The 57039-nt window shown below is 63.4% G+C and carries 45 protein-coding genes, 2 tRNA genes and 1 riboswitch (2 of these 48 running past the window's edge); of the genes, 22 read left to right on the forward strand and 25 right to left on the reverse strand.

The genetic code is table 11. The annotated features are described in order from the left end of the window. Positions 1-1102, forward strand: partial view of an acyltransferase family protein gene (locus ACFSDX_RS09780; RefSeq protein WP_382313174.1) — the 3' portion only. Its footprint begins 11 nt before the window's first position; only the last 1102 of its 1113 coding nucleotides appear in the window; its start codon lies off the left edge, out of view; its stop codon occupies positions 1100-1102. Between the two features lie 63 nt (positions 1103-1165). Here ACFSDX_RS09780 and ACFSDX_RS09785 read toward each other — a convergent pair whose 3' ends face one another. From ACFSDX_RS09785 to ACFSDX_RS09815, 7 genes are all read right to left on the reverse strand, one after another. Next, entirely contained in the window at positions 1166-1720 is a 555-nt protein-coding gene (locus ACFSDX_RS09785; RefSeq protein ID WP_382313175.1) for a GNAT family N-acetyltransferase, read from the reverse strand. 133 nt (positions 1721-1853) lie between these two features. Next, complete coding sequence (locus ACFSDX_RS09790) at positions 1854-4256, reverse strand: glycoside hydrolase family 2 TIM barrel-domain containing protein (protein ID WP_382313176.1); 2403 nt, start codon at positions 4254-4256, stop codon at positions 1854-1856. 166 nt (positions 4257-4422) lie between these two features. Next, positions 4423-5436, reverse strand: a complete 1014-nt coding sequence (locus ACFSDX_RS09795; RefSeq protein WP_382313178.1) for a glycoside hydrolase family 43 protein — start codon at positions 5434-5436, stop codon at positions 4423-4425. Positions 5437-5480: 44 nt separating this feature from the next. Beyond that, complete coding sequence (locus ACFSDX_RS09800) at positions 5481-7013, reverse strand: glycoside hydrolase (RefSeq protein ID WP_382313180.1); 1533 nt, start codon at positions 7011-7013, stop codon at positions 5481-5483. A 174-nt stretch (positions 7014-7187) separates the two neighbouring features. After that, a complete protein-coding gene (locus ACFSDX_RS09805) occupies positions 7188-8729 on the reverse strand; it encodes a RagB/SusD family nutrient uptake outer membrane protein (RefSeq protein ID WP_382313181.1) in 1542 nt (513 codons plus the stop codon). Between the two features lie 22 nt (positions 8730-8751). Next, positions 8752-11868 (reverse strand): SusC/RagA family TonB-linked outer membrane protein, encoded by a 3117-nt coding sequence (locus ACFSDX_RS09810; protein ID WP_382313183.1) that lies wholly within the window; start codon positions 11866-11868, stop codon positions 8752-8754. 394 nt (positions 11869-12262) lie between these two features. Beyond that, positions 12263-14194 (reverse strand): glycoside hydrolase family 35 protein, encoded by a 1932-nt coding sequence (locus tag ACFSDX_RS09815; RefSeq protein WP_382313184.1) that lies wholly within the window; start codon positions 14192-14194, stop codon positions 12263-12265. A gap of 334 nt (positions 14195-14528) precedes the next feature. Between ACFSDX_RS09815 and ACFSDX_RS09820 the strand changes: the two genes are divergently transcribed. Beyond that, complete coding sequence (locus ACFSDX_RS09820; RefSeq protein WP_382313186.1) at positions 14529-18797, forward strand: hybrid sensor histidine kinase/response regulator transcription factor; 4269 nt, start codon at positions 14529-14531, stop codon at positions 18795-18797. A 133-nt stretch (positions 18798-18930) separates the two neighbouring features. Here the strand turns inward: ACFSDX_RS09820 and ACFSDX_RS09825 are convergent, their stop codons facing one another. Both ACFSDX_RS09825 and metE read right to left on the reverse strand, forming a co-directional pair. Further along, positions 18931-19341, reverse strand: a complete 411-nt coding sequence (locus tag ACFSDX_RS09825) for an acyl-CoA thioesterase (RefSeq protein ID WP_382313187.1) — start codon at positions 19339-19341, stop codon at positions 18931-18933. Between the two features lie 241 nt (positions 19342-19582). After that, positions 19583-21907, reverse strand: coding sequence for a 5-methyltetrahydropteroyltriglutamate--homocysteine S-methyltransferase (gene metE, locus ACFSDX_RS09830; protein ID WP_382313188.1), 2325 nt, complete (start codon positions 21905-21907; stop codon positions 19583-19585). Positions 21908-22111: 204 nt separating this feature from the next. After that, positions 22112-22300, reverse strand: a riboswitch (cobalamin riboswitch). A 203-nt stretch (positions 22301-22503) separates the two neighbouring features. On the opposite strand from metE, the gene ACFSDX_RS09835 reads away from it, so the two are divergent. Then, complete coding sequence (locus ACFSDX_RS09835) at positions 22504-22776, forward strand: UBP-type zinc finger domain-containing protein (RefSeq protein ID WP_382313189.1); 273 nt, start codon at positions 22504-22506, stop codon at positions 22774-22776. Between the two features lie 189 nt (positions 22777-22965). Here the strand turns inward: ACFSDX_RS09835 and ACFSDX_RS09840 are convergent, their stop codons facing one another. Continuing rightward, entirely contained in the window at positions 22966-23700 is a 735-nt protein-coding gene (locus ACFSDX_RS09840) for an NADPH-dependent F420 reductase (RefSeq protein WP_382313191.1), read from the reverse strand. Positions 23701-24192: 492 nt separating this feature from the next. Between ACFSDX_RS09840 and ACFSDX_RS09845 the strand changes: the two genes are divergently transcribed. The 3 genes from ACFSDX_RS09845 (at position 24193) to ACFSDX_RS09855 (ending at position 28245) form a co-directional block, all read left to right on the forward strand. Further along, positions 24193-24909 (forward strand): GAF domain-containing protein, encoded by a 717-nt coding sequence (locus ACFSDX_RS09845; RefSeq protein WP_382313192.1) that lies wholly within the window; start codon positions 24193-24195, stop codon positions 24907-24909. 220 nt (positions 24910-25129) lie between these two features. Next, positions 25130-27025: a right-handed parallel beta-helix repeat-containing protein gene (locus ACFSDX_RS09850; protein ID WP_382313193.1), complete on the forward strand. Its 1896-nt coding sequence runs from the start codon at positions 25130-25132 to the stop codon at positions 27023-27025. 131 nt (positions 27026-27156) lie between these two features. Beyond that, positions 27157-28245 (forward strand): glycoside hydrolase family 53 protein, encoded by a 1089-nt coding sequence (locus ACFSDX_RS09855; protein WP_382313195.1) that lies wholly within the window; start codon positions 27157-27159, stop codon positions 28243-28245. Positions 28246-28366: 121 nt separating this feature from the next. Here ACFSDX_RS09855 and ACFSDX_RS09860 read toward each other — a convergent pair whose 3' ends face one another. From ACFSDX_RS09860 to ACFSDX_RS09890, 7 genes are all read right to left on the reverse strand, one after another. Then, a complete protein-coding gene (locus tag ACFSDX_RS09860; RefSeq protein WP_382313196.1) occupies positions 28367-29077 on the reverse strand; it encodes a M48 family metallopeptidase in 711 nt (236 codons plus the stop codon). 355 nt (positions 29078-29432) lie between these two features. Beyond that, the gene (locus tag ACFSDX_RS09865; protein ID WP_382313197.1) at positions 29433-29720 is read right to left on the reverse strand and encodes a hypothetical protein; all 288 of its coding nucleotides are present in this window, start codon (positions 29718-29720) and stop codon (positions 29433-29435) included. A gap of 80 nt (positions 29721-29800) precedes the next feature. Beyond that, positions 29801-30028: a hypothetical protein gene (locus tag ACFSDX_RS09870; RefSeq protein ID WP_382313198.1), complete on the reverse strand. Its 228-nt coding sequence runs from the start codon at positions 30026-30028 to the stop codon at positions 29801-29803. Between the two features lie 39 nt (positions 30029-30067). Continuing rightward, positions 30068-30295: a hypothetical protein gene (locus tag ACFSDX_RS09875; RefSeq protein ID WP_382313199.1), complete on the reverse strand. Its 228-nt coding sequence runs from the start codon at positions 30293-30295 to the stop codon at positions 30068-30070. A gap of 261 nt (positions 30296-30556) precedes the next feature. Continuing rightward, positions 30557-30630: transfer RNA gene (locus ACFSDX_RS09880), tRNA-Asp, on the reverse strand. A 164-nt stretch (positions 30631-30794) separates the two neighbouring features. After that, entirely contained in the window at positions 30795-31319 is a 525-nt protein-coding gene (locus ACFSDX_RS09885; protein ID WP_382313200.1) for a hypothetical protein, read from the reverse strand. Between the two features lie 312 nt (positions 31320-31631). After that, positions 31632-31705 (reverse strand) — tRNA-Asp (locus ACFSDX_RS09890). 281 nt (positions 31706-31986) lie between these two features. Between ACFSDX_RS09890 and ACFSDX_RS09895 the strand changes: the two genes are divergently transcribed. The 5 genes from ACFSDX_RS09895 (at position 31987) to ACFSDX_RS09915 (ending at position 37321) form a co-directional block, all read left to right on the forward strand. Continuing rightward, positions 31987-32934, forward strand: a complete 948-nt coding sequence (locus tag ACFSDX_RS09895; protein WP_382313201.1) for an acetyl-CoA carboxylase carboxyltransferase subunit alpha — start codon at positions 31987-31989, stop codon at positions 32932-32934. Positions 32935-33040: 106 nt separating this feature from the next. Continuing rightward, positions 33041-33889 carry an MBL fold metallo-hydrolase gene (locus ACFSDX_RS09900; RefSeq protein WP_382313202.1) on the forward strand — a complete coding sequence of 283 codons (849 nt, stop codon included), beginning with the start codon at positions 33041-33043 and terminating at the stop codon, positions 33887-33889. A 68-nt stretch (positions 33890-33957) separates the two neighbouring features. Then, entirely contained in the window at positions 33958-34770 is an 813-nt protein-coding gene (locus tag ACFSDX_RS09905) for a patatin-like phospholipase family protein (RefSeq protein ID WP_382313203.1), read from the forward strand. A 141-nt stretch (positions 34771-34911) separates the two neighbouring features. Beyond that, a complete protein-coding gene (locus ACFSDX_RS09910; protein ID WP_382313204.1) occupies positions 34912-35484 on the forward strand; it encodes a 1-acyl-sn-glycerol-3-phosphate acyltransferase in 573 nt (190 codons plus the stop codon). A 325-nt stretch (positions 35485-35809) separates the two neighbouring features. Then, on the forward strand, positions 35810-37321 hold the full coding sequence (locus ACFSDX_RS09915) for a DUF4394 domain-containing protein (RefSeq protein ID WP_382313205.1): 1512 nt from the start codon (positions 35810-35812) through the stop codon (positions 37319-37321). A 158-nt stretch (positions 37322-37479) separates the two neighbouring features. Here ACFSDX_RS09915 and ACFSDX_RS09920 read toward each other — a convergent pair whose 3' ends face one another. Together ACFSDX_RS09920 and ACFSDX_RS09925 are read right to left on the reverse strand one after the other, a co-directional pair. Continuing rightward, positions 37480-38199 (reverse strand): carbonic anhydrase, encoded by a 720-nt coding sequence (locus tag ACFSDX_RS09920; protein ID WP_382313206.1) that lies wholly within the window; start codon positions 38197-38199, stop codon positions 37480-37482. A 111-nt stretch (positions 38200-38310) separates the two neighbouring features. Continuing rightward, a complete protein-coding gene (locus ACFSDX_RS09925) occupies positions 38311-38979 on the reverse strand; it encodes a DUF4159 domain-containing protein (RefSeq protein ID WP_382313207.1) in 669 nt (222 codons plus the stop codon). 91 nt (positions 38980-39070) lie between these two features. Here ACFSDX_RS09925 and ACFSDX_RS09930 point away from each other — a divergent pair, with 91 nt between their 5' ends. The 5 genes from ACFSDX_RS09930 to ACFSDX_RS09950 all read left to right on the forward strand — a co-directional run bounded on the left by ACFSDX_RS09930 (position 39071) and on the right by ACFSDX_RS09950 (position 42951). Next, positions 39071-39550 carry an ankyrin repeat domain-containing protein gene (locus ACFSDX_RS09930; RefSeq protein ID WP_382313208.1) on the forward strand — a complete coding sequence of 160 codons (480 nt, stop codon included), beginning with the start codon at positions 39071-39073 and terminating at the stop codon, positions 39548-39550. 67 nt (positions 39551-39617) lie between these two features. After that, positions 39618-40994, forward strand: a complete 1377-nt coding sequence (locus ACFSDX_RS09935) for an RtcB family protein (protein WP_382313209.1) — start codon at positions 39618-39620, stop codon at positions 40992-40994. Beyond that, positions 40994-41410 carry a hypothetical protein gene (locus tag ACFSDX_RS09940; protein ID WP_382313210.1) on the forward strand — a complete coding sequence of 139 codons (417 nt, stop codon included), beginning with the start codon at positions 40994-40996 and terminating at the stop codon, positions 41408-41410. The genes ACFSDX_RS09935 and ACFSDX_RS09940 overlap by 1 nt, the downstream gene beginning before the upstream one ends. A gap of 74 nt (positions 41411-41484) precedes the next feature. Beyond that, positions 41485-42081: a Crp/Fnr family transcriptional regulator gene (locus tag ACFSDX_RS09945; protein WP_382313211.1), complete on the forward strand. Its 597-nt coding sequence runs from the start codon at positions 41485-41487 to the stop codon at positions 42079-42081. 135 nt (positions 42082-42216) lie between these two features. Then, positions 42217-42951 (forward strand): hypothetical protein, encoded by a 735-nt coding sequence (locus ACFSDX_RS09950; RefSeq protein ID WP_382313212.1) that lies wholly within the window; start codon positions 42217-42219, stop codon positions 42949-42951. Here the strand turns inward: ACFSDX_RS09950 and ACFSDX_RS09955 are convergent. Next, positions 42948-43655 (reverse strand): 16S rRNA (uracil(1498)-N(3))-methyltransferase, encoded by a 708-nt coding sequence (locus ACFSDX_RS09955; protein ID WP_382313213.1) that lies wholly within the window; start codon positions 43653-43655, stop codon positions 42948-42950. The genes ACFSDX_RS09950 and ACFSDX_RS09955 overlap by 4 nt on opposite strands. 180 nt (positions 43656-43835) lie before the next feature. Between ACFSDX_RS09955 and ACFSDX_RS09960 the strand changes: the two genes are divergently transcribed. Then, positions 43836-44210: a hypothetical protein gene (locus tag ACFSDX_RS09960; RefSeq protein WP_382313214.1), complete on the forward strand. Its 375-nt coding sequence runs from the start codon at positions 43836-43838 to the stop codon at positions 44208-44210. Between the two features lie 84 nt (positions 44211-44294). On the opposite strand, the gene ACFSDX_RS09965 is transcribed toward ACFSDX_RS09960, so the two are convergent. Further along, the gene (locus tag ACFSDX_RS09965) at positions 44295-44699 is read right to left on the reverse strand and encodes a hypothetical protein (protein WP_382313215.1); all 405 of its coding nucleotides are present in this window, start codon (positions 44697-44699) and stop codon (positions 44295-44297) included. 242 nt (positions 44700-44941) lie between these two features. Between ACFSDX_RS09965 and ACFSDX_RS09970 the strand changes: the two genes are divergently transcribed. Next, entirely contained in the window at positions 44942-45757 is an 816-nt protein-coding gene (locus tag ACFSDX_RS09970; RefSeq protein ID WP_382313216.1) for a M48 family metalloprotease, read from the forward strand. Positions 45758-45952: 195 nt separating this feature from the next. Here ACFSDX_RS09970 and ACFSDX_RS09975 read toward each other — a convergent pair whose 3' ends face one another. Next, a complete protein-coding gene (locus ACFSDX_RS09975; RefSeq protein WP_382313217.1) occupies positions 45953-46585 on the reverse strand; it encodes an LON peptidase substrate-binding domain-containing protein in 633 nt (210 codons plus the stop codon). Between the two features lie 138 nt (positions 46586-46723). Here ACFSDX_RS09975 and ACFSDX_RS09980 point away from each other — a divergent pair, with 138 nt between their 5' ends. The 4 genes from ACFSDX_RS09980 to ACFSDX_RS09995 all read left to right on the forward strand — a co-directional run bounded on the left by ACFSDX_RS09980 (position 46724) and on the right by ACFSDX_RS09995 (position 54727). Continuing rightward, positions 46724-47146, forward strand: a complete 423-nt coding sequence (locus ACFSDX_RS09980) for a hypothetical protein (RefSeq protein ID WP_382313218.1) — start codon at positions 46724-46726, stop codon at positions 47144-47146. 267 nt (positions 47147-47413) lie between these two features. Beyond that, positions 47414-51844, forward strand: a complete 4431-nt coding sequence (locus ACFSDX_RS09985; protein WP_382313219.1) for a CusA/CzcA family heavy metal efflux RND transporter — start codon at positions 47414-47416, stop codon at positions 51842-51844. Positions 51845-51982: 138 nt separating this feature from the next. After that, positions 51983-53158 (forward strand): efflux RND transporter periplasmic adaptor subunit, encoded by a 1176-nt coding sequence (locus tag ACFSDX_RS09990; RefSeq protein ID WP_382313220.1) that lies wholly within the window; start codon positions 51983-51985, stop codon positions 53156-53158. A 111-nt stretch (positions 53159-53269) separates the two neighbouring features. Next, positions 53270-54727, forward strand: coding sequence for a carotenoid oxygenase family protein (locus ACFSDX_RS09995; RefSeq protein WP_382313222.1), 1458 nt, complete (start codon positions 53270-53272; stop codon positions 54725-54727). 131 nt (positions 54728-54858) lie between these two features. Here the strand turns inward: ACFSDX_RS09995 and ACFSDX_RS10000 are convergent, their stop codons facing one another. The 3 genes from ACFSDX_RS10000 to ACFSDX_RS10010 form a co-directional block, all read right to left on the reverse strand. Further along, complete coding sequence (locus tag ACFSDX_RS10000; protein WP_382313223.1) at positions 54859-55272, reverse strand: EamA family transporter; 414 nt, start codon at positions 55270-55272, stop codon at positions 54859-54861. Positions 55273-55386: 114 nt separating this feature from the next. Next, entirely contained in the window at positions 55387-56715 is a 1329-nt protein-coding gene (locus ACFSDX_RS10005) for a chloride channel protein (RefSeq protein WP_382313224.1), read from the reverse strand. A 177-nt stretch (positions 56716-56892) separates the two neighbouring features. Further along, on the reverse strand, positions 56893-57039 hold the 3' end of the coding sequence (locus ACFSDX_RS10010) for a T9SS type A sorting domain-containing protein (RefSeq protein ID WP_382313225.1). 918 nt of this gene lie beyond the right edge of the window; only the last 147 of its 1065 coding nucleotides appear in the window; the start codon falls outside the window, past its right edge — the gene reads right to left on this strand; the stop codon is at positions 56893-56895.

A 57039-nucleotide genomic window follows, 5' to 3' on the forward strand; every position in this document is an offset into this window, starting at 1 on the left:
TAGCCTCTCCGCCAAGCCGCATTACCCCATCTTGGATGGCTTACGCGGGGTCGCAGCGCTTATCGTGGTCACTTTTCACCTGAGCGAGCCCCTAGGCACTGGGCACCTGGATATCTTGGTCAACCATGGCTATCTGGCCGTTGACTTCTTCTTTCTCTTGTCCGGCTTTGTAGTCAGCTACGCGTATGACGACCGCTGGCCGACCATGACCGTCGGCACGTTCTTGAAGCGCCGCTTCGAACGGCTACAGCCGCTGGTGGTGCTGGGGATGACCCTGGGGGCCATCGGGTTCTATTTCACCGATTCCACTATCTGGCCGCTCATCCATACCGTTCCGCTGTGGAAGCTGCTGCTGGTGCTGTTCATTGGCTATACGGTTTTGCCGGTGCCCTTATCGCTGGATATCCGGGGCTGGCAAGAAATGCACCCGCTCAATAGCGTCGGCTGGTCCTTGTTCTTTGAATACCTGGCCAATATCCTCTACGCCCTCGGCCTGCGCAAACTCTCCAATACCGCGCTGGCTCTGTTGGTGTTAATCGCGGCGCTCGCGCTCGCGCACTTGGCCATTACCAGCCCGGCCGGCGATGTCAGCGGGGGGTGGACCCTCAACGCGGAACAGGTCCGCGTGGGGCTGACGCGGACGATGTACCCCTTCTTTGCTGGGCTGTTGCTGTCGCGAGTAGCGAAACCTACCCGTATCAAGCACGCCTTTTTATGGTGCAGCCTCGTGCTAGCCCTGGTTTTATATATGCCGCGCCTCGGCGGCGCAAACCAGGTATGGCTGAATGGAATCTATGAAGCCGTCTGCATCATCCTGGTTTTTCCACTCGTAGTGTACGTGGGTGCCAGCGGGGTGCTTCATACCCAGGCAGAAGGGAAGCTGTGCAAGTTCTTGGGAGATATCTCCTATCCGCTGTACTTGGTACATTATCCGCTGGTTTATTTTTACGTCGCCTGGATTAGCAACCACAAAGGCGTGACCCTCGGGCAAGCCTGGCCCTACGCGTTGCTGATTCTGCTAGGGGCCGTTGCGCTAGCGTATGCCAGTTTGAAATGGTACGATGAGCCAGTGCGCCGCTGGCTGCGAACTAAACTGGGGTAAGGATAAGCGCAACAATTTGGGGCTTTCTGCAGGTGGCAGCAACCTAGTGACGCAGCGCTGCCGCTACGTCACCGGAAACATTAGAATATCATAGGCTTGGCCTTGGAAATTAAGCTCTCCCACTGGCTCCAATCCAAGCTTCTGGACGTGCACCCACCGGGAGGCCGCGTTTTCGGCGGCGATGAAGGCCACGCCTAGGTCAAATCGGCCAGCCAAGCGCTGCTTAGTAGCCGCGAACAGCTGCTGCAACAGGCCCTGGCCCCGGTACTCTTGCCGCACCAGCACCGGGCCGTAGTAAAACCACCGGTAGTCGGTGAGTGGGCGCTGCTGGTACAGTAGACTAGGCAGCAGCGCGCTGATGGCCTGAATAAAAGGGGGATAGCGCTCAGTTGGCAGCTTGGAATTGATAACAAACCCGGCTAGCTCTTCCTGATAGTACGCCACCTGGCCCGGCACCGAGGCCAGCATGGCTCCCAGGGCTGGCGCCGCAAACGAGCCCGTGAGAAAGCCGCCCTGCCGGGCGGTTTCATCCAGGTTTTGGTAGGTGTATTGGTTGGCTAAGTCGGCCAGCGCGGGGGCGTCGGCCACCGAGGCTTCCCGGATTAGGAACTCGTGCATGGATGATAAAGGTAGAAGTAGCTTGGACTTTGTAGTCCGAGTGCTCGCGTAGCGAGCATCCACGTCAGAACGGCTTGAACGCAGATGCTCGCTGCGCGAGCGTTTGGACTACAAAGTTCAAGCTACTTGCTGGTTACTCCGCTCGCAGCTCGGTCTTGGTCGGGCGCAGCCCCGGCGCGGTCAGCGTCACGCCGATGGGCCCGGCGCCAGTGGCTTGCACATATACTAGCAGCCGCCCTAGGTGGGCGCGGTGGCGAGGCGTCGTGGGTGCGTCGTGGTTAGCTAAGTCGCCGTTTTCGATACCCAGCAGGCGGGCGGGGCCGGTGAGGGCCACCGTGATTTCATCGGTGGCCGTGAGTACGGGGCGGCCGGCCTCGTCCACAATGGTGACTTCGAGCTGGGCCAGGCCGCGGGTTTTGGCGGGCAGAGTGCGGCGGTCGGGCGTGAGTTGGATGGCGGCGGGGGCGCCGGCGGTTTGTAGCTTTTGCTCGCTCACTACTTTGTCGTTGCGGTAGCCTTTGGCCGATAGCTCGCCAGCGGCGTAGGGCACGTCCCAGGTGGGCTGGTGGCCGGTTTTCTTACCTAGGGACTGCCCGTTGAGGAATAGCTCGGTTGTCTCGTTGGTAGTGTAGGCGCTCACGCGGACTTGGGTGGCGGCAGGCCAGTTCCAGGTGGCGGTGCCGCGGGGGCGACGGCCGGTGGCCCCGGCGGCGGGTGCTTCGGCGGTCACTAGGTAGAGCATAGGCGCGGTGGTCCAGAGGCTCTGGCGCAGGTAGTATTCGGGCTTGGGAAAGCCGGCCATGTCGAGCAGGCCCGCGCCGTTGGCGCGCTGGGGCCACTTGCCAGCCTCGCCTAGGTAGTCGATGCCGGTCCAGAGGTACTGGGCCGAGACGTAGGCGTTGCTATCGACGGCGGCCCAGGCGTCGCGGGCCATGCCGTTTTCGCTGCCGTAAATGATGCGGTTGGGGTATTTGGCGTGGTCCTCGGCGTAGCGAAATTCCTGGTAGTTGTAGCCCACTAGGTCGAGCGCGGCGGGGTAGTCGGTGAAGTTAGACATCACCACGCCGGCCAGCGCCGCCGTGATGGGCCGCGAGCTATCGGCCAGCTTGGCCACGGTTACCAGACGCTCGGCAATCGGGCCCATTTCGGCGGCGGGTGGGTGGGTGGGCAGGTAGCCCTTGCCGTAAATCTGGGGGTTGCGGCCGGTGTTCAGCACCTCGTGCGAGTAGGGGTCGTTGGGGTAATCTATCTCATTCCCAATGCTCCACATGATGATGCTTGGGCGGTTGCGGTTGCGCAACACCATGTCGCGCAGGTCGCGCTCGCCCCACTCTTTGAAGTACTCGTGGCTGCCAAACTGGGCGGGCGTGCCCACGTTCCAGCCGGCCACCCACTTGTTTTTGCCGTGCTCCCATTCGTCGAAGGCCTCGTCCATGACCAGGAAGCCTAGGCGGTCGCAGAGCTGGTAGAGGTAGTCGGCGTGCGGGTTGTGGCTCATGCGCAGTGAGTTGCAGCCACCCGCCTTGAGCAATTTGAGGCGGCGTTCCCACACCTCGGGCGGCACGGCCACGCCGAGCGCGCCAGCGTCGTCGTGGATGCACAGGCCCTTGAGCTTCAGGTTCTCGCCGTTCAGGAAAAAGCCCTGGTTGGCATCGAAGCGGATGGTGCGCACGCCCACTTCCTCGCTCACTTCGTCGGTGGGCTGGCCGGCCACGGCTAGGGTGGTGCGCAGGCGGTAGAGGTTAGGGTGGTCCACGGACCACAGCGCGGGCTGCTTGATGGGCAGGGTGAGGGTAGCCGTGGCATCAGCCTTGGGTTTGGCCGAAACGGTTTGTTTGGCCGTAGCCACAATTTGGCCCTTGGCATCGAGCAAGGTGCTGGTAACTACCACGGTTGTGGCCTTGGCCGAGGTATTCGTGAAGCTTACCGCTACCCGGCCGGTGGCGGCGCTGGCGCTCACGGTGGGCGTGGTGAAGGCCACGCCCCAGGGCCGGATGTGCACCGGCGCGGTGGCCAGCAAGTACACGTTGCGGTAGATGCCCGAGCCAGTGTACCAGCGCGAATCGGCCACCTCGTGGTGGTCGGCGCGCACGGCCAGCACGTTGGGGCCGGTGGCCTTTAGGTAGGGCGTCAGCTCGTACTGGAAGGAGGCGAAGCCGCTGGGGCGCTTGCCCAGCGAGTGGCCATTGAGCCACACCTCGCTGTTCTTGTACACCCCATCGAAGTAGATGAACACCTGCTTATTGCGAAAGCTGGCGGGCACCGCGAACGTCTTGCGGTACCAGCCCACGCCACCCGGTAAAAAGGCGGTGGCGCTGGCCCACTGCTCGCTGTACGGCCCCTCGATGGCCCAGTCGTGGGGCAGGGTGAGGGCGCGCCAGTCCTGGTCGGCGGCCTTAGGCTGCTCGCTGCCCGGCGCATCGCCTAGGTGGAATTTCCAGTCGGTATTGAAAAGCAGCTGCTGGCGCTGGGCCAGGGCCGGCCGGGTAATTAGTAGCCCGCTCAGGACCAATAGGAGAAGAATCTTGCTGTTCATTATGGGTGGGAAAAGGACAGATGGCAAATAAGATTTTGACAGTCGATATTCTTAATCACTAAAAACCGTTTGTCCCTGCGAGCGCAGCGAAGCAATCGCATCAGAACGAGCTGTTCGGGTTCCGCGCTGGTGCGATTGCTTCGCTGCGCTCGCAAGGACAAACGGTTTATGGGTGATATGCCTGGCCCAGCACGAGCTTGTCGCCCGACAAGTCAACCTCAAACAAGTGCGGCACGCGGTGGTATCTGCCCTTGATGTCCTGGTGGCTGTGCAGCACCATTAGCTGCTTGCCCTCGAAGGTGCGAAACAGCATGCCGTGCCCATAATTGGGCGGCGTGATGGGGTTCGGCTCCTGGCGCCAGGGGCCGGCCAGCGTGCCGCTGGCCGAGTAAGCCACGCCCTGGGTGTACACGTCGTAGACCCAGCTGGTCCAGAGCATTCCTAGGTGGCCGGTTTTGGTGCGAAAAACCCAGGGGCCGTCGGTTACTTTGTTGGGACGCGGCGGGCCGGTGCGCGGGTTTTCGCGGCTCCAGGGCGAGTCGCTGGCCCGAAACAAGACCTGGCCGGTACCTAGGGTGCCGCTCAGGTCGGGTTTCAGCTCGATTTTCTCGACGGTGCCATCCTGGTTTTGCACCCACTCGTGGCAGTAAAGTAGGTAGGGCTTCTGGTCTTTATCGACCCAGAAGCTGCCGTCGAGCGTCGATTTGTTGGCCGGCAGGTACGTTTCGTCGCGCATGGGGCGGTAGGGGCCGGCGGGCTGGTCGCTCACCAGCACGTGGCTGGCGCGGCGCTCCAGCGTGCCGCCTTTCTCTGCCTCAATCTTGAGGGCGCTATTGGTGAAGGTGGCGAAGTAGTAATACTTGCCCTTGTAAGGGTGAATTTCGGCCGCCCAAATCATGGGGTTCGGCCCCATCCAGGAGGCGGGGTCGGGCTGGGCTACCTGGCGCGGGCCCTCCCAGCTTTTCAGGTCTTTGCTCTGCCACAGTAGCCCGCCGGTGCCGGTCATGTAGTAAGTGTGGGTGCGCTGGTCAGCCAGGATGAACGGGTCACTGAGCCGAATGGAATCCAGCGGCACGTTGTGGCGAAGGGTGGGCGGGTTGGGCTGCTGCGCCCGCGCGGTCAGGCCGCTCAGCAGGAGTCCGCTCGCTAGTAGCCACCAAAAAGGGTGCTTGGTGCGCATGGGGTGAGAAAAGAAGGTGAGGCTAAAAAAAGAGGGGAGGGCCATCAGCGCAGCTCGCTCACTAGCGTCGTCACGGAGCGCGGGACCACGCGCAGCGGCTGGCCGGCCGGTACGGCGGCAGCCGGCTGCAAGTCGGCCGTGGTGGAGGTGACGTAGGCCTTGCCCGCGCCTAGCTGCCCGCCGCTCAGCACCAGTTGCACGGTGGCCGGGGTGTCGTAGTCATTGACCACGACGGTTATCAATTGCTTGCCAGTGGGGCTTTTATAGGCCGATACCAGCGGCTGGCCGGCGCGGGCCGAGTCGGCGAGCTGGGCGTCGAGGCGGATGGCGCCGGGGAGCAGGTAGCGGCTGTAGTTGCCTAGGGCCCACAGCATTTTGCTGGGGTGGTAGACGCCATCGGTCTTGCTTTTGTCGATGTAGATGAGGCCGTCCTTGTAGTCGTAGGGCGAGATGGCCAGCCACCACTGCCAGGCGGCGGCGTTGCCCACGGCCAGGTCGTAGTGCACGACTTTGGCCAGGTACAAGGCTGGTTTCATGCCTAGGTCGCGCGGCCCACCGTTGATTTCGCCCGCGTTATCGCCCAGGATGCAGTACTCGCTCTGCCAGTAGCTGATGCCTTTCAGCGCCGCCACGCGGGCCGCCAGCTGCCGGCGGGTGGCGATGGCCGTGGCAGCGGGCGAGGTAGTGAAGTAGCTGTGCCCGGCGATGATGGGCGCCACCTGCGGCGTGCCGCCCAGGTAGGTCGGCGCGGCTTTATCGCCAAAAAAGGCGGCCAGCTGGTCGCCCCGGCCGGGCTTGTCGGCGGCGGTGAAGAGGTAGTCGAGCTTACCGGCTTCCGTCACCAGCACCTTGGTGGGCAGGCGCTGGGCAGCCAGGGCAGCGCTGGTGGCCTGGGCCACGCCGGCTATTTCGGGGTTGCGAAAGGGGCTGCCTTCCTGGCCGCCGTCGCTCCAGTCCCATTGGGGCTCGTTGATGGGGCTGAGGTAGTCGAAGGTGATGCCGGTGGCCTGCTGCACACCCTTTACTACGGTGGCGCAGTAGGTACCTAGGGCGGCGTAGTTGGCGGAGGGCAGGTTGGTTTCGCCTGCTTTGGCGTAGGCCTTGCCGGTGGCGGTGAGCGACACGGGCGGGCTGTTCAGGAAGCCTAGGAACTGCTTGACGCCGCGCTGCTGGGCCGCTTTCATAAACCATAGCTGCCCGGCCTGCCGCGTGAAGTCGTAGCTGCCCGTGGGCGTCAGAAATGACTCGGCGCGGCGCCATTCGTCCTTGATGCCGCTGGCCTCGCCCTGCTCGGCGCTGCCCGCCCCAATGTTGAAGCGCCACATCGAAAGGCCGATGCCTTTGTCCTGGCTGAATAATAAGTCGGCAATGGCTTCCTTCTTAGCAGCGGGCCAGTTGCCCACAAACTGCCCGGCCCAGGCATCGGAAGCGGCGAAGTTGGCAATGGTTTGGTGCGGTTTGGTAGCGTCAATGCGCACCGTCGTGACGGCCGGGGCCTGGGCGCGGGTGGGGCCAGCAGTGGCTAGTAGCACGGCGGCCAGCGGGGCTACTGCGCTTAGCTTCAAGGAAAAAGGCATAGAGAAAGGCTAGGAAAAAGGTAGTCCGGCTGCCCCTCCGGTGTAAGGTGGGCAGCCGGACTATCAAAAGAGGGCGGTCAGAAAGTACCGTGGACTCTGTGAGTCCGCGCGGGAGTAGCCAACTGGTAAGACGACGAACCACGCGCGGACCCGCAGGGTCCACGGTACATGGGGCTAGTAACCAGGGTTCTGGGTTACGTTGCCGCCCGAGAGCTGAATCTGGGTGGTCGGAATCGGGAACAGGTTGTTCTTGTCCGAAATTTGGTCTTTCACCTTGCCCTTATCGTAGGCGTCGGTGCTGGTGAGCTGCGAGGCGTTGAAGGCCTGCATTACGGACACCAGGCGCTTCTGGCGCACTAGGTCGTAGTAGCGGTGGCCTTCCATGGCCAGCTCGAGGCGGCGCTCCAGCCAGATGTCGCTCAGTAGTTGCGCGCCCGACGAGGTGCGGGGCAACACTGTGCCGGGGCTCAGGCGGTTAGCGCGGGCCCGCACTAGGTTTAAGGAAGTCAGAGCTTTGCCATCCTGACCCAGCTTGTTTGATGCCTCGGCGTGCATCAGCAGCAGGTCGGCGTAGCGCAGCTCGATGCGGTTGAGCGGCGAGTGGTCGAGCTCGTTGGCCGGGCGGTCGGCCAGGGCCAGGAACATCTTGCGGCTGATGCGGCCCGACTCGTTTTCGGCGGGCTTGGTGTCGTAGCTCGAGTAGTCGAAGCTGGCCGTTTTGGCCCCCACGTTGTCGCCCTGCTTGATGATGGTCCACTGGCGGCGCGGGTCGGTGCCGAAGGCGCGCTCTAGGTTGCTGCTGGGCGTGTTGAAGCCCCAGCCGCCGTCGGCGCGGCTGCGCATTACCGTTGTGAGGGCGGTGCCGAGGCCGAAGGTCTGGTTGGCGTTGTAGTTGAGCTCAAAAATCGACTCCACGCCGTTGGGGTTGCTCACGCTCCACACGTTGTTGAAGTCGCCCAGGCTGTACTGGTTCGAGTTGATAACCGTTTCGGCGGCCGTTTGGGCCAGGGCCCACTGCTCCGTAAACAGATAGGCCTTAGCCAGGTAGGCATTGGCCGAGCCCTTGGTCGCGCGGCCTTTGTCGGCGCTGGTGCGAGCGTTGCGCTCGGGCAGCGCGGCGGCGGCTTCCTGCAGGTCCTTAATAACCTGCGTGTAGACCTCGGCCGCCGTGGCGCGCTTGATGGCGATGGCCTCGCTCGGCGACACCGGCGTGAGCACCAGCGGCACGCCGCCGTAGCCCTTCACCAGCTCGAAGTAGTTGTAGGCCCGCAAGAACTTCACCTCCCCGATGAGCTGCTGCTGCAAGGTGGGGTCGATGGGCGCCTTGGCGATGCCCACCAGCGCGGCGTTGCAGTTGCCAATCGACTGGTAAATGTGGGTGTAGCGGTTGTCAAACCACTCGTTATTAGGCAGCCAGAAGAAGCGGGCGAAATCGCCGAACTCGCGCTGGTCGCCGGCAATGGCGTTGCCCTTCCAGGCATCGTCCGAGCCGGCGTCGCCGAACATGCGGGTGCGGTCGATTTTCCACCAGCCGTCCTGGTCGGCCAGGGCATAGCAGCCCATCACGGCGGCCTTGCACTCGTCGGCAGTGGTGTAGTAGTTGTCGGTGGTTTGCTGGCCCTGGGGCGAGATATCCAGAAAATTAGAGCACGACTGCGCGCCTAGGCTCAAGCTCAGGCCCAGCGCCAGGGTAAAAATGCGGGGGTAGTTTTTCATGACAGTGGCGGGTGGGAAGGAATTAGAAGGCAATGTTAGCACCCACCAGGTAGGTGCGGTTGGTGGGGTAGTTGCCTAGGTCGATGCCCCGGTTCAGGGCTGACGAGGCGTCGGTGTACGAGCGGCCGTAGCCGATTTCGGGGTCCGCACCGCTGTACTTAGTAAAGGTAAACAGGTTCTGGCCGCTCACGTAGAGGCGCAGGCTAGCCATGTGCATGGCGCTCGAAATCTGCTTGTTGAAGGTATAGCCGACCTGCAGGTTCCGCACGCGGGCGTATGAGCCATCCTCCACGTAGAAGTTGTTGAAGCGCGTCAGGTTCTGGTTGTTGTCGTTGGCCGTAATGCGGGGCACCGTGTTGGAGGTGCCTTCGCCGTGCCAGGCGGTGTTTTCGAGGCCGGCAATCTTGTTGTAGTTGTAGCTGCCCGAGTACCACCAGCCCTTGCTAGCGTTCACCACGTCGTTGCCGAGGCTGCCCACCAGCGAAGCTTGCAGGTCGAAGCCCTTGTAGCCCATGTTCAGGTTCACGCCAAAGGTCATGGCCGGCGTGGGGTTGCCGATGTATTTCTGGTCGTCAGCGTTAATCACGCCGTCGCCGTTGAGGTCCTCAAAGCGGAAGTCGCCGGGCCGGGCGTTAGGCTGGATGGTGGTGCCGCTAGCCGACTTATAAGCATCAATCTCGCCCTGGTTCTGGAAGATACCCGTGTTCTGGTAACCATAGAACGCGCCCACCAGGCCGCCTTCCTCCGTTTTGGAAGGCCGTCCGAAGATGGGCGTGTTACCCGAGTACAGCGCCTGGCCGTTGGCCAGCGTGCCAATGCGGCTGACGGCGCGGGTGGCGTTCACACTCAGGCCGTAGGTGAAGGCGCCACGGTTTTCGGCGTAGCCCACCGTGAAGTCGAGGCCGTTGGTTTTCATGCTGCCGATGTTGGTCACCGGGCTGTTGTAGCCGTAGCCGGCGTGGCCCGGAATCGACTGGAACATGAGCATGTCGGTGGTGTTGCGCCGAAACACGTCGAAGGTAGCCGTCAGCTTATTGCTGAAGAAGCCAAAATCAATACCTAGGTCGTAGTCCTCCACGGTTTCCCACTTCACATCGGGGTTGGGCACGTTGCTCTGAATCACGGCCACTTGCGCCGTGCGGTCGTCGCCGGTCACGTAGTAGGTCTTGCCGTAGGTGCCGGTGTAGGCGGCGTTGGTGAGGCTGCTGATATTCTGGTTGCCCACGCGGCCCCAGCTGGCGCGCACTTTCAGGAAGTTCAGAGTCTCAAACGACTTCATGAAGTCCTCGTCCGTGACCAGCCAGCCCGCCGACAGCGAGGGGAACGTGCCGAAACGGTTGTTGCTCGGGAACACCGAGGCGCCGTCGCGGCGCACGCTGGCCGAGAGCAGGTAGCGCCCCTTGTAGTCGTAGGTGACGCGCCCAATCAGCGAGGCGATGGAGTTAGAGTTGTTGTTGCCGGTGGCGTTGTAGTTGGCGGTGGCCGCGTCGAGCTGGCGCAGGCTCACAGCATTGCTCGGAATGGCCTGGCCCGAGGCGTACTCATTACGGTAGCTGAACTTCTCGAACGTAGCGGCGGCCAGCGCCGTGAAGTTGTGGTCGCCCAGCGACTTGGTGTAGGTCAGCGTGTTGGTGCTGTTCCAGTACAGGTTGAGGTTGTGCTCGCGCGTCACCTGGTTCACCTGGTTGCGCTCGTTGGCGTCGATGGTGTAGAAGGGCGAAAAGGCGTTGCGCTCGTAGAAGTTTGTGTTCGTGCCGAAGCGGGTTTCCGCAATCAGGCCCGGAATAAACTCGTAGTTGGCGTACACGCTGCCCACCAAAAAGTACTGGTTGCGCTTGTCATCGTTGCGCTCCACGGTCGCCAGCGGGTTGCCCACGTCGGTCGGCGAGGCGCCGTAGTAGTCGTAGGGGTTGCCCGAAGTACCGGCCACGCGGGGCGTGGTGATGGGGTCATCGTTGAACGCATCCCGGAACAGCGTGCCGCTATTGATGTAGTTCTGGTTGGTCATCGAGATGTTCAAATCCTGACCCACCTTGAGGTGCTTGGCGGCCTGGTACTGGCTTTTCACGCGCAGCACGAGGCGGTCGAAGTCGGAGCCCCGCACCAGGCCGCGCTCCTTGAAGTAGCTCAGGCCAGTCGAGTACTGCACCTTGTCGGAGCCGCCTGACAGCCCGAGGGAGTAGTTCTGGGTGATGCCGCGCTGCTTAATCTGGTCCCACCAGTTGGTGCTCTGGGTGTACTGGTCGGGGTTGGCGTACACGGGCTGGTTGCCCGAGTTGGTGGCCGCCAGATTCATAATGCGGGCGTACTCGCCGGCCGAGGCCATGTTGGGGAGGCGCGTGGGGTTCGAGATACCCGTGGCCACGTCCACCGTAATCACCGGCGCGCTTATCGAGCCCGCTTTGGTCGTAATCAGCACCACACCATTGGCCGCCCGCGAGCCGTAGATGGCAGCCGAGGCCGCATCTTTCAGCACCGTGAGGGTGGCAATATCCTTGGGGTTGAGATAGTTGATGTCATTCACCGGCAGGCCATCCACCACGTAGAGCGGGCTGTTGCCGTTGATGGTCGAGATGCCGCGCACCAGAATTTGGGGCTGGCTGCCCGGCTCCGAGCCGGCGCTGGTTACCGTTACGCCGGCGGCCTTGCCTTGCAGGGCCGAGCCCACGTCGCTCACCGTCAGCTTCGAAAGCTCGGCGCCCTGTACGGTAGTTACGGCGTTGGTCACGGTGCGCTTTTCCTGCGAGCCAAAGCCGATAACTACGGCCTCGTCGAGGGCTTGGGCGCTCGCGGCTAGCTTTACGGTCACGGCTGAGCCGCTGGCCGCCACTTCCTGCCGCACGTAGCCGATGGAAGAAATAACGAGCGTGGGGTTGGCCGTGCCCTCGGGCACCCGCAGCGAGAAGCGGCCGTTTTCGTCAGTAGTAGTGCCGATGGTCGTGCCTTTCAGCACCACCGTTACGCCGGGCAGGCCGGCGCCTTTTTCGTCGAGCACGGTACCGCTCACGGGCGTGTCGGCGGCGGTGGCCCGGCGCGGGGCACCTAGGGCGGTGCCTTCGCTGGGGAGGGCGGCGGTGGGGGCGGCGGCTACTGCCAGGGGCAGCAAAGCTCCGCAGAGGAGTATAGATTTTGCTTGCATCAGCAAGAAGAGTTGCGGCCGGCCGAAGCCTGCCTGGGTGGGGAAAAAGTGGAAATCAGGGCAAGGCCACGCCCAGTGCCGGTCCAATGGGCAAGCGGCAAACGGGGGGCGTGGGGAGGATGTAAAATTACCAGCTAAGTAGACCTCCTAGGGGGCCGTTTTTCGGCAGAAAAGGGGCCAAAAATCGGTCAGTTGGTAGTTGCGCCTAGGTCAGGCTAATGGGTAAAATGCTTGTGAATAGCAGAATAAGTAAAAACGTGTGTTAAAGCGGTTTTCAACCGGCAGCGGCGCCTAGCCGTAGTCCCCGCGCCCCAGCCTGCACCCCAAAAGGCCTGGGAGTACGCTGCTGGTTGACCAGTAGCGTACCCCTGGGCCCTTCGGTTTTTGGCAGTTTTTACAAAGACCCTAGGGGCTTGAGCTCGCTGAGGATGGGGTGGTCGAGGCCGGCCAGGCTGGCCTGCTGAGGCTTGAGCAGTTCGAGTACGGTAATCTCGTTGGCGCCTTTTTTGAGCCACTCGGCCGGCACGTACAGCGTCTGCTGCGGGCCGATGGCCCAGTAGCGTCCTAGGTTGTGGCCGTTGACCCACACGCTGCCCTTGCCCCACTGGCGCAGGTCGAGGTAGGTGTCGGTGGGCGTGGCCACGGTGAAGGTGCCAGTGCGCAGCACCGGGCCGCTGGTGGCGGTGGGGGCCGCCGCGCTGGCCTTGGCCACGGCCGGCGCCTGGTCGAAGGGCAGGCCGTACTGCTGCCAGCCGGTGAGCTCCTTGCCCCCGAGGGTCACGCTTTTGGTGATGCCCTTGGTGTTCTGGAGTAGGTACTCGCCGAAGTTAATCCGGCCCATATTCTCCACCAGAATGTCGAGCTGCACCTTGCCGGCGGGCAGCGTCAGGCGCAGGCTGTCCTGGCGCTCGCGCCGGTCGAGGGTACCCACGCGCTGGCCGTTCACCAGCACCACGGCGTAGTCGCGCAGGTCGCGCAGCTTGAGCACTTGCGCGCTGCCGCCTGTTACGGTGGTGCGGTAGAGCACGAAACCGTAGGCCTGCTTGAGCGCCTCGAAAGTGAGGGGCTTCTGGCTGGCTACCGGAGCCGGCAGCTGGCCCAGCAGGGGCACGCTTTTAGTGAGCTGCACGGCCGGCAGGGCCACGCTGGGCTTGGCGGCGGGCACGGGCGGTAGGGGCTGGTTCTTGGGCCGGTACTTGGCAATGACCTCGCGGAAGGCCCGGAACTTGGCCGTGGCGTTGCCGGCTTCGTCGAGAGGTGCGTCGTAGTCGTAGCTGCTCACCTGGGGCTCGTAGTGCGAGGTGTCGCCCTTGAAGTTGGCCCCGTTCATGAAGCCGCGGGTGGTGCCGCCGTGGAACATGTACATGTTGATGCTCATGCCGGCGCGCAGTACCGAGTCGAGGCCCGGCGTGTAGCGGGCGGCGGGCACGGTGTGGTGCGGGGTGCCCCACCAGTCGAACCACGCCGGGTACCACTCGGCCACGTAGTAGGGGCCTTTGCCGTCGTGGTTGCTATTGACGAGCTGGCGGATTTGGCTGGGCTTATCGGTGCCGTTCACGGCGGGCAGCAGGCCGGGTAGGTGGCCGGCGGCCACGTCCTTCACCGGGTCGCAGGTGTAGAGCAGGCCATCAAAGCCGGCTTGCTCAAACAAACGCTTGTTTTGGGCCAGGTACGCTTTGTCGGCGCCGTAGGACCCGTACTCGTTCTCAACCTGCACCATCAGCACGGGGCCGCCGTGGTTGACTTGCAGCGGGGCCAGCTGCTTGCCCACGGCTTGCAGGTAGCGGGTGTAGGCCGCGATGTATTGGGGCTCCTGCGAGCGCACTTTCAGGCCGGGCACGTTCTGGAGCCAGTAGGGGTAGCCGCCAAATTCCCATTCGGCACACACGTAGGGGCTGGGGCGCAAAATCACCCACAGGCCTTCCTCCTGGGCCATCTTCACAAAAGCGGCCACATCGTTATTGCCCGTGAAGTCGTACTTGCCCGGCTGGGGCTCATGCACGTTCCAAAACACGTAGGTGCCTATCGTGTTCAGGCCCATGGCCTTGGCCATTTTGAGGCGGCTGCGCCAGGCCTCGCGCGGAATGCGGGGGTAGTGCAGCTCGCCCGATATCATTTGCAGGGGCTTGCCATCGAGTAGAAACTGGTTGGTGCCTAGGGCAAACGTATGCTGCGGCGCCGGTGCGGACTTAGGGGCAGTCGTGGCCGTAGTGGCCCGCTTGCGGGGCGGCCGGGCGGCTTGCGGGTGGCGGGTAGCCGGGGCGGCCTCGGCCAGGCCGGCGGCCAGTAGCAAGAGAGCCAGTTGCGAGAAAGTAGATTTTCTCATAGAGGAGCGAAGTGGCGGGACGCGGCAGGGCCGGGCAGCCGGGTGGGAAATGCCCCGCCGCCGTGGGCGAGGGGAGATGGCAGAATAAGACGGTGACAAAAGTACCCGGTAGGTTGGCTGGGGCTGGGGTGCTTTTTCGGCAAAAACCAACCTAAATTCCCTCATTACACCTCAAAACAACGTCCTAGAGCCTTCCGCGCTAATAGACGGGTTAGGTGCCGCTTGGCTGCGCTGGGCGCTAAAGCAAGATGGCCGAGCGGCCCTAGGGCGGTTGCCCGCCGGGCGCCTAGGTGTTATCTTTCCTTAGCCGAAGCCAAGGCTGAGGAAGAAATTTATGCTAAAAGGACTGCGTAGGGTGCAATGGTTTGGGCTGCTGCTGGGGCTCCTGTGGAGCGCCGCCGGGCAGCGCGCGCAGGCCCAGGACACCCCACCCGGCGAGTTTCGCTTCGAGCACCTTACCGTGGACCAGGGCCTCTCGCACAGCGACGCCATGTGCATGGCCCAGGACCACGACGGCTTCATCTGGATTGGCACCAACCGGGGCATCGACCGCTACGATGGCTACGGCCTGCGGTCCTACGACTTGCCCATCAACCCGCGCAACGGGCAGTCGGGCAACCGCATTGCCACGCTGCTGGCGGCGCCCAACGGCCAGCTGTGGGTGGGCGCCGAAACCTCGGGCCTCAGCCGCTACGACGCCAACCACGATGCGTTCGTGCCCCTAGGGGCCGCGGCCTGGCCCGCCGCCTACCGGGCCCTGGGCGGCCGCCTGGCCCAGGCTGATGTGAAGGCCCTGACCACCGACGCTCAGGGCCGCCTCTGGGTCGGCACCGCGCAGGACGGGCTTTTTATTCTGAGTTTCACGCCCCAGGGCCAGCCCCTGGCTTTGCGCCAATTGCCGCCTACGGCCGCTGGCCGGCCCGCCCTGCTGGGTATCAAGAGCCTGGCCATCGATGCCGACGGGCAGGCCTGGGTGGGCACCCGCAGCGCGGGCCTGGTGGTGGTGCGCACCACCGAGCCCACGCTGCCCGTCGAAGCCACTTCGCTGACGCTGGCCGTAAGCGCGCTCACCCTCGACCGCCGCGGCGACCTGTGGGTGGGTACCGAGCGGCAAATTTTCTGGATACCGGCGGCCAGCCGCCGCACCGGCCACGCGCTGGCCGCGCACGCGCTGCCGCACCACTACCCGCTCATTCAGGCGCTGCACCTCGACTCCTATGGGCGGCTGTGGGCGGGCACGCTATATGGCCTCTATGTGTGGGAGGCGGGCGTAGTCACGGGCACCACCCCACCGCTACGCACCACGCGGCCCACCCTGTTTTTGCCCCGCGATGGCGAGGTGCACGGCCTGAACTCGGAGCGCGTGCACCAGATTTTTGAGGGCCGCGACCAGCTCGTGTGGCTGTGCGCCTCGGCCGGCGGCCTCAACAAAGTGAACTTACGCCAGCGGGCCTTTGGGCAGCTGCGCCACCAGCTCACGGGCCAGCCGGCCCTATCGAATGCCAACAACTACATCAACGCCATCTATAAGGAAGAGGCCACGAATACGCTGTGGCTGGGCTCGCGCAATGGCGTGTCGGCCTACGACCTAGGGCGCCACACTTACCGCAGCTACCTCAACCAGCAGTCCGATACGGTGCGGGGCGTGGACGTGGCCACCATCTTCCGCGCTGCCGATGGCACGCTCTGGTTTGGCACCCGGGACAACGGGCTGGTGGCCCTGCGCCGCACCGGCGGGCGTGAGCAGCTGACGACCTACCGCCGCCTGCCGGGCGGCTTCGACCTGGCGGCCAGTAGTGTCGAGCACCTCGCCCAGGATGGCCAGGGCACGCTCTGGGTGGCCACGTTCTCGCAGGGTTTGTTTCGCCTCAGCCCCGAGGGCAAGCTGCTGGCCCATTACGACGCGCCGCGCGCGGGCCTGCCCACCAGCCGCTTTACCTACCTGCTCTACGATGCCCGGCGCGACGTGCTGTGGGCCAGCACCCGCAACGCGGGCCTGCTCAAGCTGCGGCCCACCGCCGACTCGCTGCAAGTGTTGCAACAGTTTGCCTACGATGCCCGGCGTCCGGCCGCCGGCCTGCGCGTCAACTACGTATGGCCGCTGCTGCTGGGCAAGAACGGCGACCTGTGGGTGGGCACCATCGGGGGCGGGCTGCACCAGCTCCGCACCGATGCCCAGGGCCGCGACGTGGTGCAGCCCTACAGTCGCTACCTGCCCGAAAGCGACGTGGAAAGCCTGCTGGCCGACGAGGCCGGCAACCTCTGGATAGGGGGCACGGGCCTCTACCGCTTCACGCCGGCCACCCGCCGCTACCTGCGCTACGACGTGGCCGACGGCCTGCAAAGCAACGCCTTCAAGATTGGGGCCGCCGCCCGCGGGGCCGATGGCACGCTGTATTTCGGCGGCATTAATGGCATCAATTACTTCCAGCCCTGGGCTATTCAGGCCAACCCCACGCCGCCGGTGGTGCAGCTCACGGGCCTGCGCGTGGCCAACCAGCCGGTGGGCGTGGGCCGGCCTTTCCACGGCCGAGTGGTGCTACCTAGGGCCCTGAGCCGGCCCCAGACGGTGACCATCCGGGCGGCCGAAAATGACTTTTCGGTCGAGTTCGTGGCCCTCAACTATACCAATCCGCAGAAAAATCACTACGCCTACCGTTTGCTGGGCTACCAGGAGGGCTGGGTGGCACCCGGCCCAGGCCAGCGCACCGCCAGCTTTGCCAACCTGCCGCCCGGCCGCTACACCCTGGAGGTGAAGGCCGACAACGGCGAGGGCGTGTGGTCGCCGCGGCCGGCCACCATGCAGTTTGAGGTGCTGGCGCCGTGGTACAAAACCTGGTGGGCCTACCTAGGGTACGCCCTGGCGCTGGTGGGGGCCGTGGCTTTCTACCGCCGCACCGAAATGACCCAGCAAAATCTGCGCAACAAGCTGGCGCTGGAGCAGTTTCAGGCCGAAAAGGAAAAGGAGCTTACCAACCTCAAGCTGGGCTTTTTTACCAACGTGAGCCACGAGCTGCGCACGCCGCTCACCCTCATTCTGGGGCCGATGGAGGAGATAATCGGCTCGGCGGGCCCCATCCACCACCTGCGCGACAAGGTGGTGCTGATGCACAAGCAGACGCGCAAGCTGCTGGACCTGGTCAACCAGTTGCTCGATTTTCGGAAGGTGGAAACCGGCCACGTGCCGCTGCGCGCCAGCTACGCCAACGTGGTGCGCTTCCTGGGGGAGGTGTTCGCCGCGTTTGAGCAAAAGGCCACCGAGCGCCGCCTCACCTACCTGCTCGACGTGCCCGCTGAAGCCGTGCGGCTGTACTTCGACCGCAGCAAGCTCGAAATCATTCTCACCAACCTGCTGGCCAACGCTTTTAAGTACACGCCCGAGGGCGGGCGCATCGAGCTGGCGGCCACGGTGGTGGGTACGCCGGGCGGCGAAGCTGTGTTTGAGAGCGGCCAGCCGGTTGGCAACTACCTAGAGATAAGCGTAGTCGATACCGGCGCCGGCATCGCGGCCAGCGAGCTGGCGCACATTTTTGACCCGTATTACCAAGCCTCGCACACCGACACGCTGCGTATGACGGGCACCGGCATCGGGCTGTCGCTGGTCAAGCAGTTTGCCGAGCGGCACGGGGGCAGCGTGGCGGTGGCCAGCGAGGTAGGGTCGGGCACCACGTTTCGGCTGCGGCTGCCCTTCGGCCAGGCCCACTTGCAGCCCGGCGACCTAGTGCCCGACGCCGAACAGCCCGAGCCACTGGCCGCGCTGCCCGACGCCGAGGCCCTCGACCTGCCCAACGAGCCGGTGCTGCTGGCCACCCGCCCGCGCCTGCTGGTGGTGGAAGACAACGACGAGGTGCGCCAGTACTTGCAACAGCTTTTCGCGGCCGACTACGAGGTAGTGGCCGCCGCCGACGGCCTCGAAGGCTGGCAGCTGGCCCTCGAGCAAGCCCCGGCCCTAGTTATCAGCGATGTAATGATGCCGCGCAGCGATGGCCTCGAGCTGTGCCAGCGCCTCAAGCAGCACCCCAAAACCAGCCACGTGCCGGTGCTGCTGCTCACGGCCCGCACCGCTGCGCTGCACGAGGTAGCCGGCCTCGACTTGGGCGCCGACGACTACGTGCCCAAGCCCTTCAATCCGCTGGTGCTGCAAGCCAAAGTGGCCACGCTGCTGCGCAACCGCCACCAGCTGCGCGAATACTACCAGCGCCAGCTGCTACTCGAGCCCACCGAGCTCGTCATCCCCGACGCCGACCGCACCTTCCTGGAGCAGGCCATGCGCGCCGTGGAAGCCCACCTCACCGACCCCGCCTTCAGCGTGGTGGTGCTGGCCGAGGCGCTCTGCATGAGCCAGTCGGTGATGTACCGCCGCATCAAAAGCATCACGGGCCAAACCACGGTCGAGTTTATCCGCGACGTGCGCATGAAGCGCGCCGCCCAGCTGCTGGCCCACAGCGGCCTGCGCGTGTCCGAAATCGCGTTTGAGGTAGGGGTGGAGAATGTGAAGTACTTCCGCAAGACCTTCCAGAAAATCTACGGCATGGCCCCCTCCGAGTACGCCCGCCAGCACCGCCCCGCTCGCGAAGGCGCGCTGGTTGACGAGGAGGAGTAGGGGGTGAAAAACGATTGTCATGCAGAGCGCAGCGAAGCATCTCGCGTGGTGCAGTACATTCTAACGCCTAGGATTACTGCATCACGCGAGATGCTTCGCTGCGCTCTGCATGACGACCGCTTTTTATCGCACTTCAACTCTGAACCAACCCTACGCCCGAGCGCACCGACACGGGCCGGCGGTGCTCATCGACCGCTACGAACGTGAACAGGCCGGTAACGGCCAGTTGGCGGTCCTCCGAATACATCTGCTCCACGTAAAGCTCGACGCGCACCTGCACGCTGGTATTACCTACGTGCGCTACGTTGCCGATGAGCTCGACCAGCGAGCCGCCGGGAATGGGATGCGTAAAATCGACCTTGTCGGAGGATACGGTCACCATCTTGAGCCGCGAAAAGCGCGTGGCCGTGATAAAGGCGACCTCATCCATGAGCATGAGCGTGGCGCCGCCAAAAAGCGTGTCGTAATGGTTAGTAGTATTGGGAAATACGGCTTTGAAGATGCGCGTTTCGGCGCGGGCAATTTGGATAGCGAGGGAGTCCATAGAACGTAAGAGGGTAATTTTTGATGTTTAACTGTCTGCCAGTAATCGAGTAAAGACGGTCGTCATGCAGAGCGCAGCGAAGCATCTCGCGTGGTGTAGTAATCTCTGACGCTAGAGTTCACTGCACCACGCGAGATGCTTCGCTACGCTCTGCATGACAGCCAAGTGCTATCGTTTTTGAGGGGAAATCTTAACGGGCTGGGCGACAACCGCGCCGCCCGGCCCTTAGGTAGGCTACTGGCTAGCTAACCGGCTGCAAGGCGGCCACCTGCCGCAGCTGGGTAGCGGCCTGCACCATCTGGCGCAGGGAGGCTTCGGTTTCGGGCCATTTGCGGGTTTTGAGGCCGCAGTCGGGGTTTACCCACAGGTTTTCGGCGGGCACGATGGCCTGGGCTTTTTCGAGCAGGGCCACCATCTCGTCCACGGTGGGCACGCGGGGCGAGTGGATGTCGTACACGCCCGGCCCAATCTGGTTAGGGTACTGGAAATCGGCGAAGGCGGTGAGCAGCTCCATCTGCGAGCGCGAGGTTTCCATCGTAATCACGTCGGCGTCGAGGGCCGCGATGGCGGGCAGCATGTCGTTGAACTCCGAGTAGCACATGTGGGTGTGAATCTGGGTTTCGTCGCGCACGCCCGCGGCGGCCACCCCGAAGGCCCGCACCGCCCAGGCCAGATAGGCCGGCCAGTCGGTGCGGCGCAGTGGCAGCCCCTCCCGGATGGCGGGCTCGTCAATCTGAATGATGCCGATGCCGGCCGCTTCCAACGCCTGCACCTCCTCCCGGATGGCCAGCGCCAGCTGCAACGCCGTGAGGGCGCGGGGCTGGTCGTCGCGCACAAACGACCACTGCAAGATGGTCACCGGCCCGGTCAGCATGCCCTTCATCGGCTTGGTAGTCAAGGACTGCGCGTAGGTGCTCCAGGCCACCGTCATGTCCTGCGGGCGGTGAATGTCGCCGTACAAAACGGGCGGTTTCACGCAGCGGCTGCCGTAGCTCTGCACCCAGCCGTGGCCGGTGAAGGCGAAGCCGTCGAGTAGCTCGCCGAAGTACTCCACCATGTCGTTGCGCTCAAACTCGCCGTGCACCAGCACGTCGAGCCCTAGGTCTTCCTGCCACTGCACCACCTCGGCGGTGGCTTGTTGCAGCGCGGTTTGGTAAGCGGCGTCGGTTAGGTCACCCTTTTTCCAGCGCGCCCGCAGCTGCCGAATGTCCTCGGTCTGCGGAAACGAGCCGATGGTAGTAGTCGGAAATAGCGGCAGTTGCAGCCGCGCCTGCTGCACGATGATGCGCTGCGAAAAGGGGCTCTGGCGGCGGGCATCGGCCTCGGTCAAGGCCGCCGTGCGCTCCTTGATGTGCTGTCGGTGGATGCGCGCCGACTGCCGCCGGCTGGCCAGCGCGGCCTGATTCTGGGCTAGCAGCTCGGCGCTGCCGGGCGCCTGGGTAGACAGCTGGTGCAGGTCGCGCACCTCGCCCAGCTTCTGCTTGGCAAAGGCGAGCCAGGGCTTGATTTCGGGCAACAGTCCAGCTTCGCTGGTTTCTAGGTCGAGGTCGCAGGGGCTGTGCAGCAGCGAGCAACTGGGCGCCAGCAGCACGCGGTCGGGGCCGAGCAGCGCCACGGCCGCCTCAACCAGGGCCAGGGAAGCCTGGTAGTCGTTCTTCCAGATGTTGCGGCCATCGACCACTCCGAGGGAGAGTGAGAGCCAGCTTGGCACCAGCGGCAACACCGCCGCCAGCTGCTCGGGCGCGCGTATCAGGTCGAGATGCAGCGCGTGGATGGGCAGCTTGAGGGCCGTTTCGACATTGTCGCGCAGGCCCTCGAAGTAGGTGGCCACCATTATTTTTAGGCCGGGGCAACGGCGGGCGAGGTGGGCGTAGGCCCGCTGGTAGGCCTCGCGTTCGGCCAGTGTCAGGTCGAGGACCAGGCAGGGCTCGTCGAGCTGCACCCAGGCGGCGCCCTGCTGATGCAGGCGGTTCAGCGCCAGTTCGTACACGGGCAGCAGGCGGCTCAGCAGCTCCAGGCGGTGGAAGCCGCTTTCCTTCTCCTTGCCCAGCAGCAGGTACGAAACCGGACCTAGGAGCACGGGCTTGGCCGCGGCGCCCAGCTGCTGATGGGCCTGGTTAAACTCATTGAAGAGGCGCGTCGAGAACAGCGTAAACTGCTGGTCCTTGGTAAACTCGGGCACCAGGTAGTGGTAGTTGGTATCAAACCACTTGGTCATCTCCAGGGCCGTCAGATCGAGCCCGTCGCGCTGGTAGCCCCGCGCCATGGCGAAGTACAAATCCAGCTCGGTCGTGTCGCGGTTTTGGGTCACCAGCGGCGTGTAGCGAGCCGGAATATTACCCACCAATAGGCTCGTGTCTAGCACCTGGTCGTAGTAGCTGAAGTCGTGGCACGGTATCAGGTCGAGGCCGGCTTCTTGTTGCAGCTGCCAGTTTTGGGCCCGGATGCGGGCGCCCACTTGGTGCAGTTCGGCGGCGCTGAGTGTGCCGGCCCAGTATTTTTCGCTAGCCTTCTTTAGTTCGCGCTGGCTACCAATGCGCGGGTAGCCTAGGTTGTGCGTAAGCATAAAAGCTTGGGGGTTAGAATGATGAAAATCATTCTCCGCAAGGGGCGCCTGCCCCCGCGCCCTGCCGCAGTTGTGCCAGCCAAGCCGAACCACGGTGCGAATAAGGCGTGCGCACGCCCGCTGGCCCCGGGGCGGCGTCCCGCCCGGCCAGTTCACACCGCAATTCAATCAGCCAGACTACCGCCCCAGTTCGCGAGGGCCTTCGTCTAAAGTCGTAGGTAGGCAAGTCTCCTGGCTTGTACCATTATAGTCCTCCTTCTCACCCAACCGGGCAATGGAAATAAACTGACTATAACTTGCTGCGGTACTTACAGTTGCGCGACAGCCCGTGATTCTCACACGGTTCCTTATTAATCTCGGTATTACCCGAAAACCTTCCTACGGCAATTGAATATTGCAAAGAATCTGGCGTGAAGATACACGCCGCCCCCAATGGCGACCGCGCCGGGTTCTCGCCAAGCGGTAAAAACCGAGGAAAATATGGTACGAAAGCCGGGCGCACTACCGCAATCTGGTAACCCACCCAGTACTTTGCGAGCGCCGCCCGGCGTTGCGCCGGCTGCCCAATAACCTTCTTCTTAACTCGTTTTTCGCTCATGGACGCCCCTTGCCAACATTTGCAGGCTCTCGACTTGCACCACCTCAAACGCGATACTCACCACGTGTGCCCCGAGTGCGTGGCCCTGGGCGATACCTGGGTACACCTGCGCATTTGCCAGGAGTGCGGCCACGTGGGCTGCTGCGACGACTCGAAGAACAAGCACGCTACCAAGCACTTCCACGCTACCCAGCACCCCGTTATTACCTCAGCCCAGCCCGGCGAGCGCTGGGCCTGGTGCTACCCCCACGAGGCGTTTATGGAATATTGAGATGGATTTTGGTGGGTAGGGTCGGCAAAATGGCGGTCATCATTAGAGCGGGCCGTTAACAAAATGCTAGTCAACTAGCAGGTAGGTTGCTGACCAGTTATAAGCTAAAGACCACCCGTGGACAAAACAGTTCGCGGGTGGTCTTTAGCTCAAAAAGGCGCCATTAAAAGGCTGGTGGGGCTGGTGGTGCTAGTTGTCGCCGCGCTGCGACCCGTACTGCTTTATCATCTGCTCTTCCTGCACCACGTGGCTGGCCGCGAACTGCTTGCGCTGCTCCTCAGTGCGCTCGGTGCCGAGACTTTCCAGCTGCTTTTTAAGCTCCGTGGCCGGCAAATCGGCGCCGTACACCGGCGTGCCGGGCTGCTGCCGCCACGACTCGTGCAGGCTGCCGTTGTCGACGGCGTCGAAGCCCAGCTCCTCTACCAGCGCCATCACCTTTTGCTTGGCGGCGGCATCGTCGCCGGCCACCGGTAGGCCCACGCGGCCGGGTGTACCCGCGGGTTTGCCACTGCTTTCAAGGCTCGTAAAGGCGATGTTGTTGAACACTTTCACTACGGGGCGGCCTAGGTGCTGTTGCACCCACTCGCTCTCAGTAAGGTCGCCCTGCTCAAGCTCCGGAAGCTGGCCATCGCGCAGCAAGGGGTAGTAGTTGCTCGTGTCAACAACCGGCACGCTGGCGGGCACGCCGTCGAACAAGTCTTTGGGCAGCTTGGGAATGCTTTTTAGCGGAATAGTTACAATGATGATTTCCCCGCTGCGGGCGGCTTCGTGGGCCGTGACGGCGATAGCCCCCGTTTTTGCAGCCAGGTCCGCCAGCGTTTCCGGGCCGCGCGAGTTGGCGATGGCTACGGTGTGGCCCAGCTTGGTAAGGCGGCCGGCGAGGGTGCCGCCAATGTAGCCGGCACCAATGATTCCTATTTTCATCTTCTTAAGTTCACGTTAAAGAAAGGGTGATGCCGCCGCCTAGGGTAGCTGCGAGTAGCTAAACAGCCGCGGGCGCCAATTGCTTTCTTTGGGTACCTGGGTCAGTTCAGCACAGCTGCTTTCTCCTTTAGCACGAGCTACTTGGTGCGGTTTGTGGCGGCTTTTAGCGGCCTGCTTAGGTGCGGGGCAGCTCCCGGCCTGACCTAGGGCGGGGTGGGGTCACTGGGTTATCCGCCAGGCCGCCTAGGGCACTGGCTTGGCCGAGGAAGTGGCGCCGAATGCTTCGGCCAGGGCCGGGCTGGGCAAGCTGTTCCTTGATTTGGTTAGAACTGCTGGTAATCAAGAACTCATCCGAAAAAATTTACCCTGAAAGTAAATCCAGCCGCCCGGCGCCTTACGTAAGTACGAATCAGTGATACCTGTTATAGTTAGCTAGTTAATAAGTTATGCCCATTTTATTCCTTTCCTGCTATCGATTACACGCTACTCCTCATGACGTTGACCCCTACCTTTCTGCTGCCGGCCAATGAGACTGAACGTCTACAAACCCTGCATGCTTACGACGTGCTGCACTCGTTGCAAGAGCCGCTCTTTACCGACATTGCCGAGCTAACGGCCACGCTCTTCAACGTGCCCATTTCGCTGATTGCCCTCGTGGGCGCCGACGAAGTGCAGTACAAAGCTGTGCACGGCCTGCCGGGCCTGCGGAGCCAGCCGCGCGTTGAGGCCATTTGCGCGCTGGCCGTTAAGGAAGAGCAGGTGGTGGTGTTTACGGACTTAGTGCACAGCCACGCCCTCACCCCCGAAGCCGATAAGGCCGCCCGGGCGAAGGGCCTGCGCTTTTACGCCGGGGCGCCCATCTGCGTAGCCGGCGGGTACTGTCTGGGTACGCTTTGCCTCATCGACCGGCAGCCGCGGGTTTTTAGTGCCCCCGAGCAGCGGGTGCTGGAGCAGCACGCGCAAGTAGTAGCGTGGCTTATCGAGATTCGGCGGCATTGCCTGGCCAACCGCGCCCAAGGCCACGACGACTGGGTGGCGGTGCGCACCGAGCTGGCCTGGGAAGTGAAGGCGCTGATAGCGCTGGTGCGGTACATGGCCACCTACTCCGGTACGCACGCGCCTGTGCCCACCGACGTGCTGGAGCTGGTGGGCCGCCGGCTCAGCGACCTGCGTTGGAAACTAGCTGACTACTACCCCGGTGCGCTGTAGCGCGCCGCGCCGCCCCCAGCCGGAAGCTGCTTCACTACGCAGGGCCTGCCCCGATACCTAGGCCGGTATCAGGGCAGGCCCTCGGCGTGTGGGGCCGCCGCGGCGGCGGCTCGCAACAAGTGGGAGCGCTATCTTCACGGTAAAGGAGGCGAGGGCGGCTGGCAATTTTGGAAAGAGAAAGCCCGGCGCCCGCCCGGCTTCCCTCTTTGCCCGATAGCTTATGCAAGTTTCTTCTAGTAGCTGGCGCCAGGCCGTGGCCGTGGTTGCGGCCACACTGCTCGGCAGCGCCCGCGCGCGGGCCGCGCCCGCGCTGCCCACCGTGAACCTAGTAGCCGACTTTGGCGCCGTCGGCGACGGCAAGGCCGATGACCACCCGGCTTTTAGCAAGGCCGAGGCCTACCTCAACGCCCACCCAGCCGGGGCCAAGCTCATCATTCCCCGCGGCACGTACCTGGTGGGGCGGCAAGGCAGCGGGGGCACGCCCGGCGTGAACGGATACTACCACGGTGATGACGTGCTGGAGCTGACCCAGTGCCGCAACGTCACGATTGAGGGCCAGGGCAAGGCCGTGCTAAAGTTTCGGGCGGGCCTAAAGTTCGGGCATTTTAAGGGGGAGTACTGGACGCCGGGCTACGGCATTCACCTGCGCAACTGCACGGGCGTGGCCATTACCAACCTCACTATTGAGGGCAACAGCGATAACTACTACCTAGGCAGCGGCCCGGCCGAGACGGGCGCCAACCAGCAGATGGAAGGCGACAACGACGGTATTTACGTCGATGGCACGCGCAACGTAACCCTCACCAAGGTGAACGCCCGGCACATGGGCCGCGACGGCATCATGCTCAAGTTTGCCGACGGCGCCTACCCCAAGGGCGCGGCGCCCGCCAACCTGACGATGACCGACTGCGCCTTTGAGTACAACGGCCGGGACGGGTTTTCGTGGGTGGCCGGGGCGGGTGTGCGGGCTACCAACTGCCGGTTCAACCACCAGGGGCAGGGCACAATTCGGGCGGGCCTGCGGGCCGGCATCGACATCGAACCCGAAGGCGGTAACTACCTCTGGAACGGCATTTTCACCAATTGCCAGTTCGTTAATAACTTACAGACCGGCGTGCTGGCCGACGCCAACCCCAGCAGTGCGCCTGACCAGGCCCGGGCCATTCAGTTTGTGGGCTGCACCATCAGCGGTAATTTTCAGCCGGGCCGGGGCACCGGCCCCGCCATCGTGGCTAAGTGGCCCAGCCTTTCCTTTAGCAAGTGCACGGTGTATGGCGAGCTGCGCAACGCCTACAACGCGCCCGACGACCAGTCGGCCGTCAAGTTCGCGGCCTGCGCCTTCACCGATGCGCCGCTCAATGGGCAGGCCACCACGGAAACGGCCTTGGTGCAGCTTTACCACGCGGGCAATCGGATGCAGTTCGAGCAGTGCGACTTTACGGTGCGCGCGTACACCCACTGCTTTACCCAAATCGACAACCTAGGCAACCCGCCCAGCCAGAACATTCGCTTCAAAAGCTGCCGCTTCCACACGGCCTATACTCAGCCGCTCACGCCCAACATGCCCCAGGTGCGGGCCAAGGCCACGACCGTCACGTTTGAGGGCAACTGCCAGTTTCTGAGCGACGCCGCCCCCGGGCCGCGGCGCTCGCGCAAGGCGAGCGCCGTGCACCTCGAAACGCCGATTTACAGCTTCTGGCCGGCCCAGGTGGCGGGCACGCTCAGCCTGAGCGGCGGCCCCGACCTGCGCTACATGGTAGACAGCAACGAGCTGACCGTGAAGGCCGGCTCGGTATTGACCATCAATGACCGCAACGAGCTGATAGTGTACACCGGCGGCAGCCTGCGCGTGGAAAAAGGCGCCACGCTCATTGTGAATGCGGGCGGTGAGCTCACCACCATCGGCGGCGGCGTGGTGCACCTCGATGGCACGCTAGTGGTGAAATCGGGCGGCTTCATCTGCGGCGACTGGGGCACGCCCATCCACGTGGGCCCCGGCGGCCGCCTTCAGTACGACCCGGGCGCTAACCTGCGCACCGACCCGCTGCGCTACCCCGACAATGAGCGCAACTGCCAGGGCACGCCGCCCGCCCCGGTAGCCGCCAAAGGGCCGTAGCTCAGGGGCGGCCCACCGGGCGCCCCTAGGGCAGTTTTACTCCTGATTCTTTACTGATGCAGACGGGCGCCCAAACCCGCTTTGGCAGGGCCGATGCCCGCGTTGCTTGTTCTTTCTCTTCTTCCGAATTTATGAAATATTTTGCTTTAGCCGCCCGGCGCGCGGGCCTAGTGCTGGGGGCCGCCTGGGGCGCCGCCTCGCTGCTGGCCGCGCCGGCCGCCGCCCAAGCCTTTGCCAAAGGCGCCGACGTGGGCTGGCTCCAGCAGATGGAGGCCACCGGCTACGTGTTCTACAACGAAAAAGGCGTGGCCCAGGACTGCTTTTCGATATTGAAAGCCCAAGGCATCAATTCTATACGCCTGCGGGTGTTTGTGAATCCGTCTGATGACAAGGCCAGCGGGCACTGCAGCCCCGCCGAGGTGGTGGTGATGGCCAAGCGGGCGCACGACCTAGGGTTCCGGGTCATGATTGACTTTCACTACAGCGACACCTGGGCCGACCCCGGCAAGCAGGCTAAGCCTGCCGCCTGGGCCAGCCACCCCTTTGCGCAGCTGCTGGCCGATGTCTACGACCACACCTTCAGCACCATGACGATGCTGAAAGCCAGCGGCGTCACGCCCGAGTGGGTGCAGGTGGGTAACGAAATACCCGGCGGCATGCTCTGGCCCGAGGGTAGCACCAAGAACTTTGCCCAGCTCGCGCAGCTCATTACCAAGGGCTACGACGCGGTGAAGGCGGTGAGCCCCACGTCCAAGGTCATCGTGCACCTCGACCGCGGCAACGACAACGCCATGTACCGCTCGTTTTTCGACAATTTGACCAGCAACGGCGGCAAGTTCGATGTCATCGGCATGTCGTACTACCCGTACTGGCTCAAGCAGGACTACACCGCGTCCATTGCCAACCTGCGCGCCAACCTGCTCGACATGGTGAGCCGCTACCCCGGCAAGCAGGTGGTGGTGGCCGAAGTAGGCGGTGACTACACCGCCGTGCAAAACACCTACGGCCTGCTGGTGGCCACCCAGCAGGCTGTACGCGCCGTGCCCCAGGGCAAGGGCCTGGGCGTGTTTTACTGGGAGCCCGAAGGCGCCAAAAGCTGGAGCGGCTACCAGCTCAGCGCCTGGGGCGACGAGGGCAAGCCCTCGCCGGCCCTAAAAGCCTTTCTGGCTACCGCTAAAGCCAAGCCAATCAAGCCGCAGCCCATCAAAAAAGCGAAGTAGCAGCCGGGCCTTCGCAGAAAACAGGCACTTTGCTAACCTAGGCGGGGCGGAAAGCGACGCAGCCTTCCGCCCCGCCCCCGAAACGGTTCTTAGGTGGCTGCCCACGGCCCGAGAGGCTACCCTAGGTCGAGGCCAGCGCGGCCAGCTGGCCGTGCCGCAGGGCTTGGTGCGGGGCCTGCCAGTCGGGCATGGCCTGCCCCAGCAGGTGCCAGAAGCGTGCATTGTGGAGGCGCTCGTGCAGGTGGGTGAGCTCGTGCACCACCACGTACTCCAGGCAGGACACCGGCCACTGGCTCAGCTCCAGGCTCAGCCAGATGCGCCGGGCGCGAATGCTGCACGTGCCCCAGCGCGTTTTCATTTGCTTGATGCCCCAGGCGGCGGCCTGCGCGCCCACCACGGGCTCCCACTTGGCCAGCAGCGCCGGCACCTGGGCTTGCAGCTGAGCGCGGCGCCAGCGGGCCAGCACCAGCGCCCGCTGCGCCGCAGTGGCACCTAGGGGCACGTGCAGGTGCAGCTCAGCGGGCAGCAAGCGCACCTGCGGCCGCCCGGCCTGCTCGTGCACGCACAGGCGCAGGGCCTGGCCTTGATAGTAGTGGGTTTCGCCGGTTTGGTAGTGCAGAAGCGGGGCGGGGGTGCGCTGCTGAAAGGCGGCCTGGTGCTTGCGAATCCAGCTTTGCTTGCGCAGCACTACCTCCCGAATGGTGGCCTCCGTGGTGCGCAGCGGTGCGGTAATGCGCAGGCTGCCCTGCGGCGGCCGGATGGACAGCCGCAGCTGGCGCACGGGTTTGCGGACTACTTCCGCCACAATATCATCGATGAGCAAGTGGCGCATGGCCGGTGGGCAAGGGCTAGGTAAGCAGCCCAGCAACTGGGCCATCCGGAGCAAAAATAAGGGCCGGGCACGAGCGCCCGGCCGATATTCCCGGGCCGGGCGCTCGTGCCTGGCCCGGGCTTGCTGCCAGGTATACTACTCAAAAGTATACTGCGCGCCCACCAGCACGTTCAGAAGTAGCCGCTGCCGACGATAAGCGGAGAAGGCACCTATCGTTTTGCTTATCAAGCTACTGGCCGTCTGCTCGACAGTGGGCGACACAGCGGAGCGGAGCGCCGGCCCCAAGGTCAGGTTGGCCCGGGCGGCTGAGGAGCGGCTTTCCATCCGCCGCCGTGCGTAAGGCTGGCGCTGTAGCCTAGGCTTGCGGCGGGGCATCTTGCGCCAACTCGCGGCGGCGCAAAACCTCCTGGTAAGACTGGTCGGGGTAGAGGTAGGAGAGGGACACTGAGGCCAGCGCCGCCCGGGCCGCCTGCGCCGCGGCATCGAAGGGCGAGCCCACGTCGGCGGGCAGGGTGTCGGTGAGCGCCTCGACATCGACGTGAATATCGATGCGCGCTTTGCCGCCAGCCTCCACAACACTCGTCGAGTGAAGCTCGAGCCGTCTGGGCTCGCCATTGACGGTTACGTCGTAAAACCTTTCCATAGCATATTTTTCGCCGGGCTGCGAATTTTAATGAGGGGATGAAGGCCAGCGCGTTGCGCTTGGCCAGCAAGTGGAGGCGCCTATTTAGGTGACTGCTTCAGGGGCTGGGTATCGGGCTTGCTATCGCGAATCATTTTGTCGCCCAGGGCTTTGGTGTCCTTCACCACCTTGGGGCCTTTGTAGGCCGCCGCCCGCTGGCTGGCGGTTTTGGGGGTGGGTTTGGCGGGGGCCGGGGCGGGCGTTTGGGCCTGGGCCGCCAGCAAGGCGGCCAGGGAGAGGATGCTGGCAACAGCAAGGAGCGTTTTCATGCGTGTAGGGAATAGGGGTGGGGCAGCAAGCTAAGCTGCTTAATCTTTTAGTACGGCCCGGCGAGGCATATTGATTGGTCGCGTATCGGGTTTGCTCTTCTCAATAAACTTCTGCCCAACCATCTTACTGGAAGCTGTCCCCTGGGCTTGCCTAGGTTTGGCCGCTGGCTTGGGATTGTTGTGCGTGGTGGCGGGTGTTTGGGCCAGAGCCGGCAGCAGCAGCGCCGCGAGGACCAGGCTGCCAGCAGCCGCTAAAAGGGTTTTCATGGGCGTAGGCAATGAGGTAAAGGCTATATACTGTATAGTACTGCCCCCCGCAGGCAGTCACCCTAGGTAGTAAAAGGCTGGTTAGCAGCAGCCCGCAGGTACAAAGGAAGCAGAAAGCCCACGGGAAGTTGCAGCGCGCACTGCGCAACCCACTCCTCCTCCCGAAATAATATGGCTGGCCGTGCCAAAGCGTGCCGCTGCATCCCGTGGGAAAAGCAAAAAGCCCCTTCCTGCATTCAGGAAGGGGCTTTTCAAACGGAGCGGTCTGGACGGGACTCGAACCCGCGACCTCCGCCGTGACAGGGCGGCATTCTAACCAGCTGAACTACCAAACCGTTTTACCTAAGCCAAAAAACGCTGCCGTTTTCCGCTTTGGTGGTGCAAAGGTAAGTGTATAAAAATTGCTTTTACAAGGAGTGAAGGAAAAATAAATAATGGAAACAGCTAACGTTGTGCCAATGAAGACCTTTAAAAGTATAGCCGCTAGGGAAGACCCAGCTTACGTGCGTTGCAGCTGGCGCTGCTGGGCGCTGATGCGCTGGCGCAGGGCCTCTACCTCCTGCGCGAGGGTGGCCTGCACGGCCGCCGAGCGCTTGGGCGGCACGTGGTAGCCCCGCGGCTGCTCGGTGCGGGTGTGCCGAAGCCACGTAACGGCCTCTGCTACGGTGCCAAACGTAGTAAGAGCCGAGTTTGGCAACCAGCTGAGCACCGTATGTACCAAGTTGTAGCCCCGCAGCGAGGGCGAATACACCCAGGCAACGTGCTCGATGCCCGCCAAGGTCATATAAGGTAAAAAATCAGTAGCCAGCCACGTCGCTACGTTCCAGCTTATTCCCGTCAGCTGTTCGTTGTTGTTGAGCACGTGCGAGTACGGCCGTTCTAGGTAGCAGGCCGCCAGTTCGAGGCAGGCCTGCTGCACGGCGGGCAGGGTAACATCACCTTGCCAGTCCAGATACAGCCAATCGTTGCTTAGGTCGTAGTACACAGCCAGGCAGGAGGTTTGCCGGAGAAGGTGCAAGTTCATGCGTAGCGGAAAGTATAAAGTAGTGTAATAAAGGAAGGAAAGTATCTGCGTAACCGCTTAGTAGTTAAGCGCAAGCTTAAGTTAGATATCCGGCCGCCGCCCCGGCGGGGCCCGCGGCTAAGCTGCCTAGGGCCAGTTGCTGGCGCACGGGCGCCAGCAGCCGGCCAGGGCGCTAAGTCACTTGCCCACAAATTATGCCAGATTAACTCGGCCGGCGCAGTGCCGAGCCTGCTGAAGGTCTGCCGCTTGCCTCAGCAGGTGAAAAAGCAAAAAGCCCCTTCCTGCACTCAGGAAGGGGCTTTTCAAACGGAGCGGTCTGGACGGGACTCGAACCCGCGACCTCCGCCGTGACAGGGCGGCATTCTAACCAGCTGAACTACCAAACCGTTTTACCTAAGCCAAAAAACGCTGCCGTTTTCCGCTTTGGTGCTGCAAAGGTAGGGCGGCCCCAGCGGCGAAACCAAGTCTAGGGGCCAAAAAAGTGCTTATTGGGGTGGTTGGCGGGCGTTGACAGTTGCTGCTCAGGCCAATTATTTTCGGGGCGGGCCGCTGGCAAGGTTTAGGTTTACCTTTGCCGCCCGGTGTTTGGCGGCCTAGGTGCCCCATGGCCGGCGCCCCCGCCGAATCCGCTACCCAATCAGAACCCAGGCTACGATTTCCCTGACATATGCTGCTCGATTTTGAACAACCCATCGCCGCCCTCGAAGGCAAGCTGCACGAAATGCAAAAGCTGGCCGCCGATAGCGACGTGGACGTAACGGACGCGGTAGTGGCCCTGGAGGCCAAAATCAACTCCCTGAAAAAGGAAACCTACGCCAACCTCACGCGCTGGCAGCGCGTGCAGCTCTCGCGCCACCCCGAGCGGCCCTACACCCTGGACTACATCGCGGGCATGGCCGACAAGTTTGTGGAGCTGCACGGCGACCGCACCGTGGCCGATGATAAGGCCATGGTGGGCGGCTTTGCCGAGCTCGACGGGCACGCCATCATGTTTATCGGCCAGCAGAAGGGCCATAACACCAAGCAGCGGCAGTTTCGCAACTTCGGCATGCCCAATCCCGAGGGCTACCGCAAGGCCCTGCGCCTGATGAAGCTGGCCGAGAAGTTCAATGTGCCCATCGTGACGCTCATCGACACGCCCGGCGCCTTTCCGGGCCTCGAGGCCGAGGAGCGGGGCCAGGGCGAGGCCATTGCGCGCAACCTCAAGGAGATGTTTATGCTGAAGGTGCCCGTTATCTGCGTCGTTATTGGCGAAGGCGCCAGCGGGGGCGCCCTGGGTATTGGCATCGGCGACCGGGTGCTGATGCTGGAAAATACCTGGTACTCCGTGATTTCGCCCGAAAACTGCTCGACCATCCTGTGGCGCTCGTGGGACTACAAGGAGCAGGCGGCCGAGGCCATGAAGCCCACGGCCAACGACATGCTGCAAGCTGGGTTGGTTGATGGCATCATTGAGGAGCCGCTGGGCGGGGCGCACACCGACCCGCCGGCCATGATAGCAATTCTCAAGCAAACGCTGGTGAAGACGCTCGCCGAGCTGGCGGCCATTCCGGCCGAGGAGCGGATTTCGCAGCGCATCGACAAGTTTTCGGCCATGGGCGTGGTGGTCGAGTAAGTCATTTAACAAGTAGTAATTAACATTTAACAGTTTGCCGAGACTAGGTTGGAGTGCTGTTGTGTGTTAGCTGGCAGGTTGTTAAATGTTAATTGCTAATTGTTAAATGAAAATTCATTCGCTCGATACTGGTTTGTTTAAGCTCGACGGCGGCGCCATGTTTGGCGTGGTGCCCCGTAGCATGTGGCAGAAGCTGAACCCGCCCGATGCCAACAATATGTGCACCTGGGCCATGCGCTGCCTGCTGGTGGAGGATGGCAACCGCCTGCTGCTCATCGACAACGGTATTGGCGACAAGCAGGACGAGAAGTTTCGCGGGCACTTCTTTCTGCACGGCGACGACTCGCTGGAGAAGTCCTTGCAAAAGCTCGGCTTCACCAGCGCCGACATCACCGACGTGTTTTTGACACACCTGCACTTCGACCACTGCGGCGGCTCGGTAGTGCGGCAGCCCGATGGCACGCTGCAAACGGCCTTCGCCAACGCCACCTACTGGAGCAACCAGGCGCACTGGGACTGGGCCACGCACCCCAACCCGCGCGAGAAAGCGAGCTTTCTGCGCGAGAACATCCTGCCCATTCAGGAAAGCGGGCAACTGCAATTCGTGGACCCCGCCCTGGGGGTGCCGGCCGCGCTGCCACTGCTGAGCGATATCATTTTTGCCGACGGCCACACCGAGAAGATGATGGTGCCGGTGATGCAGTATAAAGGCCGCACGCTGGCCTACATGGCCGATTTGCTGCCCAGCGTGGGCCACCTGCCGCTGCCCTACGTGATGAGCTACGACGTGCGTCCGCTCGTGACCCTGAGCGAGAAGGAGGCCGTGCTGCGCCGCGCCGCCGAAGAAAACTGGGTGCTGCTGCTCGAGCACGACGCCGCGCACGAAGCCTGCACCGTGCAGCTCACCGACAAGGGCGTGCGCTTGGGTGAGACGCTGCGCGTGGCAGATTTATAGTTTTCTACCGCGGAAGGCGCGGACGAGTACGCGGAGGGCCGCGGAAGCCCTATGGTCGTTTTTTTAACATGATAAGCACACAGGAGCCAACCGCCAGCAGCAATAAGCCGACCGCCAAACTCAGCCTGGCACTATCGGGCGGCGGGGCGCGGGGCATTGCGCACCTAGGGGTGCTGGCGGCGCTCGATGAGCTGGGCCTGCCGGTGGGGGCGCTGGCGGGCGCCAGCTCGGGCGCCATTGTGAGCACGTTTTACGCGGCGGGCGTGGCGCCGCGCGAGGTGCTGCGGCTGCTGCAAGCCACCAGCATTCCGCGCCTCACGCGGCCCGTGTTTGGGCGGCAGGGGCTGCTGGGGCTTGATGCGGTGGGGCAATTGCTGGAGCGGCACCTAGGGGTGGGGCTGCGCTTTGAAGACCTGCGGCTGCCGCTGGCGCTGGTGGCCACCGACCTGGAGGCCGGCGAGTCGGTGTACTTCAGCCAGGGGCTGCTGCTGCCGCCGCTGCTGGGTTCGGCGGCGGTGCCCATCGTGTACCGGCCCATAGAGTACCAGGGCCGCCAGCTCGTGGATGGCGGCCTGCTCAACAACCTGCCCGTGGAGCCGCTGCTGCCCCTGGGCATGCCCATTGTGGGCGTGCACTGCAACCCCATCAACCGCGAGGGCCGGCTGCCCAACCTGCGCCGGGTGGTCGAGCGCACCCTCCAAATCGCGCTCAGCGCCAACGTAACCGCCCGCAAAACCCAGTGCGCCCTGCTGATAGAGCCGCCCGAGCTGCGCCAGTATCGCCCGCTCGACTTCCGCAAGGCCGACGAGCTCTTCGAGATTGGCTACCGCCACACCCTAGGGCGGGCCGCCGAGCTGCGGGCGCTGCTGGCCGATGGTTAGTGCAGTTGCGCGGACGTTGTAGTCCGCGATATCGTTCCTTCAAACGCGGACTACAGCGTCTGCGCAACATCCCATCCCGACCTCTAAACGGCAATAGTACTTTTTGCCTAGCTTTGGGGTTCCAAAAACTGCTTTGCTTAGATGGCTGCCCGCAAAACCTCTACCTTCTGGTACTATATCGCTAAAGCTATTTTCGGCGTGGCCGGCTGGAAACAGACCGGCGCCGTGCCGCCCGCCATCAAAAAGTGCATGATGATAGCGGCCCCGCACACCAGCAACTGGGACCTCATCATGGCCCGCGCCGCCTTCTACATTATGGACGTGGACGTGCGCTTTACGGTGAAAAGCGAGTGGACCGAAAACCCGGTGCTGGGGTGGCTGGTGAAGGCCATTGGGGCGCTGCCCGTGAACCGCAGCCGCAACAACAGCCTCGTCGATGGCATGGTGCAGCTCTTCAAGCAGCACGAGGAGCTGGTTATTCTCATCACCCCCGAGGGCACCCGCGCCTACCAGCCCAAGTGGCGCAAGGGCTTCTACTACGCCGCGCTGGAGGCGGGCGTGCCCATCCTGCTGGGCTTCCTCGATTACAGCAAGCGCGAGGCGGGCGTCGGCCCCGTGTTCTGGCCCACTGGCGACTACGAGAAAGATTCGGAAGAAATAAAAGCCTTCTACCGCACCAAAAAGGGCCGTTTCCCGGAGAAAGGTGTGCTGTAAGCGCCGCCAATAAGTAGCCGCTGACCCGCCGCCGCTCCGGTAGCCTCCCCGGCTGCTTGGGCGGCGGCGGCATTTTCGGGACCTAGGAGGCCGGCGGCGAGCAGCCGCCTTGGCGGGGCGCGAGCGCCGGGACTCGTTGCGCTCGTTTGCTAGCAAAAGCGCGTAGCACGGGGTTCTGGAAAGGGCATGAAGCACGGGAAGAAAGCAGTTCGTTGGCTTTTTTTATAGCTTACTAGTCAAATGCTTCGCGCGCTTCGCTGGTTTTTGGCAATCTGAACAGTGGTGGACACCGTAAGAAAGGGCGTTCACCAAAAATTCATCTTGCATGAAGATTTCCCTTTCTAAGTCCATTGGCTCCTCTCTTTTGCTGGGGCTGGGTCTGCTGTTTACCGCCTGCGATAAGGACGACGAGACGGCCCCGGTCAGCAAAATTGACCAGACTTTCCAGGCTCTGTCCGACAACAACCAGTTGTTTCAATTCAACGCCAACAGCGTGACCACGGCCCCGGCGGCCGTCACGATTACGGGCCTGCAAACCGGCGAGCGCATCCTGAGCGTGGACTACCGGCCCGCCACCGGCCAGCTCTACGGCTTAGGTAGCACCAGCCGCTTGTACATCATCAACCCCACGACCGGCGCGGCCCGCGCGGTGGGGACCGGCGCTTTCTCGCCGGCCATCAATGGCACGGTCGCCAGCATCGACTTTAACCCCACCGTGGACCGGCTGCGCCTGGTGAGCAGCACTGGCCAAAACCTGCGCCTGAACCCCGAAACCGGCGCCGTAATGATTACCGACGGCGCTATTAATGGCGCGGCGGGCGCCACCATCTCGGCTGTGGCTTATACCAACCCGACGGCGGGCGCCACCAGCACGGTGCTCTACGACATCGACCCCACCACCGATAAGCTGTACCGGCAGGACCCGCCCAACGACGGCACGCTGGTGGCCATCGGCGACCTGGGGGTGAATGCGACGGGGCTGGCGGGCTTCGACATCGCCGCCACCGACAATAATGCTTTCGCCGCACTCACGGTAGACAACCAGTCGGGGCTCTATAAAATCGACCTAGGCACGGGCCGCGCCACGCGCTACGATAACTTTCCGACCAACACGAACATCGTGGGCGTCGCCATCCCCACGCAGGCCGTGGCCTACGGCGCGGATGCGGACAATAACTTCGTAGCCTTTAACCCCACCGCACCCCAAACGCAGGTGGTCAAGCCCTTCACCGGTTTGCAGAGCGGCGAGCGCGTGGTGGGCCTCGACATGCGGCCCCTCAACGGCCAGCTCTACGGCCTAGGTAGCACCAACCGGCTCTACGCGATTAACCTCGCTACGGGCGCGGCTACGGCCGTGGGCGCTACGCCCTTGGTGCTAACTGGTACTAACTTCGGCTTCGATTTTAACCCCACGGTTGACCGCATCCGCATCGTGAGCGACGCGGGCGTGAACCTGCGCGTGAACCCCACCGACGGCGTAGCCATCGTGGATGGCGTGCTGAACCCCGGCACGCCCAGCGTGTCGGCGGCGGCCTACACCAACAACTTTGCGGGTGCCACCACCACGGTGCTCTATGACTTAGACGCCAACACGGATATCCTATACCGCCAGGACCCGCCCAATGTGGGCACGCTGGTATCGGTGGGCGCGCTGGGCGTCAATATCACCGGCGTGAATGGGTTTGACATCGGGGGCACCAGCGGCACGGGCTTCGCCGTGCTCACGGTGGGCACCACCGCCAGCGTCTACACCATCAACCTGGCCACGGGCGCCGCCACCAAGGGCGCCGACCTGCCCCGGCCGTTGCAGGCCATGGCCGTGGGCCTCGGGTTCTAAAGCGCCCGTCGCTGGCCAGCAGCTGGCTCGCCGCGACCTAGGGCGGGCGAGTTAGCTCACAAAAAAAGCCCCTCCGTGCGGAGGGGCTTTTTTTATGGGCGATTTCCTGGGGCCAGGGGGCTGGGCGGCTACCCCTGGCTCTGGAAAATGACTGGTTCCTAGGCCACCTTCGGGCCCTCTGCGGCCTCGGTGATTTCCGCCGCGGGCGATGGTTCCTTTTTCTCGTTGCGCGCCTGCGTCACCTCATCGCTGAGGTCATAAATCTGCTGGATGTTGTGCAGAATGTGCTCGTAATCCAGTTTCAGGTCTTTGAGCAGGCCGGTGCGCAGGTCGAATACCCAGCCGTGTACCACGGGTATCTTGTGCAGCAAATACTGCTCCTGCACCACGGCCGATTTCAGCACGTTCACGCACTGCTCCTGCACGTTGAGCTCCACCAGGCGGTCGTAGCGGGCGTCGATGTCGGCAATGGCGTCCAGCTCCGCGTGGTGCAGGCGGTACACGTCGCGGATGTTGCGCAGCCAAGGGTTGAGAATGCCCAAATCCTTGGGCTGCATGGCCGCTTTCACGCCCCCGCAGCCGTAGTGCCCGCACACCACAATGTGCTTCACGTGCAGGTGGCGCACGGCGTATTCCAGCACCGAGAGCGAGTTCAAGTCGTTGTTAACGACCATATTGGCAATGTTGCGGTGCACGAATACCTCGCCCGGGGCCACGCCCATCAGCTCCTCGGCCGTCACGCGGCTGTCGCTGCACCCAATGTAGAGGTAGTCGGGCGCCTGGCTGGAGGCCAGCTGGGTAAAGAAATCGGGCGCGTTGGCCGAATGCTCGGCCACCCATTTCTGGTTGTTTTCGAATATTTGCTGGTAGGAAGTCATGGTGAAGTTTTGGTGAAGAAGACTTGGGGCAGCAAGTTAGCACCGGTTTTTAAGCCAGGCATAACGCAGTTAGGCCGTCTTGGCGGCCTGTGCCAGGCTGTTGCCTGAAAATCAGTCCTGTGTCAGGGCGTAACTCACGAGGTTGGCGCCCATGCGCAGGGCCGCGTCGTGCACGGCGGGCGTGTCTTCGGGGTAAGTGCCCACGTCTTCCCAGCCGTTGCCTAGGTCGCATTCGAAGGTATAGAAGCACACCAAGCGGCCTTTATAGACGAGGCCGAAGCCCTGGGGGCGCTTGCCATCGTGCTCGTGCACCTTGGGTAAGCCCTTGGGAAACTGGTATTTCTGGTGGTAGATGGGGTGGGCAAAGGGCAGCTCCACAAACTCGAGTTCGGGGAAAACCTTCTTCATCTCGGGGCGGATGAACTTGTCGAGGCCGTAGTTGTCGTCGATGTGCAGGAAGCCGCCGCCGATGAGGTAGCGGCGCAGGTTCTGGGCCTCCTGGCTGGTGAAGCTTACGTTGCCGTGCCCAGTCATGTGCAGGAAGGGGTAGGTGAGCAGCTCGGGCTGGTCGAGCTCCACGGTGGCCTCGTCGGGGGCGATATTGGTGTGCAGCGCCTGGTTGCAGAAGCTAATGAGGTTGGGCAGGCTGGTTTTGTTGGCGTACCAGTCGCCCCCGCCGCCGTAGTGCAGCTTGGCCAGCTGGTAGCTAGGCGCCGCGGGCGGCGTAGCGGCGGTAGTGAAGAGCAGGAGGGAGGCGGCGAGGAGGATATTGCGGAGCATAAGACTCAACTTATCAATGAAGGCAGTAAGTATAAGCTGACTGGCGAAAAGAATATTTACATTTGAAGCCAATACTTATACTAAATCAGTAATGGCTAGGGCCGGACGACCTAACAAAACAGACCCGCGATTTAACGAAGTTGATTGGCTTATCCGACAGCATGACAACGAGGGCGTTAAAAAGATTTTGTCAGAAACTGGCCTTGAGGCTACTGATAGCTATTTGAGAACCGCATTGATTTTAGCGACTCTCCATAAAAATGCGGACTTGTTAGGCTGGCTTATTTCGCAAGGAGCTAACGTCAACCATCAGGATAGAAATGGCGCTTCAGCCCTGCATTTCGCTGGCCAGGAAAAAAACGAAGAGGCCGCTAAACTCCTCTTAAAGGCTGGCGCAGACCTGAATGTGGTGGATGTGTATGGCAATGCGCCGCTGTGGCGGGCTGTGTTTAATGCGAAGGACGACCTGAGAGTCGTTGAGCTTTACGTGCAGGGCGGCGCTAACCTAGCTGACCTTGCCAAGTACCCTGAGTCATTTAGGAAGATAGTGGAGGCAATTAGTAAAGGTTGATAAGGCTAGGCATAGAGATAAGACTGAGCTTCTCTTTTATGAGAAATATTGAGTAGATATCCATCCCATGACCAACGGCAAAGACCTCCTCGACCTCGGCTTCAAATCGGGCAAATGGTTTAAAGAAGCCCTGGAGCACATCAACGCCCAAGCGCTGACCGGCGACGAAATGCTCGCCTACTTGCGCGAAACCGGCCCGCCGCCCGCGCTGCCGCTGCGGCCCGAGCCTGCGCCATTCTACGAAAACATCCGGGCCGAAACGGCCGTGGAGCAGCAGAACATCGACTACGTGCGGCTATCGATGCAGCAGCTCATGCGCACGCCCACGTTGGTGACGGGCGCCGTGATGCCCGACGCCTGCCCGGCCGGGCCCCTAGGTACTATTCCGGTGGGCGGCGTGGTGGTGGCGCGCAACGCAATTCACCCCGGTATGCACTCGGCCGATATCTGCTGCTCGGTGATGCTGACTAACCTGGGCCACGTCGACCCCAAAACCGTGCTCGACGTGGCCCAGCAGGTCACGCACTTTGGGCCGGGTGGGCGGTCGCCCGAGCGGCAGTACGCGCTGCTCGCCGAATTGCGGGCCGAGTTCGCGGCCAACCCGTTTCTGGACTCCGAGAAAAGCCTCAGCCTGGCCCAGGAGCACCTAGGCACGCAGGGCGACGGCAACCACTTCCTGTACGTGGGCACCTCGGCCGCCACCGGCGACACGGTGCTCGTGACGCACCACGGCTCGCGGGGCGTGGGCGCGCGCCTTTACACGGCGGGCATGAAGGTGGCCGAGCGCTTCCGCCAGCAACTCTCGCCCGAAACCGCCCCCGCCAATGCCTGGCTGCCCGCTGACTCGCCCGAGGGCGAGGCCTACTGGGCCGCGCTCCAAACCGTGCGTAAGTGGACCAAGCTCAACCACCTCTGCCTGCACGATGACATCGTGGCACGCCTGCAAGCGCCCGTGCAACAGCGGTTTTGGAACGAGCACAACTTCGTTTTCAAAGCCGGCGACCTGTACTACCACGCCAAAGGCGCCACGCCGCTCGACCCGCAGTTTATGCCCGACATCACCGGCCCGCGCATCATTCCGCTAAATATGGCCGAGCCCATTCTTATCGTGGAGGGCGAGACCACGGCCAATAACCTAGGCTTTGCACCGCACGGCGCGGGCCGCAACCTCAGCCGCACCCGCCACAAGTACAGCAAGGCCGACAAGACTAAGGAAGAGTGGTTTGCCGAAGAGACGCAGGGCATCGACGCCCGCTTTTTCTTCAACGAAATCGACATCTCGGAGCTGCCCAGCGCTTACAAAAACGCCGCCGAGGTAAAGCGCCAAATCACCGAGTTCGGCCTGGCCCGCACCGTAGACGAGATTCGGCCCTACGGCTGCATCATGGCCGGCGACTGGGAGAAAAACGCGCCCTGGCGGGTGAAGAAGCGGCAGGAGAAGTGATGGGCTTCTGGAATTTCTTCTTTGGCAAGCCGGCGAAACCAAACTCGGCTGACCATTATTTTGAGGACCAATGGTTCTTCAGGCCTAACGGCGAACTTATTAGTCTCATAGTTAATGGGCAGCCGGATAGTCCAACCCAGTGGCAAAAGGACTTTTTTGCGCAGTTGGAAAACGACTATTCACTTATTGTAACCGCCATAATTCCGGATATTGAGGACGAATTCCAAAATTGGAAGCCAGCATTCAAAATAGTTGATTTTGAACGGGAGTTTAAATTGGTTCATTTGGAAATTTCGACCTGCGACCAGCAATCGATAGCGTGGGAAATGTCTTTTGAGACGGTTCACGACCGAAATCATATCGTTATAGTAGGGATGCTTGGCTATGAGCTACAGTACATGCATGTATATGGCTGATATTAGTGCGGGCTGCTCGTTGTTTTGGCTACTAGACTTGTTTAAGAATTCTAATTCGTAAACAAGTCTCAATTATGACGCGGGAAAAACTAATTTCATTTCTCCAAAGCACTGGCTTCGTGAGCGCCCAACAGGCGACCGAAATCGCTGAGCACTTCGCGCCCAAAACGCTGGAAAAGCACGAGTTTTTGCTGCGCGAGGGGCAGGTGTGCGACGAGTATCTGCTGCTGGATACCGGCCTGGTGCGGGCTTTCGCCAACGACCCCGAGGGTAACGACGTGACTACTGGCCTCTACACCAGCGGGCAGTTGGTATTTGAGGTGGCCTCGTTTTTCAACCGCACGCCTTCGCAGGAAAATATGCAGGCCCTGACGGTCGCCTCGGGTTGGGGCATCAGCTACCAGCAGCTCAATGCGCTGTTTCACGCGCGGCCCGAGTTCCGGGAGTTTGGGCGCTCGGTGCTGGTGCGGGGTCTGGCCACCCTCAAGGGTCGGATGCTGGCCATGATAACCAAGACCGCCGCCGAGCGCTACGCCGCGCTGCTGCACGCGCAGCCGCAGCTGGTGCAGCAAGTGCCCCTCAAGTACCTGGCGTCGTACCTAGGCATGACCGATACCTCGCTAAGCCGCATCCGCGCGGGCCGCAAAGACGAGCACGGGGCTGCTCAGTAGCGCGGGCTTGCAGTCCGCGAGTGGTGACGCCGACTAGCGGACTAATCGTCCGCGCTACGGCTGGGCATAAATTCTGAAAGGGGGCATGAGTTCTTGTCATTTGATAAGTAGGGGTGGGACATGGGCCGGGTTCCTTTGTCCCAGTCTTCCACCAACCCCTTTTCGGCGATGCCTACCTTGCCCAACGTGCTCTACCTCAGTTTTATCGCCACAACGCTGCTCGGCGGCTGGCTTTTTTACCGGGCCGCCAATAGCTCGGGGCGCGTGCTGGGCGTGCTCGGGCTGTGGCTGCTAGTGCAAAGTCTGCTCGCGCTCAGCGGCTTTTATACGGTGGCCGCCAGCCGGCCCCCGCGCCTGCTGCTGGCGCTGCTACCGCCGCTGCTGGTGATAGCTGCATTGTTTAATACCGAGGCTGGCCGCCGGTTTTTAGATGGCCTGCGGCTCGACCGGCTCACGCTGGTGCACCTGCTGCGGGTGCCCGTCGAGCTGGTTTTGTTCTGGCTATTTTTACATAAAGCAGTGCCCCAGCTTATGACTTTTGAGGGCCGCAACTACGACGTGCTCTCGGGCCTGAGCGCGCCGGTGGTGTACTATCTGGCGTTTCGGGGCCGGCAAATGGGCTGGCGAGGCCTGCTGGCCTGGAACATCGGGTGCCTGCTTTTGCTGCTCAATATCGTGGTCAATGCCGTGCTCTCGGCCCCGACCGTGGTGCAGCAGTTCGCCTTCGACCAGCCCAATGTGGCCATCCTGTATTTCCCCTTCATTGCGCTGCCCAGCTGCCTGGTGCCGCTGGTGGCGTTGGCGCACCTGGCAGCCATCCGGCGCCTAGTGCGCGAGCGGGCAGCGGCCGTCTTGCCGCTTCCTGGCTAAAGCTCCCGCACTACTTGCGCTGTGAACACGGCCGCCAGCGCCGCCGTCTCCGTGCGCAGGCGCGAGGCACCTAGGGTCACGGGCCGCACGCCGCGACCTAGGGCCAACTCGATTTCGGCCGGCGAAAAGTCGCCCTCGGGGCCGATGAGCACGCAGCAACGCGGCGCGGTGCCGATGACCTGGGCCAGGGCGGTGCGCTCGCCGGCTTCGAGGTGGGCGATGAAGGTGGTGGCGGGGTCGATTTCTTGGAGAAAATCAGTGAAATCGGTCATTTCGTCGAGCTGCGGCAGGTAGGCTTGGCCGCTCTGCTTGAGGGCGCTCACGGCGATTTTCTCCAGCCGCTCGAGCTTGAGCTCGCGGCGCTCGGAGTGGGCGCAGCGCAGGAAGGTGAGGCGCTCGAGGCCGACTTCCACGGCTTTTTCGACCAGCCACTCCATGCGGTCGAGGTTTTTGGTGGGGGCCACGGCCACGTGGGTGTAGGTGGGGCGGGGCCGGATAACCTCTTCGGCGGTGATGCGTAGACTGCAGCGCTTAGGGTTGGCATCGGCCACGGTGGCCGTGTAATGCGTGCCGCGGCCATCCACGAGCGCTACAGCATCGCCGGCGACCAGGCGCAGTACACGCACGGCGTGCTTGCTTTCGTCTTCGGGCAAGAGGAAGGTGGTTTGGCCCGGGGCCATGTCGGGGGCGTAGAAGGTAGGCATTGAAACAGAGCGAGATACCGTGAAAATGAGTTGGCGCTGCTAGCGCGCAACTAGTTTTAAAACAAGAAAAAGCTTAACAGTAATAGTAGTAGAAACAAACGATTTATTAAAATTCCCAAGTATATTTGAAGGAAAATCTGTCAATATTCTGATACAACACCTTTTATTTCTGCACCAACTATGATGACTAAATCACTGTCCCTGTTGCCCGCCCTTTTACTGCTGGCAGTGGTGAGCTACGGGCAAACTGCCCCAACCCCGCTCGACCCCAAAGCTGGCCAGACCGTTACGGCCATGACGCGGGAGATGAGCAACCATCTGCAACTAAACGAAGGCCAGTACATTAAGCTGTACAGCATCAACCGCACGCGCCTGGCCCGCCAGCACGAAATTGAGCACGCCACGACTGCCGATGCAACTAGCCGCACCACCCAGCTCGCCGAGCTGCAAGGCCAGTACGAGCAGGAGTGTGCTCGCATTCTGACGCCCTCGCAGCTGAGCCTGATGCAGCAGGACCAGACCAATCAAGTAACGACTGGCAACGGCCAGGGCTAGTAGCCGCGCCGCTCCACTCAGTAGTTTATAAAGCCAGCCGGAGCTCCCGGCTGGCTTTTTTCGTGCGGAGGCAGCGCTTCGGGTTCATTGAGAATCGGCTGCGAGGATAGGGTCAGCCTGCACCTCCGTAACGGTACCTAGGGGCCCAAAGTGCAGGCGCAGGCGCGGCGCGCTGGAGCGCGGGTGGCGCGGCCCGCATTGCGGCCCCGCCACCAGGTAGTAGCAGTAGATTTTCTCGGTTTGGGCCTGCAGCTCTTCTTCATCAGGGGGGCCGAGCAGGGCGTTGACATCGTCGGCGCGAGCCTCGTAGAGCTGGGCGCGGGCGGCGAGCAGCGGCGGCAACAGCGCTGCCCGCTGGTTGCGGCAGGCGTAGGGGTCGGCGCGCCAGGCGGCGGCCTCAAAGCCCGGAATGGAAGGGAGCGCGTGGCCACAGCCGCTGAGCAGCAGGCCGATACCAGCCGCCAGGCCAGAAAACAAAGAGCGGGACATAGGTAAGTGCCAGAACCGCCAAGTGGCCCGGCCCGGCGAAGCTACTTCGCAAACCTCGCGCTGGACCGGCTAGGCCGGCGGGGTGCCCGCTACCAGCCGCGCCAGCAGCCACGCCAAACCCGGCACTAGCCCGGGTCCGGGCCGGGTGCGTGGGCCGCCTAGGCACCCCAAAAACCTAGGGGCAACTCGTGCGTTAAGGGAGCTAAACACCCACACTCTTTCCAGAAAACACCTCTTCACCTATGCGACTAAATCTTCGGTTCATCATTGCCCTGGTCATCGCGGCCGTTACGCTGATTGGCTATTTCTTTAACACCTCAACCAACCCCGTAACGGGCGAAAAGCAGCACATCAACATGTCGGCGGCTCAGGAAGTAGCCCTGGGCTTGCAAGCCGCGCCCCAAATGGCGGCCGAGTACGGCGGCGAAAGCCCCGACACCCGCGCCAGCGCCGCGGTGCAGCAGGTGGGCCAGCGCCTGGTGGCCGCCAACAACCTAGCCCAGAAAACGAGCTACCGCTACCAGTTTCACTTGCTGGCTGATGACCAGACTATCAACGCCTTTGCCCTGCCGGGCGGGCAGGTGTTCATCACGATGGGCATCCTCAAAAACCTGAAGACCGAGGCCGAGCTGGCCGGCGTGCTGGCCCACGAGATTGGCCACGTAGTGGGCCGGCACTCGGCCGAGCAGGTGGCCAAAAGCCAGCTCACGCAAGGCCTGTCGGGTGCGGCGGCCATTGCTTCCTACGACCCCAACAGCCCCGGCAGCAGCGTAGCCCGCGCCGCCGCCGCCGCCATGATTGCTAAGCTCGTGACGCTGCGCTTCGGCCGCGAAGACGAGCTGGAGGCGGACGAGTTTGCCGTCAAGTTTACGCCCACGGCGGGCTACGACCCCCGCGCCATGATTAACGTGATGCAGATGCTCAACAGCAAAGGCGGGGGCGGTGGCCAGCCCGAGTTTATGAGCACTCACCCCAACCCCGGCAACCGCATCGAAGAGTTGCAGAAAGAAATCAAGCAGGCCTACCCGCAGGGCGTGCCGGCCGGGCTAAAGCCCTAGGGTAGATTTTATTGTGCCATTGCGAGCGAAGCGAGGCAATCGCACCTGAACGCCGCCGCTGAACGGGCGCAATTGTTTTGCTCCGCTCGCAATGACACGTGGTTGGGGTTATCGTAAATACGATGGTCCACTAGTAAAACAAGCGAGGCTGCCTTATGGGCAGCCTCGCTTGTTTTACTAAGAATCTGAACCGCCCTAAAACGTCGGCGGCTGCAGGTTCTTGAAGTGCCCGTTTAGGCGCACGCGCTCCTTGAGGCGCTCGGCTTCGAGCACGGCGGGCAGCAGGCGCGTGAGGTGCTCGTACACCATGTCCTGGCGCTCTTGCTCGGCGGTGGTGCCCAGCAGCTGATATTCCTGCTCGGTGCTAAGGCCAATGTGGTGGGCCACGTCAAAAATCTTGAATTCGGGGTCGAGCTGCAGGAGCAGCTTGCGCAGCCCTAGGGCCTCGTAGAGCTGGCGCACCTGCCCGGCAATGCGCTGGCGCAGGGCCGAGTCGGCCACATCGTCTTGCACGATGGGCTCGACCTGCCCAGCGGCGTAGAGCTTGCCGGGCGCCTGGCGGTAAAACTTCTGCACCCGGAAAATGCCCACGGCTTCGGTGCGGATGTCCATTTCGCCGCCGGCGTGGGTTTTCTCCACGCTCAGCAGGCGCATCTCGGTGCCCAGCTCCTGCACCGCGTTGTCAAGGAAGGGCGTGATGCCGAAGGTGAGGCCTTCGGTGAAGCAGTCGCGCACCAGCTCGCGGTAGCGGGGCTCGAAAATGTGGAGGTTCAGTTTCTCGCCTGGGAAGGCCACCAGGTTGAGCGGGAAGAGCGGAAGTAGACGCATGATGAGGCAAGAATCGGCAAACTCCACAAATGTTTTGCCGCCGCACGCCACCGGCGGCTCCTTAAATTAGCCTTAAGTTTGCCGAACCGCTTGGCCGGGCCCAAACTTTCGGGAGAGCCCCGCGTTTGGAAAGCAGTTATGAAATCGGTGGTTTCCTTCTTTCTGGCCTGCCTCATGCTGGTGGGCAGCTTCATTCCGCAAAACGACCTGTCGGAACTGAGCAAGCTGCCCCAGCTGCTGGAGCACTACCGCTTCCACCACTCGGTGGCGGGCGGCGGCTTGTCGGTAACCCAGTTTCTGGCCGAGCACTACGGCTCGGGTACTAAGGAACACTTCGGCTGCACGTTCTCGCCCGCGCACCAGCAAGACCACCAGGGCCTGCCGCTGCACGGCCGCCACGCGTGCAGCAGCCACGTGGCGTTCGTATTCCTGCCCGCCGCCGCCTTAGGCGCACCGGCCGAGCACCCCGCGCCGTGGGTGGGCCGGGCCTACTACCCCGCTGCTCACGCCCGCTCCCTCGACGGGGCCACTGCCGCCCTGCTCCAGCCGCCCCGAGCCTAGCCCCCGCCTGCCCCTGGGGGCAGTGTGCGCGGCTTGAACCTAATGAACTTGCTACCAAACGCTTGCTGCGGCAACGCGGAGTAGTCAGCACCTAGGGCCGACGCACTTTCTGGGGCTACGGGCCCGCCGCTCGCCTGGGCGGCGCGGGGGCCGGGCCGAGTCTGGTAATTCTGGTTTTTGGTGGGAGAGGCGCCCGGTGCTGCGGCACTGGCGCGGCGCACGGCACCCTAGGGGCCGCGCCCACCAGGCACCGCAACTTTTGCGTTCATGCTAGAAAAAATAATTGCGGCCAGCGTCCGCAACAAGCTGCTGGTGGCGCTCATGCTAGTGGCGCTCATGGCCTGGGGCGGCTACTCGGCGGCCAATTTGCCGCTTGATGCCATTCCTGACGTCACTAATAACCAGGTGCAGGTCATCACCCAAAGCCCGGCGCTGGCCGCGCAGGAGGTCGAGCAAACCATCACGGTGCCGCTCGAATTGCAACTGCGCACCGTGCCGGGCGTAACCGAGATTCGCTCCATCTCGCGGTTTGGGTTGTCGGTAATTACGGTCGTTTTCCCCGACGATATCAGCACCTACCAGACCCGGCAGCTGGTGGCCGAGAAGCTCAAAGCCGCCGAAGCCGACCTAGGGTCCGGGTCCGGCGTACCCACCATGGCGCCCATCACCACCGGCCTGGGCGAGATATACCAGTACAGCCTGCGGGTGCTGCCGGGCTACGAGAAACAGTTCTCGCTGGCTGCGCTGCGCGACGTGCAGGACTGGCTCGTGAAGCGCCAGCTGGCCGGCGTGCCCGGCGTGGTGGATGTGAGCAGCTTCGGCGGCTACCTGCGCGAATACGAGGTGTCGGTAGACCCCAACCGCTTGGCCGCCAACAACGTAACCATGGCCGAGCTTTACCAGGCCTTGCAGGACAACAACGCCAACACGGGCGGCGCCTACCTAGAGCGCGGCCCCAACGCCTACTTCATCCGGGGTGAGGGGCGAGCGGCCTCGCTGGCCGACCTAGGGGCCACCGTGATAAAGCAGGCCGCGCAGGGGCAGCCGCTGCTGGTGCGCGACGTGGCCACCGTGCGCATGGGCCACGCCGTGCGCTACGGCGCCATGACCCGCAACGGCCAGGGCGAAACCGTGGGCGGCATCGTGCTCATGCTGAAGGGCGCCAGCTCCGAAAACACTATCAAGAACGTAAAAGCGCGGGTAATCGAGCTGCAAAAGACTTTGCCCAAAGGCGTGGTCGTGACGCCCTTTCTCGACCGCACCAAGCTCATCGACAAGGCCATTGCCACCGTGGAGCACAACCTCGTGGAGGGCGGCGTGATTGTGCTGCTGGTGCTCTTGCTGCTGCTCGGCAACTGGCGGGCCGGCGTGGTGGTGGCCCTCATGATACCGCTGTGCATGTTGTTTGCCCTAGGGATGATGAGCCTCTTCGGCGTGTCGGCCAACCTCATGAGCCTAGGGGCCTTAGACTTCGGCCTCATCGTGGACGGGGCCGTGATTATCGTGGAGGCCGTCATTTTTCACCTGGTGCACCAGCGCCGGGCAGCGGCCCACGAAACCATGGACGACATCACTGAGAAGGCCGCCACGCGCCTCATGTCGTCGGCCTTATTTGGGCAGTTTATCATTCTGATAGTGTACTTCCCCATCTTGTCGCTCACGGGTATTGAGGGCAAGATGTTCCGGCCGATGGCGCTCACGGTGAGTTTTGCCATCATCGGGGCCATGCTGCTGTGCCTCACCTACGTGCCGGCGGCCACGGCCTGGGCCTTGAAGAAGGACATTAAGGAGGAAGGCACCATTGCCGACCGCATTATGAAAACCCTGCACCGGGGTTACGACCCCATCATCCGGGCGGCACTGGGGGCGCGCTGGGTGGTGGTGGGCGCGGCCGTGGCGCTGCTGGGGCTGGCGGGCGTGCTGTTTGCAGGCATGGGCGGCGAGTTTATTCCGCAGCTCGATGAGGGCGACTTTGCCTTGAACGTGACGCTGGCGCCGGGCTCGTCGTTGACCCAGACCGTGGCCACGAATACTAAGGTGCAGCAGATTCTGCTCAAGCAGTTCCCCGAAATCGAACAGATTGTGGGCAAGAGCGGCACGTCCGAGATTCCGACCGACCCGATGTCGATGGAGGACAGCGATGAGATGATTATTCTGAAGGACCGCAGCTTGTGGACGTCGGCCAGCTCGCGAGAGGAGCTGGCGGGTAAGATGCAGGCGGCCCTAGCCGGTATTCCGGGCGTGAACCTCGAGTTTCAGCAGCCCATCCAGATGCGCTTCAATGAGTTGATTTCGGGCGTGAAGTCGGACGTGAGCATCAAGATTTACGGCGACGACCTAGGCGTTTTATATGAGAAGGCCAACCAGGCGGCCGACCTGATTCGGCCGCTGGCCGGCGTGGGCGACCTCAAGGTGGAGCAGATTGCGGCTTTGCCGCAACTGCGCGTGCGCTACGACCGCCAGAAGCTGGCCCAGTACGGCCTGAAGGTGAGCGACCTCAACTCCTTGCTGCGCTCGTCCTTCGCGGGCGATGTGGCGGGGCAGGTCTACGAGGGCGAGCGCCGCTACGACCTGGTGGTGCGCCTCGACAGCGTGCACCGCGCGGGCCTCACCAGCCTGCAAAATTTGTACGTAGACACGCCCAGCGGCCAGAAAATTCCCCTCGACGAGGTGGCCAGCGTGGCCTACCACAACGCGCCCATCCAGATATCCAGGGACGATGCGCGCCGCCGCATCAACATCGGCATCAACGTGCGGGGGCGTGACGTGCAGAGCCTGGTGGAGGAGATTCAGCAGAAGCTGGGCGCCCGCCTGACCCTGCCCACCGGTTACTCCATGACCTACGGCGGGCAGTTTGAGAACCTAGTGCAAGCCAAGAAGCGCCTGGCGGTGGCCGTGCCGGTGTCCCTGGCGCTCATCTTTATGCTGCTCTACCTCTCGTTTCGGTCGGTGAAGCAGGCACTCTTGATTTTTACAGGCGTACCCTTGGCTACCATCGGCGGCATCGTGGCGCTGTGGCTGCGGGGCATGCCGTTCAGCATCTCGGCGGGGGTGGGGTTCATCGCGCTCTTCGGGGTGGCGGTGCTGAACGGCATCGTGCTCTTGGCCAGCCTGAACGAGCTGGCGGCCGAGGGCGTGGCCTCGGTGCGCGAGCGGGTGCTGCGCGCCACCGAGGAGCGATTTCGGCCGGTACTCTTGACGGCGGCCGTGGCCTCCCTAGGCTTCCTGCCGATGGCGTTGAGCACGTCGGCCGGCGCTGAGGTGCAAAAGCCGCTGGCCACGGTGGTCATCGGCGGGCTCATTTCGGCCACGCTGCTCACGCTGCTGGTGCTGCCGATGCTCTATTCCTTCTTCACCAAAGACGGCGAACCCAACCCCAAAGAGGCCGCCCAGGCGGCCGACGACGCCAAGCACGCCGCCGAAGTAAGGGAGACCCCGCCCCCCGCCCGCCCGTTGCCGGTGGGCGCGGCGGTGGCGTTGGCCCTGCTCCTAGGTGGGCTGGCCCGGCCGGCGCTGGCCCAAAACACGCTCGGTACCACGGCCGGGCAGCCCCTCAACCTAGGGCAGTTGCTGCAGGCGGCGGGCGCCCAGAACCAGTCGCTGCGCAATGCGGGCCTGCAAACCCAGCAGCAGCAGGCACTTATCCGCACCGGCGTGGAGCTGCCGCGCACGGTGGTCGATTTTCAAGTCGGCCAGGTCTCGAGCAACCTCACCGACCAGACGTTCAACGTCATTCAGCAGGCGGCCCTGCCGGGCGTGTACCTGGCGCAGCGCCGGCTGTTGCAGGGCCAGGGCGCCACTGCCGAGCAGCAGGCCGCCGTGGGCCGGCGCAGTCTGGTGCAGGCCATTCGCAGCAACTACTACGGCTTGCTGGTGAGCTACCGCCGCGTGGCGCTGCTGCGCCGCCAGGACAGCCTGTACCGGCGGGCGGCCCGCGCCGCGCTCATTCGCTACAAAGTGGGCGAAACCAACCGGCTGGAGCAGGTGGCGGCCGAGGCGCGGGTGCTCGAAATCGAGAACCGCCTGCTCACCACGCTCTCCGACCTGGAGGTGCAGCGCGAGCAGCTGGGCCAGCTGCTGGGCAGCCCCGGCGCGGCCACCATCGACACCACCGGCGCGATAGTGGCCCCGCTCACGGCCGCCGACACGGCGGCGCTCTCGCCCGAGAGCAACCCTACCCTAGGCCTGCTGCGCCAGCAGATTGCCGTGAGCCAATTGCAGGTGCGCGTCGAGCAGCTGCGCCGCTTGCCCGACCTGCGGGCCGGCTACTTTCAGCAAACCATCCGGCCCGAGTTCACGGCCCTGCGGGTGGGGCAGCTGGGCCTGGCCATTCCGCTGCTGGGCGGGGCCGGGCGCGCGCGGGTGGCGGCCGCACGCCTGGGCGAGCAGGTGGCCCAGGGCCAGCTGGCCTATACCACCAGCCAGCTCACGACCCAGCTCAGCACCCTGCGCCGCCAGCTGCGCCGGGCGCAGGCCTCGCTCGACTACTACCAGCGTACGGCGCTGCCCCAGGCCAAGCTTATTCTCATCACGGCCGAGAAGAGCTTTCGGGCCGGCGACATCGACTACGTGACCTACGTCGTGAACACCGAGCCGGCCTGGCAAATTCAGTCCAACTACCTCGACCAAGCCCAGCGCTACAACGAGCTGGTGGTAAACCTGCAAGCGCTCACCGGCACCGACATTCTATCGAAGTAGGGTGCGGGGCTTGCCCCCGCCCGGCGTTCGCTTTTTGATAGCGTAGAACTGCGGCGCAACGGCGAATGAGTGCCGCCCAACGCCGGGCGGGGACAAGCCCCGCACCCTACCCAACCTTTCTTAATGATGATTTTTTCCTTGAAACAATACGCCCTGGTGGGTACGCTGGCGCTGCTTACTGCCTGCGGTTCAAAAGGTAATAATACTGCCCAAGAAGCCGCCGCGCCCGCCGCCCCGGCCCCCGCCGCCAACCCCGACGAGGTAGCCATCAGTGCCGCGCAGATGCGGGCGGCGGGCATCGCCTTGGGCAGCTTCGAGCGCCAGAACATGACCACCGAAGTGCAGGCCAACGGCTCGGTAGAGGTGCCGCCCCAAAACCGGGTGTCCATCACGGCCATCCAGGGCGGCTATGTGCAAACGGTGGCCGTGTTGCCCGGCGAGCACGTGGCGGCCGGCGCCACGGTGGCCACCCTGCGCTCGCCCGAGTACCTCAGCTTGCAGCAGCAGTACTTGCAGAGCAAGGCCAAGGTGCGCTTTCTGGCTGAAGACCTGGAGCGCCAGCGCATCCTGGACGTGGAGGACGTGGGCGCCAAGCGCAAGCTGCAAATGGCCCGCGCCGACTTTGCCACCGAGCAGGCCACGCTGCGCGCCACCGCCGCCCAACTGCGGCTGCTCGGCATTGGGGTGGCCCGCCTCGATGCCACCGGCCAGCTCCAAAGCAGCGTGCCGCTCACCACGCCCATCGCGGGCTACGTAAAGGCGGTCAACATCAACCCCGGCCAGTTCGTGAACCCCCAGGACGTGCTGGTGGAGGTGCTCAACCGCGACGACTTGCACCTCGAGCTGAAGGTGTTTGAGAAGGACGTGGCCCAGGTGAAAGTCGGCCAGAAGATATTGTTTAAAGTGCAGAACGTGGACCGCGGCGAGGAGCTTACGGCCCGCGTGTTTTTGGTGGGCAAGGCCTTCGACGACGACGCCCGCACCGTGCGCGTGCACGCCCACCTTGAGCCCGAGCGCACCGATTTGCTGCCCGGCCAGTTTATCGCCGCCCGCATCCAAACGGCCGGCGCCCGCGTGCGCACGCTGCCCGAAAGCGCGCTCATTCAGGCCGGCGACCTGAGCTACATCTTCCGGCGCGTGGGCCAGGACTCGGGCCGCACGGTGTTCAGAAGAGTAAAAGTGCGCGCCGGCCAGCCCCAGCACGGCGACGTAGCCGTGACCCTGCTCGACCCGCTGCCCGACACGACCGGTCTGGTGCGCCAGGGCGCGTACTTCCTGGACGCCGAGCTGCGCAAGGGCGCGGACGCGGAGTAGGGTACCACGGTCGGCGAGCTCTAGGTCGCCTATGCCGAAGGATAACGTGTGAAGCGCGCGGCCGTCAACTATTCCGCCGTCGCCGCGGTTAGCGGCTAAACCCTCGCCGCCATGCCCATTCGCCACTACCCCACGCTGCACGCCTACGTGGCGGCCAACCGCCGCACCCGCGCCGAATACGACGCCGAGGCCTTGCCGCTGCTCGAAGGCGCCCTGCCGCCCGACCTCGTGGGCACGCTGCTGCGCAACGGCAACGGCCACTTCGAGCAGCACGGCGTGCCCTACGAGCACTTGTTTGATGGCGACGGCATGGTGGCGCGCTTCCGCTTCGACGGGCGCGGCGTGACCTACCGCAACCGCTACGTGCGCACGGAGGAGTTTGTGGCGGAAGAAAAGGCGGGGAAGATGCTCTACCGCAGCTTCGGCACCAACCTGCCCGGCGGGCTGCGCGCCAACTTCGGCAAAACCCAGTTCAAGAACACCGCCAATACCAGCCTCGTGGAGCACGGCGGCCACCTGCTCGCGCTCTGGGAAGGCGGCCTGCCCCACCGGCTGGACCCCGACACCCTAGGTACCCACGGGCGCTACGACTACGCGGGCACGCTCCGCAACCCGTTCTCCTGGCTCGACCGCCGCATCACGCCCGAGCTGCCCTTCTCGGCCCACCCCAAGGTGCACCCCACTACGGGCGTGCTTCACAACTTCGGCACCGTGGCCGGCACCCAGCACCGGCTGGCGCTCTACGAAGTGAGCCCCGCGGGCGAGGCCCGACTGGCGCACGCGCTGCCCATGCCGGCCGCCACCTTCGCCCACGACTTTGTGCTGACCCAGAGCGGGCACCGCATCTTCTTCCTCACGCCGGTGGCGTTTGACGTGGTGCGGGCGCTGGCGGGTATCACTTCGCCAGCCGCTTCTATTAAGGTAGACCCTAGACAGTCCATTCAGGTAGTGGTGGTGGGGCCAGATGGCGAGGTGCAGCGCCTCTCGACTGACTTCGGCTTTCCCTTCCACTTCGTGAACGGCTACCAGGACGCCGACGGCACGCTCGTGGCCGATGCCCTGCTGATGAACACCTACCCCAGCTCGCTCAGCATCAAGGCCTACCTGGCCGGCAACCTGCCCGGCGACGAGCCGCTGGCCAAGTTCGTGCGCTTCCGCCTCGACCTAGGCGCCGGCACCGTATCGCGCCAGCTCTTGTCGGATTACGAGGGCGAGCTGCCCGAAATCAACCCCGCCCGCGTGGGCCAGCCCTACCGCTACGCCTGGGCCATCGGGCGCCCGCCCAGCCACCCGCTGCCCTTGCTCGACCACCTCATCAAGCTCGACGTGCACACCGGCGCTGCCCGCCACGCCTACGAGCCCGAGACCCTGGTGAGCGAGCCTGTGGTGATACCCAAGGCCAACGCCACCGCCGAAGACGACGGCTACCTCGTGTACCTGCGCTTCGACGCCCGCACCACCACCACCGACCTGATAGTAGCCGACGCTGCCGACCTGCGCCTGCTGGCCCGCCTAGGGCTGCCGCACAACATTCCGCTGGGCTTTCATGGGCTGTGGCAATCGGCCTAGGGCTGCCCAAGGTAGGGGCGGGGCTTGTCCCCGCCCAGGCGTTTGGTTCGTTGTTCAGGTGCGGCTTAACGACGGGCGAGGGCAAGCCCCGCCCCTACGCCAACTCCGAAACTGACCTAGGTGGCCATTATTTAGAGAATGAGCACCAGCGTGCCCCCAATGATGAGCAACGCCCCTAGGGCCACTTTCAGCGTCAGCGTCTCGCCCAGAAACAGCACCGACAGCCCGATGGCGATGGCCACGCTGAGCTTATCGACGGGCGCCACCTGCGATACTTTGCCCAGCTGCAAAGCCTTGAAGTAGAATATCCACGATAAGCCCGTGGCCACCCCCGACAACCCAAGGAATACCCAGGTGCGCGGGCTCAGGTGCAGCATATCGGCCGGCTGGTCCTTCACCAGCACGATGCCCCAGGCCACCACCAAAATGACCACCGTGCGAATGGCCGTGGCCAAATCAGAGTTTACGCCCTTGATACCGACCTTGGCCAGCACGGCCGTGAGCGCCGCAAACACGGCCGAAAGCAACGCGTACCACCACCACATAAATCAATTAACAATTAGTAATGAGCAATGAACAGAAGCTAAGGAGCCGGTAGTCTTAAACGAAGCTGTGCGTCACTCGATGCTTGTTTTCTGCTAGTTGTTCATTGCTCATTATTAATTACCCCCTAGGCGCCGACCGCGCTGCCGGGCCAGCAGCGGGTGCTTGGCCTGCCCGATTCTCTGCGAGGCGTAAATGCCGTGGTGCCCCGAGAACAGGTAGGCCACCACGCAGGCCAGCCCTAGGTACACGCCCGCGTGACTGCCAAACAGCTCCAGGCCCATGAGCAGGCAGGCCAGTGGCGTGTTGGCTGCGCCCGCAAACACGCCTACAAAGCCCATGCCCGCCAGCAGCGCCACCGGCAGCGGCAGCACCCCCGCCAAAGCCGACCCTAGGGTGGCCCCGATGAAGAACAGCGGCGTAACCTCGCCGCCCTTGAAGCCCGCCCCTAGGGTAAGGGCCGTGAGCAGCAGCTTCCAGGCAAAATCTTGCCCGCCCAGCTGGTGCTGAAACGCCTCCACGATAACGGGTACCCCTAGGCCAGCGTAGCGCGTGCCCACCGCCCACAGCAGCAGCGCCACCACCACGCCGCCCACTACCGGCCGCAGCGGCGCGTAGCCCAGGCGCCGGAACTGCAGTGTAAACCAGTGCGTGAGCGTGGCAAACGCCCGCGCCGCCAGCCCAAACGCCGCGCCCGCCAGCAGTGTGGCGCCCAGCCCGGCCGCCGTCAGCGGCAAGGCCGCCAACTCGGGATATTGGGTGTGGCCCACGCCCCAGGCGCGCGTGACCACATCGGCCACCACGGCGGCCAAAAAGCTGGGCAGAATGGCCTCGTAGCGCACGCTACCCAGCAAAAAGACTTCCAACCCAAACACCGCGCCCGCCAGCGGCGTGCCGAACACCGAGGCGAAGCCCGCACTCATGCCCGCGATGAGCAATAGGTGGCGGTCGCGTCGCAGCTGCCGGCCCAGGCGCCCTAGGCGCCCCCCGGCCGGCAGCCAGCGGCCCAGCTGGTCGGCCAGCGCGCCGCCCATTTGCACGGCCGTGCCCTCGCGCCCCGCCGAGCCGCCAAACACGTGCGTGAGCAGCGTGCCGCCCAGCACCAGCGGCACCAGCCGCAGCGGAATGCGCTCGCTGGGCGCGTGGATTTCGTCGAGAATGAGGTTATTACCCTTCACCGCCCGGTTGCCGAAGCGCTGGTAGGCCAGGCCCACCACCAGGCCGCCCAGGGGCAGCAGGGCCAAGGCCCAGGGGTGGTCCTCGCGCCAGGCGGTGACCCATTCCAGCGCTACTAAAAAGCCCGCCGAGGCTGTGCCCGCCAGCGCCCCCACCAGGCTGGCCAGCAGCAGCCAGCGCCCCACAAACCACACCGTGGGCGCGCTGGCCCAGGCCCGCCACCCAGCCATTCGCCGGGGGGCCGGTAATAAATCAGAAGAAGTAGCCACGCCGCGAAATAACGCGCCAGGCGCCAGCCGCCGCGCCTAGGTGCCCGCGGCCCATCCGCCCGCCCCCGGGCAGCGCGCAGCAAAAAGCCCCCGCTGAAACAACGGGGGCTTTTCGCTACCCTAGGCTTGGCGGCCGAAGCCGCCAGGTTCTCTCCAGGTTATAGGGTAATTCGGCGCCTAGCGCCCACTGCTTTTAATAAACCGCGTGCTGAGGCCGGTGGCCGCGTCGCGGAGAAAGTACAGGCCGCCCGGCAGGCCGCTCACATCAAGCGGCTGGGGCTGGTTGGCGGCCAGGTCGGCCGCGTGCACTTGCTTGCCTTGCTC

The organism is Hymenobacter bucti (assembly GCF_042681145.1).
GTDB classification, from domain to species: Bacteria; Bacteroidota; Bacteroidia; order Cytophagales; family Hymenobacteraceae; genus Hymenobacter; species Hymenobacter bucti.

Coding starts and splice junctions, on each gene's coding strand:
- ACFSDX_RS09930 (WP_382313208.1), top strand. CDS start 39,071: ATGGCTAGGGCCGGACGACCTAACAAAACAGACCCGCGATTTAACGAA.
- ACFSDX_RS09860 (WP_382313196.1), bottom strand. CDS start 29,077: ATGCGCCACTTGCTCATCGATGATATTGTGGCGGAAGTAGTCCGCAAA.
- ACFSDX_RS09855 (WP_382313195.1), top strand. CDS start 27,157: ATGAAATATTTTGCTTTAGCCGCCCGGCGCGCGGGCCTAGTGCTGGGG.
- ACFSDX_RS09800 (WP_382313180.1), bottom strand. CDS start 7,013: ATGCCTTTTTCCTTGAAGCTAAGCGCAGTAGCCCCGCTGGCCGCCGTG.
- ACFSDX_RS09790 (WP_382313176.1), bottom strand. CDS start 4,256: ATGAACAGCAAGATTCTTCTCCTATTGGTCCTGAGCGGGCTACTAATT.
- ACFSDX_RS09885 (WP_382313200.1), bottom strand. CDS start 31,319: ATGAACTTGCACCTTCTCCGGCAAACCTCCTGCCTGGCTGTGTACTAC.
- ACFSDX_RS09970 (WP_382313216.1), top strand. CDS start 44,942: ATGCGACTAAATCTTCGGTTCATCATTGCCCTGGTCATCGCGGCCGTT.
- ACFSDX_RS10000 (WP_382313223.1), bottom strand. CDS start 55,272: ATGTGGTGGTGGTACGCGTTGCTTTCGGCCGTGTTTGCGGCGCTCACG.
- ACFSDX_RS09815 (WP_382313184.1), bottom strand. CDS start 14,194: ATGAGAAAATCTACTTTCTCGCAACTGGCTCTCTTGCTACTGGCCGCC.
- ACFSDX_RS09995 (WP_382313222.1), top strand. CDS start 53,270: ATGCCCATTCGCCACTACCCCACGCTGCACGCCTACGTGGCGGCCAAC.
- ACFSDX_RS09785 (WP_382313175.1), bottom strand. CDS start 1,720: ATGCACGAGTTCCTAATCCGGGAAGCCTCGGTGGCCGACGCCCCCGCG.
- ACFSDX_RS09955 (WP_382313213.1), bottom strand. CDS start 43,655: ATGCCTACCTTCTACGCCCCCGACATGGCCCCGGGCCAAACCACCTTC.
- ACFSDX_RS09865 (WP_382313197.1), bottom strand. CDS start 29,720: ATGGAAAGGTTTTACGACGTAACCGTCAATGGCGAGCCCAGACGGCTC.
- ACFSDX_RS09915 (WP_382313205.1), top strand. CDS start 35,810: ATGAAGATTTCCCTTTCTAAGTCCATTGGCTCCTCTCTTTTGCTGGGG.
- ACFSDX_RS09965 (WP_382313215.1), bottom strand. CDS start 44,699: ATGTCCCGCTCTTTGTTTTCTGGCCTGGCGGCTGGTATCGGCCTGCTG.
- ACFSDX_RS09870 (WP_382313198.1), bottom strand. CDS start 30,028: ATGAAAACGCTCCTTGCTGTTGCCAGCATCCTCTCCCTGGCCGCCTTG.
- ACFSDX_RS09975 (WP_382313217.1), bottom strand. CDS start 46,585: ATGCGTCTACTTCCGCTCTTCCCGCTCAACCTGGTGGCCTTCCCAGGC.
- ACFSDX_RS09825 (WP_382313187.1), bottom strand. CDS start 19,341: ATGGACTCCCTCGCTATCCAAATTGCCCGCGCCGAAACGCGCATCTTC.
- ACFSDX_RS09850 (WP_382313193.1), top strand. CDS start 25,130: ATGCAAGTTTCTTCTAGTAGCTGGCGCCAGGCCGTGGCCGTGGTTGCG.
- ACFSDX_RS09835 (WP_382313189.1), top strand. CDS start 22,504: ATGGACGCCCCTTGCCAACATTTGCAGGCTCTCGACTTGCACCACCTC.
- ACFSDX_RS09845 (WP_382313192.1), top strand. CDS start 24,193: ATGACGTTGACCCCTACCTTTCTGCTGCCGGCCAATGAGACTGAACGT.
- ACFSDX_RS09895 (WP_382313201.1), top strand. CDS start 31,987: ATGCTGCTCGATTTTGAACAACCCATCGCCGCCCTCGAAGGCAAGCTG.
- ACFSDX_RS09985 (WP_382313219.1), top strand. CDS start 47,414: ATGCTAGAAAAAATAATTGCGGCCAGCGTCCGCAACAAGCTGCTGGTG.
- metE (WP_382313188.1), bottom strand. CDS start 21,907: ATGCTTACGCACAACCTAGGCTACCCGCGCATTGGTAGCCAGCGCGAA.
- ACFSDX_RS09940 (WP_382313210.1), top strand. CDS start 40,994: ATGGGCTTCTGGAATTTCTTCTTTGGCAAGCCGGCGAAACCAAACTCG.
- ACFSDX_RS09925 (WP_382313207.1), bottom strand. CDS start 38,979: ATGCTCCGCAATATCCTCCTCGCCGCCTCCCTCCTGCTCTTCACTACC.
- ACFSDX_RS09945 (WP_382313211.1), top strand. CDS start 41,485: ATGACGCGGGAAAAACTAATTTCATTTCTCCAAAGCACTGGCTTCGTG.
- ACFSDX_RS09805 (WP_382313181.1), bottom strand. CDS start 8,729: ATGAAAAACTACCCCCGCATTTTTACCCTGGCGCTGGGCCTGAGCTTG.
- ACFSDX_RS09935 (WP_382313209.1), top strand. CDS start 39,618: ATGACCAACGGCAAAGACCTCCTCGACCTCGGCTTCAAATCGGGCAAA.
- ACFSDX_RS09910 (WP_382313204.1), top strand. CDS start 34,912: ATGGCTGCCCGCAAAACCTCTACCTTCTGGTACTATATCGCTAAAGCT.
- ACFSDX_RS09820 (WP_382313186.1), top strand. CDS start 14,529: ATGCTAAAAGGACTGCGTAGGGTGCAATGGTTTGGGCTGCTGCTGGGG.
- ACFSDX_RS09980 (WP_382313218.1), top strand. CDS start 46,724: ATGAAATCGGTGGTTTCCTTCTTTCTGGCCTGCCTCATGCTGGTGGGC.
- ACFSDX_RS09840 (WP_382313191.1), bottom strand. CDS start 23,700: ATGAAAATAGGAATCATTGGTGCCGGCTACATTGGCGGCACCCTCGCC.
- ACFSDX_RS09920 (WP_382313206.1), bottom strand. CDS start 38,199: ATGACTTCCTACCAGCAAATATTCGAAAACAACCAGAAATGGGTGGCC.
- ACFSDX_RS09960 (WP_382313214.1), top strand. CDS start 43,836: ATGATGACTAAATCACTGTCCCTGTTGCCCGCCCTTTTACTGCTGGCA.
- ACFSDX_RS09875 (WP_382313199.1), bottom strand. CDS start 30,295: ATGAAAACCCTTTTAGCGGCTGCTGGCAGCCTGGTCCTCGCGGCGCTG.
- ACFSDX_RS09810 (WP_382313183.1), bottom strand. CDS start 11,868: ATGCAAGCAAAATCTATACTCCTCTGCGGAGCTTTGCTGCCCCTGGCA.
- ACFSDX_RS09795 (WP_382313178.1), bottom strand. CDS start 5,436: ATGCGCACCAAGCACCCTTTTTGGTGGCTACTAGCGAGCGGACTCCTG.
- ACFSDX_RS09900 (WP_382313202.1), top strand. CDS start 33,041: ATGAAAATTCATTCGCTCGATACTGGTTTGTTTAAGCTCGACGGCGGC.
- ACFSDX_RS09905 (WP_382313203.1), top strand. CDS start 33,958: ATGATAAGCACACAGGAGCCAACCGCCAGCAGCAATAAGCCGACCGCC.